The following is a 57,671-nucleotide window of genomic DNA, read 5'->3' as shown; positions in this document are numbered from 1 at the left end:
AGCGCGACGACGCGTTATCGACAACGCTCCGTCGCGCTAGCGGGCGCTTTTTGAGAGCGACCAATAAAGCAGTGCGTACGCGTCAGGTGGAGGCGGGCGGCGCGTAAGCAGCGGGATGCACGGGCGGGACAGATCGATTCCAGGGATCGGCCGCGTCCGCCTGTCGATGCGCGCAGCAAGTGTCAGCCGTGCTCGGATGATTTGCCGGTGCGCTGTGTCTGTCGCGTCCGGTGTCCAGTCCTGCAGCGTGTGCATGGCGTCGGCAGGTACAATTTCCGCTGATCTTCGTGCCGGAAACTACATGCAGCTCCGCTTCGTTTTGTTGACTCTGGGCTTTGTCGCAGGCACGGCGCACGCGCGCGACGCCATCGTCGATGGCATCGTTTACGAAGAGCGCGACGGACGCGCCGGGCGCGGCGTCGATGAGCCAGGCATTGGCGAGGTGACCGTCTCCAACGGCGAGCAGCTGGTGCGCACCGACGCGCAAGGCCGCTACCGCTTGCCGGTACGCGACGGGCAGACGGTGTTCGTGATCAAACCGGGCGACCGCAGCTTTGTGCCAACCGCCGACGAACTGCCGGGGTTCTGGCGTCACTACGCGCCCAACGGCTCGGCCAAGCGCAAGTACCCCGGCATCGCCGCCACCGGGCGCAATACGCACAACTGGGATTTCGCACTGACGCCGCGCGCAGGTGCTGCCGCCGACGGCTTCCAGATGCTGGTGTTCGCCGACAGTCAGACCGCCAGCCTCGTCGACGTGGGTTACTACCAGCGCGACATCGTCGCGCCGATCGTCGGCAAGACCTCGGCAACGCTGGGCACCACGCTGGGCGATATCGTCAGCGACGACCTGAGCCTGTATCCGGCCTTGAACAAGGTCACTACGCAGCTGGGCGTGCCGTGGTTCCATGTGCCCGGCAACCACGATCTGAATTTCGATGCCGGCGACGATGCGCATTCGCTCGACAGCTGGCGCGCGGTCTACGGCCCGGACACCTATGCGGTGGAAGAAGCCAACGCCAGCTTCGTGTTTCTGGACGATGTGATCTACACGCCAGGCGGCAAGCCGGCCTATGTCGGCGGCCTGCGTGAGGATCAGTTCGTGTTTCTGCAAGCGTATCTGGCGCAGTTGCCGCGCGAACGCCTGCTGGTGCTGGGCATGCATATCCCGTTGTTCGATGCGGCCCCGGGGCAGGAGACCTTCCGGCATACCGATCGCAGCCGCTTGTTTGCACTGCTGAAGGATTTTCCGCATGTGCTGGTGCTCAGCGGACACAGTCACACCCAGCGACAGGTGTATCACGGCGCCGACGAAGGCTGGCACGGCGCACGCCCGTTGCACGAATACAACGTGGGCGCGGCTTGCGGCGCGTTCTGGTCGGGTGCCAAGGACGCCGACGGCATTCCCACCGCCACGATGAGCGACGGCACCCCCAACGGTTACGCGGTGCTGCAGGCCGCGCACAGTGGCGACTACAGGCTGGCGTACCACGCCGCACGCGCGGCCGACGACGCGCAATTGCTGCTGCAGGCGCCCAAGGTGCTGCGCCAGGGCGCCTATGCGGCGTGGGGCATCTACGCCAATGTCTTCATGGGCCAGGACGACACCATTGTCGAGCTGCGTATCGACAATGGCGCCTGGCAGCCGATGAAGCGGGTGGAGCGTGCCGACCCGCGTGTGTTGGCCGAGAACATGCGCGACGATGCGGCAGAGCAACTGCGCGGTTACGACCGCTCGCCCGAGGCCACGCCGTCCACGCATCTGTGGCGTAGCGCGTTGCCGACCAACCTGGCGGTGGGCGAGCACAGCCTGGAAGTGCGCGCGACCCTGCCGACCGGGCAATACAGCGCACGCACCGCGTATCGCCTGCAGCGTGCAGATCCTTGATGCAGACGCGCGCGGTTGGCGCTTGGTTCCACTGAAACAACCACTGCACCGCACATGGGGTGGCCGCGTGGCGTGTCCAAGCGGCCTTGCGTGTCGGGCCGCCGGCTTGGCTGCCTTGTCGGCCTCGGATGCGATGCAGAAGACGATTGACGCAAACGCAAACGCCTCCACGAGGGAGGCGTTTTGGGATCCGGGCTGGCAGGCGATGGCGCGCTGGCGGGGATCGATGCTGGCTGGCGTGAGCTGGCTGGCCGGGCGAGTGTAGCGAGGCCGCACAAGCGCTGACGAAATGAGAATTAGTCTCAGCGCGTTACAGCGATCATCGTGTCGATGGTGCAGGGGCCGGTGACGATTTGCGCGGCGTGATGGCAGCGTCAGGCACCTTGGAGTTGGTTGGGCTATCCAGTGACTTCGGATCAGGATCGGCGTCTTGATCGAGCTCCTGCCCGGCTTGCGGAGCAACCTCCAGCGGCGGATACGGGTAGGCAACCGCCGGCCCTGCGCGCAGCCCGGCACGCCAGCGCGCCAGCACCGGCGCGATGCGTTTGCCCAGCGATTGCTGCGGTAACGACGGTAATTCGCCGTCCTGCTTTTCGCGCGCGGTGATCGCGGTCTTTGCGATGTCGAACGCGGCCAACGGGTCGTCGCTCTGGTTCATCGCATCGATCAGCCAGGCCTGGCCGAAGTAGGTCGCGTTGGAGGTGTTGCCGCAGCCGAACGATGGTCGATCGGCACGTGCCGCAGTCAGGATCAGCGTGTCCGGCGAGCGCAGCGCCGGAATGAAGCCGCCCGAATAGCAGGCCGACAGCACGATGATGCGGTTGTCGATGCCGGCATCGTCCAGCGCCTTGCGCAGATCCTGCGGGCTGATGAAATCCTCTTCGTTCTGATCCACCTGCACGTACAGCGTGTGGTCTTCGGTGCCGTGGGTGGTGACGAACAGCAGCAGCGCATCTTCCTTGCGATCCATGCGCTTGCCGATCGCAGCGAGCGTGTCGTAGAGATTGTCGTAAGTCGCCAGCGGTGCGTACGGCTGCTCGCCCAGATTGTCCGGGTTGTTGACCAGTGTGACCACGCGGCCGCGCGCATCGAAGCGCTGTTCGAACAATTGCTTGAGGTACAGCGTTTCGTTGCGAAACACGTCGTCGCCGGCATCGCCGGCAAAGCCGACCACATACAGATCGGTGACGCCGGGGCGCTGCGGCTGCACGGCGGCCAGCGCGTTCTTCAGTGCGGCCTGGTCGACCGGGTCCACCTGCGCTGCGTCATCGGCGTTCTGCGCCGGCAACGCCGCGCCCGCATCGGGATGACAGCCGGCAACCAGCAAGACCATGGCGAGCAGCACCAGCATCCGGCGTATCAACGCATGCGACGCAAAGCGTGAGTGGAGCGATGGGGACAACGCCGGTGCCTCGATGATGCGTGGAATGGGAATGTGTGGAGCGGCCGATCAAGGCTTGCCATCACGCGACTGCAGTTGCCCTCTGGCAGATAAGCCGACTGCTCACGCCGGCAGGGACGGTGCGTTACGTAGACCAGGACGCACGGTCCGGACCTGCAGGACGCTGCGTATCGTCTTCCAACCCGCTGGCAGATGCATGAACTGGCGATCCAGTTAACCCACTGACTCATGCATACGCTGGGAAACCGTGTGCGCCAGGCGCGCTCGCTTCAGTGGCGTGGACACCGCTGCGCTGCTTGCAGGATGTGCCCTCATGCGACTGCAGTCGCTCGTCGCATAGGGGCCATCCGCTACATGAAGCGTCGGTCCAAGGGCCTGCAGGTCTTACGTCCAACACATGACACACGCGGTTCTTGCAACCTCACCGGCCACCGCACCGCGGCAGCCGGTGTCTCACCGCAACTGCCGGCTCAAAACACCAGCTGCGAAAAACTTTCCACGCGCTGGTGGTTGCCCACGTCCTCGGCCGAGCGCGGCGTTGGATAGTCTTCGCGGCGATCCAGCAGTGCGGTGCGCATGCCTGTGCGTTTGGCGGCATCCAGTTCTTCGATCACGTCCGACAAGAACAGGATCTCCGTTGCAGGCACGCCGATGCGTTCGACAATGCGGCGATAACTGGCGCTCTCGCGCTTGGGGCCGACCTCGGTATCGAACCAGTCGGTGATCAAGCCGCTCAGATCGCCCGCATCGCTATGTGCGAAGAACAGCTTCTGCGCCGGCACCGAGCCGGACGAATACACGTACAGCGGAATGCCCTGGGCGTGCCAGGCCTGCAGCTGGATCGCCGCATCGGCATAGATGTGCGCGGTGAAGTCGGCGGTCTTGTAGCCGTCGCCCCAGATCAGCCCTTGCAAGGCCTTGAGTGCGGTGTGCTTGCGGTCCTCGTCGATCCAGGTCTGCAGCGTGCTGATCAGCACCTCGTCCGGCACGTCCTCGCCGATCTCGTCGGCCACCTGGTTGAGCCAGTGACGCACCTGCGGGTGGTTGCCGTGCTCGCGCACGTAGGCGGGCATGGCACGGCGTGCATACGGAAACAGCACGTCCTTGACGAATGAGATGCTGCTGGTCGTACCTTCGATATCGGTGAGGATCGCTTGCGGTCGTGTCATCGTCAGCTGGCCTTGTGAGGTGTCTCGGGGGCGTAGCGGGGGAATTGTTTGGCGATTTCGGTGCCGGTGAAATGTCCGACCCAGCCGTCCGGCTCGGTGAAGAAACGGATCGCCACAAAATGCGGCTCCGGCCCCATGTCGAACCAGTGCAAGGTGCCGTCGGGCACCGCGATCAGGTCGTCCTTGACGCACTCGATCTCGTAGACCTTGGCGTCCACGTGCAGCGTGAACAGGCCCGAGCCGGCGACGAAGAAGCGTACTTCGTCTTCCTTGTGGAAATGCTCGTCCAGGAACTTGGCGCGCATTTCTTCGCGCTTGGGGTTATCCGGGGCGATGCTCACCACGTCCACGGTCTTGAAGCCGCGTTCGCTACTGATGCGGTCGATATCGGCGCGGTAGGCGGCCATCACCTGTTCGGGCGTGGCGCCGGGTTCGACCGGCTGGCTGGCATGCCAGCGCTCGAAGGTGACGCCGATCTTGACCAGCTCGGCGGCGATGGCATCGCCGTCGCGGCTGTCGAATTCCGGGGTGGTCGGGTTGGTGTCGGCAAAGATACGCAGTCGGCTCATGGCGGTCTGGCTCACGAATGGGGGACGGACGACACTCAGCGCTGGCCGCGCAGTTTCAATAGTTCGAGTTCGCAATGCAGCACGAATTCGAAGGCCTCCAGGTGGCGACGTGCCTCGGCCATGTTGCGGCCCCAGGCATACAGGCCGTGTCCTTCGATGAGATACCCCCACATGCTCTGTTTGTCCAGCAAGGCGTCGACCTGCGCGGCCAGCACCTGCATGTCCTGGGTGTTGGCGAACACCGGCACGTCCACTGCGGTTTCGTGGGTGGTATTGCCTTCGAAGGCCTTGAGCAGTTCGTAGCCTTCCAGACGGATCACGCCGCTGCCTGCATACAGGCGGGAAGCAATCGTCTGCACCGGCGAATGCGTATGCAGCACGCAGCCGATCTCCGGAAACCGGCGATACAGCTGGGTATGCAGCAGGGTTTCGGCGGACGGGCGCAGCGGGCGGCCGACGGCCTGGCCATCGAAGTCCACCACCATGATGTCTTCTTCGACCAGGCGGCCCTTGTCGCGGCCGGAGACGGTGATCGCGGCGTGCTGTTCGTCCAGGCGATGGGAGAAATTGCTGCTGGTGGCAGGCGTCCAGCCGGCCTGGGCCAGCTCGCGGATATTGCCGATCAGCAAGTGCGCCAGCTCGTGCAGACGGTCGGCGCTATAGGGCAGGGGGGCGGTGGTCGCATTCATGCACCTATTCTACTGCCCCAACGGATCATGGTCAGGTGCAGCGTAGCAGGGTGTGTTGCTGCCACGCCCGGGTCGCGAATGGCTGAAAGAATATAAAGAGCGCGCGTCAGGCAGTGAACGCAATATGTTTTGTTAGCCGGCTCTTGTCGGATGCAGTCAGAGGCCCAGGTGAAACGCTTCGTCGGTCGGGGGCGCGGTGCCCTCACCGCTTGCGGGACACGCCGTGAACCCCTCCCTGGGGGCTCGGTGGCGGCATCCATGCCGCCACACGGTCCCGCAAGCGGCGAGGGCACCGCGCCTGACAGTTGGTCAGCTGCTTTCTTGAAGGCCTATTGCTCGGCTTACGGCGGGCAGACGAGCGTTTGCAGGTTGCAAGCCTGCCTGTTGCTCGGCCAGCGCCGGGAATTGATCGGACGCAACGTTATTTGAACAACGCACGCCATGCCCTGCTTGTAACTGCGCACACCGACCATGTTGACTGGTCCTTCCCGCCCACCGTCGCGGGACCTTACGCGGCATGGATGCCGCTTAAGAGCCTACGGAGACGTACTTGCGGCCTGTCCCGCGATGGTGGGCGGGCCAAGGGCCCTGCAACCAAGCCGCAGATCGGGGCCCTGCAGCGGAAGAGCTGATCTGCCATAGACCGGCGCGCAGTCGTGTTGTCAGCGGCTCCTGGCCCGCGCGCGTGCTCAGCGACCGTCGCGCAGGCGGCTGTGGCGGTAGCCGTAGCCGAAATAGACCACCAGCCCGACCAGCGTCCACACCCCCATCAACATCCAGTTGTGCAGCGTCATCGCCGACAGCAGGGCCAGGCAGCTCAATACGCCGGCGCTGCAGATCAGCCAGGCCGCCGGCATGCGGAACGGACGCGGCAGTTCGGGGTGGGTGCGGCGCAGGATCAGCACGCCGGCGCACACCGCCGCAAACGCGATCAGCGTACCCATCGAGGTCAACTCGCCCAGCACATCCAGCGGGAACACCGCCGCCAGCAAGGCAATGCCGATGCCGGTGATGACGGTATTGATGTGGGGGGTACGGTACTTGGGATGAATGCGGGTGAAGATCGAAGGCAGCAGACCATCGCGCGCGATGATCATAAAGATGCGTGGCTGCCCGATGATCATCACCAGCACCACCGACGACAACCCGATCAACGCGCCGACTTCCACGATCACGCGCAGCCAGGCCAATTGCGGATGCGCGGCCACCGCGGTCACCACCGGCTCGTCGGTGCCGAGCAAGGTGTAGGGCACCAGGCCGGTCATCACCGCGGCCATGGCGATGTAGAGCACGGTGCAGATGACCAGCGACAGGATCATGCCGATCGGCAGATCGCGTTGCGGGCGGTGCGATTCCTGCGCCGCCACCGACACCGCCTCAAAGCCGATATAGGCGAAGAACACCATCGCCGCGCCGCGCAGCACGCCTTCCATGCCGTACTTGCCCGGACCTTCGTTGGCCGGGATGAAGGGATGCCAGTTGGCGGTATCCACATACTTCCAGCCCACCGCGATCACCAGAATGATCAGCCCGGTCTTGAGGATCACCATCGCCATGTTCATCGCAGACGACTTGCGGATGCCCACATAGCACAGCCAGGTCAGCAGCAGCACGATGCCGGCGGCGGGCAGGTTGGCGATCGCACCGGTGGGCTGCAGCTTGCCGTCCAGCGGCGCACTGACCAGCGCGGCTGGCAGATGGATGTCGAAATGTTCCAGCAGGCTGAGGAAATAACCGGTCCAGCTGACCGCCACCGCCGAGGCAGAGACGCCGTATTCGAGCACCAGCATCCAGCCGATGAACCAGGCCGCCAGTTCGCCGAAGGTGGCGTAGGTGTAGGTGTAGGCGCTGCCGGACACCGGCACCATCGCGGCGAATTCGGCGTAGGCCATCGCGCAGAACGCGCAGCACACCGCTGCCAGCACGAACGACAGCATGATGGCCGGGCCGGCATGGTCGGCCGCTGCCTGGCCGGTGATGACGAAGATGCCGCCGCCGATCACCGCGCCGATGCCCAGGGCGGTCAGCCCCCAGGGACCGAGCGCGCGTTGCAGGCCCAGCCCGTCGGCCGCCTCATGGCTGGCGTGCGGGTGTTTGGTGGCCCAGAGTTGTTTGAACATGGAGCGGTTCCGGCTTGGCGCTGCGCGCGATCGTTGAACGAGAAGACCGGCGCGCACGCCGGTCTTGAGGAGAATCAGGCTTTCTTGGCAAGCCGGCTATTGTGGATGCCGTAGCCGAAATAGATAAACAGACCGATCACGGTCCAGCCCACGAACACTTTCCAGTGCTCCTGGAAGGCCTGGAAGAACAGGAACAGGCAGGCCACCGCGCCGAGCGGGCAGATCACCATCGCCAGCGGCACCCGGAACGGCCGTGGCAGATCCGGCTTGGTGAAACGCAGCACCATCACCCCGGCGCAGACGGTCGCAAAGGCGAGCAGGGTGCCCATCGACACCAGTTCGCCCAGCACGTTCAACGGAATCACCCCAGCCAGCAGCGCTGCGACCACGCCGACGAAGAGCGTGCCGACATAGGGGGTGTGGAACTTCGGGTGGACCTTGCCGAACAGTTTGGGCATCAACCCATCCTTGGCCATGGTGTAGAAGATGCGCGGCTGCGCCATCAGCATCACCAACACCACCGAGGACAGGCCGGCGATCGCACCGATCTCCACCGCGGTCTTGAGCCAGGTCAGTTGCGGATGCGCTTCCAGCGCGGTGGCCACCGGCTTTGCGGTGCCCAGCTGGGTGTAGGGCAGCAGGCCGGTCAACACCGCACAGACGATGATGTAGATGACGGTGCAGATCGCCAGCGACACCAGGATGCCGATCGGCATGTTCTTCTGCGGGTCCTTGGTCTCGCCGGCGGAGGTGGAGACCGCGTCGAAGCCGATATAGGAGAAGAACACGATGGACGCTGCACGGAAAATCCCGTCCCAGCCGAACTGGCCCGGCCCGGTGTTTTCCGGGATGAAGGGGTGCCAGTTGGCCGGGTCGATATACGAAATGCCGAAGCCGACGAACAGACAGATCACTACCACCTTGATCGCCACCACGATCGCGTTGGCGAACGCCGATTGGGTCACGCCCACATAGCACAGCATGCTCACCGCACCGACGATCAATACGGCCGGCAGGTTGACGATATTGCCGGAGCTGACAAAGCCATGGCCGTCCCAGGCCAGGGGCGCGCCCGCCAGTTCTGCCGGGAACGGCAGCCCGAGCGTACCGGTCACGAAGCTGATCAGGTAGGCGGACCAACCGACGGCGACACTGGAGCCGGCAAACAGGTACTCCAGTACCAGGCACCAGCCGATGAACCAGGCGATGCCCTCGCCGAGGGTGGCGTACGAATACGAGTAAGCGCTGCCGGAGACCGGCATCATCGCGGCGAACTCGGCATAGCACAGGCCGGCGAACGCGCAGGCGATGCCCGCAAACACGAACGACAGCATGACTGCCGGCCCTGCGTGGTTGGCAGCGGCCTGGCCGGTCAGGACGAAAATGCCTGCGCCGATCACCGCGCCGATGCCGAGCATGATCAGGTGCTTGGCGGTGAGGGTCCGTTGCAGCGTCGCTTCGCCTTGCAGGCTGCCTTCGACGGGTTCGCCCGCATCCACATGTCCAGCGGGCTCGATCGGTTTGACCCTCAACAGAGACTTCAGCATTCGGTACATCCCTAAGTGGCAGAGCTAAGGCGCGCGCGCCTGGGCGAAGGTGGTGCGCCGCGTCCCGATGGGACAGGCAAGCGGCCTACCTTGCCAAAGCTACACGCTCACGACAAGCACGTACGCAGCATGAATGGCGATAATGGTCGCTGATCCATGCGCAACCGGGAACGACAGATGGTGGATGCAACCCTGCGGCAGCAACTGGCTGCCTACCGCGCCCGCTGGCCGGACGAGGCCGAGGTGGCCGACCAGTTCATGCAGCTGCTGGACGATGCCACCGATCCATTCGTGCGCGAGCGTGTCGAAGGTCATTTCACCGGCTCGGCCTGGGTGGTCAGCGCCGACGGCAGCCGCACGCTACTGACGCATCACCGCAAGTTGCAGCGCTGGTTGCAGTTGGGCGGCCACGCCGATGGCGACCGCGATCTGGCCCAGGTGGCCTTGCGCGAAGCGCAGGAGGAATCCGGCCTCACCGGGCTGACCCTGGCCGACGGCCTGTTGTTCGATCTGGACCGGCACTGGATCCCGGCCCGTGCCGAGGTGGCCGGGCACTGGCATTACGACGCCCGCTACGTGGTGGTCGCCGGCGCCGACGAGACCTTCCAGGTCAGCGAAGAATCGCTGGCCCTGGCCTGGCACCCGATCGCGGAGCTGCTGACCGAGCCGGAGCTGGATCCGTCGATGCGGCGCATGGCCGAGAAGTGGGTGGCGCACGGCGGCAGCTGATGCGCCGGCGACGGGCGTTGCCGGACCGGCTTGCGCGGGCGCCGAGCGTCCGTTGGCTGGGCGGGCATGGCGGGATTGGGTACCCTTGGGCGCCCGTTGTCTGTCCACGCCCATGTCCCGCATCGCTGCTTCGTTCACTTACCGCCTGGCGTTCCGCCCGGTCGACGACCGGATGGAGTCGGCCGAACTGGCGCGTACCGTGCAACGGGCGCTGCTGGCGTTGAGCGGGCCGCCGCATGGCGTGGCGATCGTCAGTCTGCAGCGCCCGCCGCGCGAGGACGGCGACGGCCTGTACATGGAGGCGGTCACCACCGGCCCGGAGCGGTGGTATTTGAAGGCCGACGACTATCTGTTGAGCGAGGGGGTGCGCGGCGAGTTGCAGCCCTGAGGGGCTGGGATTCGGGATTTGGGATTCGCAAGAGCGTACGTCGCCTGATCCGCTGTTGCGCGCTTGTTTTGGCATTCAGCGCATTCGCGTCTGCGCCACCGCAATCGATCCAGGCCAGATAGCGGTCAGAGAAAGGACTCGCCAGCGCCGCCGCTCTTCCCAGTCCCAAATTCCGAATTCCTAATCCCTAATCCCCGTCAGTAGAGAACCCGCGTCCGCAAGGTGCCGGTGATCTGACCCAACTCGTCCTTCAACACGCCCGCCAGCTCCTCACTGGCGCTGACATCGATGACCACATAGCCCACTTTGGGGTCGGTGCGCAGGAACTGGCCGTCGATATTGAGGTTGTGGCGCGAGAACAGTTCGTTGATCTGCGACAGCACGCCCGGCACGTTGCGATGGATATGCAGCAGCCGCAGGCTGTCGGGATGTTCGGGCAGGGTGACTTCGGGGAAATTCACCGCCGACAAGGTGCTGCCGTTGTCGCTGTAGCGCACCAGCTTGGCGGCCACTTCGATGCCGATGTTGTCCTGCGCTTCCAACGTGCTGCCGCCCACGTGCGGGGTCAGGATCACGTTGTCGTGCGCAATCAACGGGGACTCGAACGCATCGCCGTTGCCCTTGGGCTCGATCGGGAACACATCCACTGCCGCGCCGCCGATCTGGCCGGAGCTCAGCGCCGCATCCAGCGCATCGATGTCGATCACCGTGCCGCGCGAGGCGTTGATCAGATGCGCGCCGTGTTTCATGCGCGCGATCTCCGCCGCGCCGATCATGTCCTTGGTCGACGGGGTCTCCGGTACATGCAGGGTCACCACGTCCGAACGTGCCAGCAGGTCGTCCAGATCGATCGCTGCGCGTGCGTTGCCCAGCGACAGCTTGGTTTCGATGTCGTGGAAGATCACCTGCATGCCCAAGGATTCGGCCAGCACACCGACCTGGGTGCCGATATGCCCGTAGCCGACGATGCCCAGCACCTTGCCGCGCGTTTCGTGGCTGCCGGCGGCCGACTTGGACCAGCCGCCGCGGTGGCATTCGGCGTTCTTCTGCGGGATGCCGCGCAACAGCAAAATCGCCTCGGCGATGACCAGTTCGGCCACGCTGCGGGTATTGGAGTAGGGCGCGTTGAACACCGGAATGCCGGCCAGCTCGGCCGCATCCAGATCGACCTGGTTGGTGCCGATGCAGAAGCAGCCAATGGCGATCAGACGCTTGGCATGCGCCAGCACCTCGGCACTCAGTTGGGTGCGCGAGCGGATGCCGACGATATGTGCTTCGGCGATGCGTGCCTTGAGTTCCTCCTCGGGCAAGGATTTGGCGTGCAGTTCGATCTGCGAATAACCGGCGGCGCGCAGCACATCCACGGCGGTCTGGCTGATGCCTTCCAGCAACAGGACGCGGATGTCCTGCTTGGGAAACGAGGTTCTCTTCGGCGACATGGGGGAGCGCACTGCAGCAATCGGGTCGGCAACTATGCCAGATGGGGTGCGCGATTGGGCGGCTGCAACGCAGTGTTTGCGCAGGCAAAGTCCTTGCGGCGCAACGGTTTCAGCTGAATCCAACGCCGTGTCGGCGGTATGCGGCGCAACTGGACGAGGCTGGCGCGCGCTGGCACGCTGTGCGGTTCCTACTGCAGCGCCGCGTGCCATGACCGATTCCCGCATTCTCTCGTTGCAACAGGCTGTGCCGGCATTGCGTCTGAAAACCGAGCCGGCCGACCTGGAGCATTACGGCCGCGACTGGACGCGGCGCTGGACGCCGAATCCACTCGCGATCGCCTTGCCCGGTTCGGTGGACGAAGTGCAGGCCGTGGTGCGCTGGGCAAATGCGCAAGGTGTGGCGGTGGTGCCGTCGGGCGGGCGCACCGGGTTGTCCGGCGGCGCAGTGGCGGCCAATGGCGAGCTGGTGCTGAGCCTGGAGCGTTTGAACAAGCCGCTGGAGTTCAACGCGGTCGACCGCACGCTAACAGTGCAGGCCGGCATGCCGCTGGAAGCGGTGCACAACGCCGCGCGCGAGCATGGGCTGGTCTACCCGGTGGATTTCGCCGCGCGTGGCTCGTGTTCGATCGGCGGCAATATCGCCACCAATGCCGGCGGCATCCGCGTGATCCGCTACGGCAATACCCGCGAATGGGTGGCTGGCCTGAAGGTGGTCACCGGCGGTGGCGAGTTGCTCGAGCTCAACAATGCCTTGGTGAAAAACTCCAGCGGCTACGATTTCCGCCATCTGATGATCGGCTCCGAAGGCACCCTCGGCATCGTGGTCGAAGCCACGCTGCGCCTGACCGACCCGCCGCCGCCCAGCAACGTGATGCTGCTGGCGCTGCCCTCGTTCGAGGTGTTGATGCAGGTGTTCGCCGCCTTCCGCGCGCAGCTGCGCCTGGAAGCGTTCGAATTCTTCACCGACCGCGCGCTGGAACACGTGCTGGCGCATGGCGCACAGGCTCCGTTTGCCGAGGTCCATCCGTACTACGTGGTCACCGAATTCGCCGCCGGCGACGAAGCGCAGGAGGCGGCCGCGATGGCGGCGTTCGAGACCTGCATGGAGCACGGCTGGGTCAGCGATGGGGTGATCAGCCAGAGCGATGCGCAGGCGGCGCAACTGTGGCGCCTGCGCGAAGGCATCACCGAAGCGTTGGCGCGCTATACGCCGTACAAAAACGATGTGTCGGTGCGCATCTCGGCAATGCCGGCATTTCTGGCCGAAACCCAGGCGTTGTTGCACGACGCCTATCCGCAGTTCGATGTGGTGTGGTTCGGCCATATCGGCGATGGCAATCTGCATATCAACGTGCTCAAGCCCGATGGCACCACGCAGGCCGATTTCGTTGCGGCCTGCGATCAGGTCACCAAGTTGCTGGCGCAGGCGTTGCAACGTTTCGACGGCAGCATTTCCGCCGAACACGGCATCGGTCTGGTCAAGAAGGGCTATTTGTGGAGCACGCGCTCTGCCAAGGAAATCGCCTTGATGCGCGGCATCAAACGTGTGCTCGACCCTCAGCTTTTGCTGAATCCCGGCAAGCTGTTCGAGATGGGCGACGCGCCCGACGCCACGCGTGCCGGTTAGTCTTTCTGCACCTTCACATGGAATCGATATGACGATGATGCGCTCCCTGGTGTTTTGCGCTTTGACGATGCTGCCGCTGGCAGCGTTCGCATCCAGTCTGGCCGGTACGTCGGCGGGTGCCTCCTCGGCCGGTTCGTCCGATTCCTCCGGCAGCAGTTCCGGCGACGACAAGGTGGTGGCCGATGCACGCGAAGACGCGGCCGGCTTCGTCGCCAGCGATGGCGCCATCCGTGGCGCGCGCCTGGAAGCGGCGCTGCTGCAGCTGCGCAGCCGTAGCGATGCGGCGCGGTTGTCCAGCGACCTGCAACTGGCTCAGTCCATCCTGGCCCAGTGAGTGCGCGCCGCCGGTGCGGGTGGCTGTGGCTGGCCGCAGCGATCGCACCGGCAGCGCACGCCGAACTGCAGGTTGAGGTAGCCGCGCCAGGCCTGGATCCGGCGCAACGCGATGCCACGCACGCCTTGGTCGAACAGGTCGCACAGCGCCTGCCACCAGGCTGGGCGCAGCGCCTCGGCGTTCCGATCCAGCTGCAATGGCGTAGCGATCTGCCCACGCATGTGCATGGCCGTGCGATCGGCCATCGGATCCTGCTCGATCGTGCATTGCTGCAGGCATGGAGCGCGCAGCCGGCGGTTGCCCGCAGCGATCCCGGTGCGCCTGCCACGCGTGCGGCAATGGCGGCAGTGGTGCACGAGCTGGCGCATGTGCTCGATCGTGGGCCGCAGGGTGGATTGTCGCGGGATCCACGCCTGCGCGATCTTGCCGGCTGGCAGGTGCGTCCCTGGCGGATCGGACGCGGTGCGAACCAGTTCAGCGACCGCAGCCCCGACGACTACGAACGGCGCAGCCCGGCCGAATTCGTCGCGGTCAACCTCGAACATTACGTGCTGGATCCCGATTACGGCTGCCGGCGCCCGGCGCTTGCGGCGTGGTTTGCCGAGCAGCTCGGCGCGCCGCGCGAGGCCACGCCATGTGCGAACACGCTGCCGTATCTGCAGGCCGACAACGATGCCGGCGCGATGTCGCTGCTGGCGCTGGATCCATCGCGTGTGTACGCGGTGGACTATCTGCTGGCCGAGGGCAACGCGCAGCCGATGAGCCGCTGGGGCCACAGCATGTTGCGGCTGGTGATCTGCGCGCCCGGCCGCGCACCCGGCCCCGATTGCCGCCTGGATCTGCAGTATCACCGTGTGCTGTCGTTCCGCGCCTTTGTCGGCGACGTACAGATTTCCAGCTGGCGTGGGCTGACCGGCTCCTATCCCTCGCGTCTGTTCGTGCTGCCGTTGACCCAGGTCGTCGACGAATACACCAAGGTGGAGTTGCGCGCGCTGTCCTCGGTGCCGCTGAGATTAACGCCGGAGGAGATCGCCGCGTTGCTCGCACGCGCCGCACAGGTGCATTGGAGTTACGACGGGCGCTATTACTTCGTCGGCAACAACTGCGCGGTGGAGACCTACAAGCTGTTGCACGATGGCGTGCCACGGCTGGCCGCCGCCGGGCTGTCGTCGATCACGCCGCGCGGCGTGCGCCACCGGCTGCAGCGCGCCGGCATCGCCGACATGCAGGTGCTGGACGATCCGGTGCAAGCGATCCGTCAAGGCTATTACTTCGAATCCGCAGCTGCGCATTACCAAAGCATGTTCGAGGTAATCCGGCGCAGCATGCCGGTGGCGCAGGCAAGCGTGGAGCAATGGCTGGATGCGCGCCCGGATGCGCGTGCGCGGTGGTTAGGCCAAGGCGGTTTGCGCGAGACCGCAGCGGCGCTGTTGCTGGAACAAGCCGCGTTGCGAAGGCAGGAATTGCTGGCACGCGATGCGCTCAAGCGCTTGCTGCGACCCGGCGTGGCCGAGCGTGAATCGGTGCAGGGACAGCTGCAATCGCTGTTCGCGCGGCAGGCGCAGCTCACCCATCCTGCGACGTTATTGGGCACCTCCGGTTACGGACTGCCGCAACCGGACGAGCAGCGGCAAGTGACTGCGCGCGTGGCGCAGGAAAGCCGCGTGCTGGTCGATGGCTGGAAACAGCTGCAGGCGCTGGGGCGGCAGCAATTGCCGGCTGAGGTGCGCGCCGGGTTGGAACAAGGCGAGGCCAATATCGTGCAGCTGCAGGCCCGGCTGCGAGTGCTTGCGCGCAGTAGTGCGGCCGCCGACAACCTGTAGCTGGACCTGCGCACCCCCTCGCGGGCGCAATAACACGCGGATGGACAGGCGGTGCCGAGCCTCTCTCGTCGGCACGGTCATTGCCGCGGTCAACGGCCGTCGATCGCCCCCATCCGCCCTGCGGGCAGCTTCCCCCGCACGCGGGGAAGGGACGTGATCGAATGCGCAGAGCCCTCTCCCGCTTGCGGGGGAAAGGAAGTGAAACAACTGCGCAATAATTCATCTTCTGCATGCAGGAGAAGCGCTGTAGATCGAAGACGCAGAGCCCCTCTCCCGCTTGCGGGGGAAAGGAAGTGAAACAACTGCGCAATAATTCGTCTTCTGCATGCAGGAGAAGTGCCGTAGATCGAAGATGCAGAGCCCCTCTCCCGCTTGCGGGAGAGGGGCTGGGGTGAGGGCACGACAGGCCAGCATTCACCACGCCCCGTTGTCGCATTCGGCGCCCTGCGCGGGCGTCTCCCGAGACAAGACAGTCGGCAGCCGTCACTTCCGATGCTCTGCGCAGGACGATGACCTCCATCCAGGCACCCGGCGAGGAGCCCCGGTGCGCGGTAGCCGGCTGCTGTCGGTTCTCAGTGCCCGGCCAGGCACCAGCTACCAGCCATCGCATCCGCCGGGATGCCTCAACCGGTGGGTTCCAGGGCCGCCTGCTTGGCGTACTTGCGCAACCACTGGCTGACATGCGCATCGTTGCGGTACTGCTGCATCAGCTTTGCAAGCCGCGCCGGTGCCGGCGTACAGAACTGTGCGATCGCCACTTCGATCTCATGGCGCCGGTCGGCGTCGTACGGCTCCTCGCCAGCGAAGTGCTCGCAGGTGTCGTAGTCATCCACCAGCGTGCGCACATCCTCCGGCATGCCGCACAGGCCGGGCGGATGTTGCATCCATTCGTCGTCCACCTTGGCGTCGGTGCAGGCCACCGGCGCGGGCTTCGCCATGGATGTCGGTGCCGGGGCCGGTTCCGCACTACAGGCGGCCAGCACCCCCAGCGTCAGCACAACGGCCAGCTTGTGCATCAGTCGGCGCGGCCTGCGAATTCGCCGGTGGTGGTGTTGACCAGCACGCGCTCACCGTTGGTGATGTACTCGGGCACCATGATTTCCATGCCGGTGTTGAGCTTGGCCGGTTTGGGACGCTTGGTGGCGGTGCCGCCCTTGAGTTCCGGCGGCGTCTCGACCACTTCCAGCGTCACCGTCTGCGGCAACTGCACCGCCACCGGCTGGTCGTCGATCACCTGCACGTAGAGACCGGTCAACCCGTCGGTGATGTACCCGGCATCGGTGCCGATCACATCGGCGTCCAACGTGTAGGGCGTGAAATCTTCGTCGTCCATGAACACGAACGCCTCGCCATCCTTGTACGAGAACGTGGACAGGCGACGCAGCAGTTCCACTTCCGGCAGGTTGTCGTCGGCATCGAAGCTGGCGTCGGTTTTCACACCGCCCGGCACGCTGTACATGATGAAGCGGAAGCGCACATTGCCGCCGCGGCCCTGCGGCGAGCTGCGCTCGATGTCGCGGATCTGGTAAATGCCGCCGTTGTATTCGACGACGTTGCCTTTCTTGATGTCGTTAGCTTTCATGGGTGTAAGTCGGAGATTGGGGATTGGGGATTTGGGATTGGCAAGTGCGGCTGGGTTGCAGGCGGCGGTTGCCGTTGCGAATCCCCAATCCCGACTCACCAATCCCGGCTACTTGGGCGCCAACCGCACGGCGCCGTCCAGGCGAATCACTTCGCCGTTGAGATAGCGATTGCGCAGGATGAAAGCGACGGTGTCGGCGTATTCGTCGGGTTGGCCAAGACGCGAGGGGAACGGGATCGCCGCAGCCAGCGATTGCTGCACCGCCTCGGACATGCCATCGACCATCGGGGTCCAGAACACGCCCGGTGCGATCGTCATCACGCGGATGCCGAAACGTGCCAGTTCGCGTGCCATCGGCAAGGTCATGCCGACTACGCCGCCCTTGCTGGCGGCATAGGCGGCCTGGCCGATCTGGCCTTCATAGGCGGCAACCGAGGCGGTGTTGATGATCACCCCGCGCTCGCCATCGTCGCCGGCGGCGTTGTGCTGCATCACATCGGCCGCGGCCTTGGCGACATTGAAGCTGCCGACCAGGTTGACCAGCACGGTGGTGCGGAACGTCGTCAGCGGCATCGGTGCGTCCTTGCCCAGCACCCGGCCGGCGCCAAGAATGCCGGCGCAATTCACCACCAGGTTGAGTCCGCCCAGCGCCTGCGCGGCCTGCGCCACGTTGGCCGCGACCTGTGCCTCGTCGGTGACATCGGTGGTGACGTAATGCGCGTTGCCGGCACCGAGCAGCGCCAGCGCCGCATCGGCCTTGTCGGCGTTGACGTCGAACAACGCGACCTTGCCGCCGTCGGCCACGATGCGCTGCGCCACGGCCAGGCCCAGGCCGGAAACGCCGCCGGTGACGATGGCGCGGACAGAAGATGGCTGCATGCGGTGGTTCCTCAGAAAACATTGGAGGCCGGTGGAGGCCGGCGGGCGAACGGTCGACGACGCAGCCAGCAATTCTAGCCCAAGCGTCTATGCGACCAAGCTGGAAGATGCGGTGTCAGTGGCATGCGGAGTTTGCGTCTCAGCCGGCGGCCGCCAAGGCCTTGCCGACCTTGCTGCCGGTCTGGCGACCGAGCAACTGCGCCAGCCAGCAGCCGGTGCGGGCGAGGGCAGGCAGATCGATGCCGGTAGGCATGCCCAACCCATGCAGCAGATACACCACATCCTCGGTGGCGACATTGCCGCTGGCACCCTTGGCGTATGGGCAACCGCCGGCACCGGACACCGCCGCATCGACCACGCGTACGCCTTGCTCCAGGCAGGCGGCGATATTGGCCAGCGCCTGGCCGTAGGTGTCGTGGAAGTGCACCGCCAATGCCTGCATCGGCACGGCCTGCGCCACTGCTGCCAGCATCTGGCGCGCCTTGGCCGGCGTCCCCACGCCAATGGTGTCGCCCAGCGAAATCTCGTAGCAGCCCAGCGTGTACAGGCGTTGCGCCACATCGACCACGTCGGCCACCGGCACCTCGCCCTGATACGGGCAACCCAGCACGGTGGAAACGTAGCCTCGCACGCGCACGCCGTCGCGCGCGGCCTGTTCCAGGATCGGGCGAAACCGCTCGATCGATTCGTCGATGCCGGCATTGGTATTGGTGCGATTGAATGCCTCCGACGCCGCAGTGAACACGGCCACTTCCTGCGCGCCGGCGGCGCGTGCGCGGGCATAGCCCTGCAGGTTCGGCACCAATACCGGATAGCTGACGCCCGGTGCTTGCGCGATTCCGGCGAATACTTCGGCCGCGTCGGCCAGTTGCGGCACCCAGCGCGGGCTGACGAAGCTGGTCGCCTCGATACTGCGTAGCCCGGTCGCGGAGAGTCGATCAATCAAGGCGATCTTGTCGGCGGTGGCGATGGGCTGCGCCTCGTTCTGCAGGCCATCGCGTGGGCCGACTTCCACAATGCGCACGACCTCGCTCACGCCAGATCCTCCGGCACCCAGGCAGGCGTGCGCTTGTCGAGGAAGGCACTCAGGCCTTCCTGGCCTTCGGGCGAAACGCGCAGGCGCGCGATCCACGCCGCGTTGGCCGCATCGATGGCGTCGCGGTCGGCAAGTGGCAGCACCGAGCGCACCAACGCCTTTGCACTGGCGGCTGCCAGCGGTGCGGCACTCAGCAACAGGCGAACCTGACGCTCCACGGCGATGTCCAGTTGATCTGCGGCGACCAGTTGATGCAACAGCCCCAGCAACTGCGCGGTGCTGGCGTCGAAAATCTCGCCGGTGGCGAACCAGCGGCGTGCCTGGCGCGCGCCGATCGCCGCGATCACGTACGGCGAAATGACCGCCGGCAGCAGGCCGAGCTTGCTCTCGGTCAGGCCGAAGCGCGCCTCGGTACAGCCGATGGCGATATCGCAACAGGCCACCAGGCCGACGCCGCCGCCAAATGCCGCGCCGTTGACGCGCGCGATGGTCGGCTTGGGCAATTCGTCCAGCGTGCGCATCAAGCCGGCAAGCGCGAGCGCATCGGCCGCGTTGTCGGCCTCGCTGGCGCCGGCCATGCCGCGCATCCAGTTCAGATCGGCGCCTGCGGAGAACGCGCCACCGGCACCGGTGATCACGACGACGCGGATCTGTGCGGCCCGACCGGCGTGTCGCAAGGCCTCGGTGAGGGCGGCGATCAGGGTCGCATCGAAGGCGTGATGCACCGCCGGGCGGTTCAGACGTAGCGTGCGGACCGGTCCCTGGTCGTCCACGATCAAGCCGGTGTCCTGCATTGTGCATACGTCCATGAATGGGATACGAACCATGATAGCGGCATGGGTCGGCGGAGCCATGACGCGGTGCGTCGATGCTAGAATTGAGAACCATTCCTAACAATCAGGCCGTCTTCGTGACGCTGTCCGACATGCCTTTGCATCGCGCCGCCATCGTGGATTCCGTGGAGGATCGCCTTCCCAACGACACGATCGCCCGGCGGCTGCGGGAACTGGGCTTTGTCGCCGGCGAAGAAGTCACGGTGCTGGCCACCGGGCCGGTCGGGCGCGAGCCGTTGCTGGTGCAGGTGGGTTACACACGGTTCGCCCTGCGGCGTAGCGAGGCTGCGCGCGTGCAGGTGCACGTCGACGGAGCACCGGCATGAGCGCGGCAACCGTTCCGCTGCGTCTGGCATTGGTCGGCAACCCCAACTGTGGCAAGACCGCGCTGTTCAACCAGTTGACCGGCAGCCGGCAGAAGGTGGCCAACTACACCGGCGTCACCGTCGAGCGCAAGGAAGGGCATTTCCGCGCGCCGTCCGGGCGCGACTTCGCGGTGCTGGATCTGCCCGGCGCCTACAGCCTGCAGCCGGCCAGTCTTGATGAAGCGATCACCCGCGACCTGTGCCGTGGCTTCTATCCCGGTGAGCCTGCACCGGACGTGCTGGTGTGCGTGATGGATGCGACCAACCTGCGCCTGCACCTGCGCTTTGCGCTGGAGCTACGCGAGCTGGGCCGGCCGATGATCGTGGCGCTGAACATGGTCGATGCCGCACAGCGACGCGGCATCGTCATCGACCTGCCGGCGCTGGAACAGGCGCTGGGCGTGCCGGTGGTGGAAACGGTGGCGGTGCGCCGCGGCGGCGCCAAGGCCCTGGTGGAACGGCTCGATACGCAGGCCGCGAGCCTGGTCGCCCCCACCGCTACGCCGCCGGTCGATGGCAACTACCACGCGCAGGTGCGGCAGATCCTGAGCGCGGCGGTCACCATGCCCACCCGCACCTCGCGCGTGGACGACGCGCTGGACCGCTGGCTGCTGCATCCGGTCTGGGGCCTGGTCACGCTGGCGGTGGTGATGTTCCTGATCTTCCAGGCGGTGTATGCCTGGGCCACGCCGGTGATGGACCTGATCGACGGCGGCACGTCGGCGTTGGGCGAGTGGGTCGGCGCCACCTTGCCGGAGGGTCCGCTCAACAGCCTGCTCAAGGACGGCATCATCGCCGGCCTGGGCGGGGTGATCATCTTCCTGCCGCAGATCCTGATCCTGTTCGCCTTCATCCTGGCGCTGGAAGAGTCCGGCTACCTGCCACGCGCGGCGTTCCTGCTCGATCGCATGATGGCTGCCGCCGGTTTGTCCGGGCGCTCGTTCATTCCCTTGCTGTCGAGTTTCGCCTGTGCGGTGCCCGGCATCATGTCCACCCGCAGCATCCAGGACCCGCGCGACCGCCTCGCCACCATCATGGTCGCGCCGTTGATGACGTGTTCGGCGCGCCTGCCGGTGTATGCGTTGCTGATCGGCGCCTTCATCCCGCAGAAGACCGTGTGGGGCATCTTCAACCAGCAAGGCCTGATCCTGTTCGCGCTGTATGCTGCGGCCATCGTCAGCGCGCTGCTGGTGTCGTGGACGATGAAGAAGTGGCGCCGCGACAAGAGCGAGCATCCCTTGATGCTGGAACTGCCGTCCTATCGCCTGCCGCATCTGCCCGACCTGGCGTTGGGTCTGTGGGAGCGTGCGCTGATCTTCCTCAAGCGGGTCGGCGGCATCATCCTGGCCTTGACCATTTTGCTGTGGTTCCTGCTGTCGTTTCCGGCCGCACCGGCCGATGCCACCTTGCCGGCGATCGACTACAGCTTCGCTGGGCGCATCGGCCATGCGATGGCGATCTTCTTCGCGCCGCTGGGTTTCAACTGGCAGATCTGCATTGCATTGATCCCCGGCCTGGCCGCGCGCGAAGTGGCGGTGGCCTCGTTGGCCACCGTGTACGCGCTGTCTGCCGCAGACGACGATGCCGCTGCGCAGGCGCTGTCGCCGCTGATCAGCGATGGCTGGTCGCTGGCGACCGCGCTGTCGCTGCTGGTCTGGTACATCTACGCCCCGATGTGCATCTCCACGCTGGCGACCATCAAGCGCGAGACCAACTCGTGGAAGCAGATGACCATCAGTGCGGTGTACCTGTTCGCGCTGGCGTATCTGGCCTCGCTGGTGACCTATCAGCTGGCCGTGCTGCTCGGAGCCGGCTGAGGTGGATCTGTCGCTGACGTTGCAGTACGTGGTCATCGCCCTGGCGGTGTTGCTCAGCCTGTGGGTGGTGATGAAGAAGCAATTTCCCGGCACGCTACGGCGCCTGCGCGGCACCCTGGCGATCGGCTTGCTGCGCGATGGGCGACCGCCGTGGATGCAGGCGCTTGGGCGGCGTGTGGCACCGCCGGCTGCGCAAAACGCGTCGGCCTGCGGCGGCTGCGACAGTTGCGGGCCCACGCCGCCACGTGGTCACTGACGCGCCTGGTCCTCTACACTTGCGCGGCCGCAGGATGCGGCGGTACAGGGGATAGGCGATGCGTTTGTTGGTGTTGTTGGCAATCTTGGCCGCCGTTGCGGGCATATATAACTACGGTGGCAATGCGCTGGACGAAACGCAGGTGCGCGATTTCTATGCTGCGCACGATAAAGCGATGCTGAGCCAGGACGGAGAGGCGCTGTGCGCGATGACCGCGCCGGAATTCGAAATGGTGGTGTTGTACCGCATGGACTCGCACCAGAAGCGGCAGACCGCCACACGCGAGAAATACTGCAAATCCAATGGCGAATGGGCGCAGTTGCTGGGTCAGATGCGCCATGTGGCACCTCCGGAAGAGTTGATCGACTACAAACATTCGATCACCAAGATCGAAATCGCGCCCGATGAGGCCTCGGCCATGGTCGAGACGCGCGCCACGCTCGGTTTGCCGGGCCTGCGCATGACCTTCCGCTCGCGCGACAAGGTGATCCGCAAACGCTGGAAGACCTTGATCGAACGCAGCGAAGGCACTGCCTGGGTCGGGCCGGCGTACGACTAAGAGCGGCTAACAAAACGGCTTCGGTGTCAGCCTACTGCAGGCCGGCTATCTGCGGCCTGGCTGCAGGGCCCTTGCCCGCCCAGCGTCGCGGGACACGCTGCAAGTACGTCCTTGTAAGCGCTTACGCGGCATCCATGCCGCGTAAGGTCCCGCGACGCTGGGCGGGCAAGGACCAGTCGAGATGGTCGGCATGCATGGGTTTAAACACAGCAACCAGCGGAGTCTCTGGTGCGGTGTCCTCGCCGCTTGCGGGACCGTGTGGCGGCATGGATGCCGCCACCGAGCCCCCACGGACGGGTTCACGGCGTGTCCCGCGAGCGGTGAGGGCACCGCGCATTCGACCCACTTAGTGTTTGATCTGGACTTCTGACTGCATCCACCAAGATACGGCCGGCAAAACCACCGCACTCACTGACAGGCGCTCGCTCGCCAGGTTTTGTTGGCTGCTCTAAACGCCGCTGGCGCTATCGCCGGGTTGGCGCTACCGATGCGTGGGCGCGGTGTCCGTCATCCATTGGCCGAGTTCCGCGTCCAACGCTGCAGCGCAACGCGCGCCGGCCACACGCCTTCGCTATGCTTGCGCCATGACGACCTCCTTCCAGATCTCCCGACGTGCGCAGGCGCTGACCAGTTCGGCGATTCGCGAAATCCTCAAGGTGACCGAACGGCCGGAGGTGATTTCCTTCGCCGGCGGGCTGCCGTCGCCGGCCACCTTTCCGGTGGAGCGCATGCGCGCGGCCAGCGACCAGGTGCTGCGCGATGCGCCGCAGGCGGCGTTGCAATACGGCCCCACCGAAGGCTATGCGCCGCTGCGCGAATGGGTGGCCGCACGGCTGAGCCGCGATGGCGCCAGCATCCGGCCCAGCCAGGTGTTGATCACCACCGGCTCGCAGCAGGGCCTGGATCTGCTCGGCAAGGTCTTTATCGACGAAGGCAGCAAGGTGCTGGTGGAAACGCCGAGCTACCTCGGCGCCTTGCAGGCGTTCTCGCTGTTCCAGCCCAGCTTCGTCGGCATGCCCTCGGACGAGGACGGCGTGGTGGTGGACGCGCTGGATCCTGCAGTGCTGGACGATGCGCGCTTTCTGTATTGCCTGCCGAATTTCCAGAACCCCACCGGTCGCCGCCTGCCGTTGGCGCGACGTCAGGCCTTGGTGGCGCGTGCGGCCGAGGCGGGGGTGCCGATCGTCGAGGACGACCCTTACGGCGAGCTGTATTACAGCGGCCAGCCGCTGCCGAGCCTGTTGTCGCTGCATTCCGAAGGCGTGATCTACATGGGCTCGTTTTCCAAGGTGCTCGCACCGGGTTTGCGGCTGGGCTATGTCGTCGCGCCGGAGGCGGTGCTGGGCAAACTGATCCAGGCCAAGCAGTCGGCCGATCTGCATACGCCCTCGTTCACCCAGCGCGTGGTCTACCAGACGCTGCAGGACGATTTTCTGGACACGCATATCCCGCAGATCCGTGCGCTGTATGCGCGCCAATGCAGCCTGATGCTTGAGGCATTGGATCGCCATTTTCCGCCCCAGGTGCAATGGAATCGCCCCGAAGGCGGCATGTTCCTGTGGGTGACCCTGCCTCCCGGATTGGATGGCACCGCATTGCTGGCGCGTGCGATCGCGCGCAATGTCGCGTTCGTGCCGGGCGCGCCGTTCTATGCCACCTTGCCGCAGGCCAATACCTTGCGGCTGTCGTTTGTCACCGTACCTGGCGAGAAGATCGATGCCGGCATCCACATCCTGGGCGAGGTCCTGCGTGAGGCGCTGGCCGAATTGCCGGGGCAGGGCGCGTGACCACGACAACGCTGGCGCAGGCGGCGTCGCTCGCGACCACCATCGACAGCGTCGCGATTGGTGTCGCACGCGATTTCACCCGCCCCGGTAGTCGCAGCGCGATCGACAAGCGTGCGGTGGAAGGGGCAGTGCGCATCGGTCCGCAAGGTCTTGACGGCGACCAGCAGGGCGACCGGCGTGTGCACGGAGGGCCGGACAAGGCGATTCATCACTATCCGCGCGATCACTATGCCGCCTGGCTAGCCGACCTCGGCGCGCACGTGTTGCTGGAGACTGCCGGCGCATTCGGCGAAAACCTGAGCAGCGTCGGTCTCACCGAAGCCGACGTCTGCCTCGGCGATCGTTTCTTCCTGGGGACAGCGGTGGTGGAAGTCTCGCAGCTGCGTCAGCCGTGCTGGAAACTCTCCGATCGTTTCGGTGTCCGCGACATGGCGCGGCGCGTGCAGGACACCGGCCGCACCGGCTGGTATTACCGCGTGCTGCAAGCCGGCGCGGTGGCGGCCGGCGACATGCTCAGCTTGCAACACCGGCCGCATCCGCAGTGGACGCTGTCGCGCCTGCAACAGGTGCTGTACGCCCGCAAGGTCGATGAGGCCGCGATCGAAGAGGTGTTGCGCCTGCCGCTGGTGCCGTCGTGGCAGGCACTGTTCGAACGCCGCCTGCAACGCAACGAAATAGAGGGCTGGGGCAAGCGCCTGGATGGCGTCACCGACTGACACGGTCAACAAACCGGCGCGCTCATCCGAAGACCGCAGCCGCGCTCGCTGCTGCACGCGGCATGCGGACACCGATGTCGAACACGCAACCCGTGCCAACCCACAACGGCTCGCTACGCGGTGTCGCCCCCCGGCAGCAAGCACCAACAGGCGCCACCTGCGAACGCCACCAAGACGCGGTGCAAACGATGCACGCCCCGCGCACCCCGCTTCCAAGATTCCCCCACTGCCGATTCCCGACTCCCGGCTTTTACGATTCCCGAATCCCCATTCCCGAATCCCGGCTATCTTGTACGACCAACACCGCCTAGCTAGCCTGCCGCCATGACAACCTCACCTGTGAAAGTTCTGATCCACGGCGCCTCGGGGCGGATGGGCAAGGCATTGCTACGCCTGGCTGCCGAAGACGAGGCCTTGCATCTGGTCGCTGCGGTGGTGGGACGTTCGCCCTCGCAGCGCGTGGTGGACGGCGTGCCGTACTTCGCCGCCAGCGAACTCGGCGGTGCGCCGGCGTTCGATGTGGCCATCGACTTCAGCCTGCCGCAGGGCTTCGCACCGATCCTGGCGTTGTGCGCGCAGCGCGGCAAACCGCTGGTGTCCGGGACGACCGGGTTGGAGGAGGCGCAGCGCGCCGCATTGCTGGAGGCCGCGCAACAGATCCCGTTGGTGTGGGCGTCCAACTTCAGTCTCGGCGTTGCGGTGCTGACCGAGCTGGTGGAGCGTGCCGCCGGCAGCCTGCCGGGGTGGGACTGCGATATTGTCGAGGCGCATCACGTGCACAAGCAGGACGCGCCATCCGGCACCGCACTGACGCTGGGCGAAGCGGCCACCGGCAGCGGGGCGCAGCCGCGGTTTGCCAGCCTGCGTGCCGGCGATATCGTCGGCGAGCACACGGTGCAGTTCACCACCTTGGGCGAGCGGGTGGAGCTGATCCACCGCGCCACCAACCGCGACATCTTCGCGCGCGGTGCGCTGCATGCGGCCAAGCGGTTGGTCGGCAAGCCGCCCGGCAGCTATCGCGTGCGCGATCTGGTGCTGTAACCCGGCGCGTCGTCGCGCATGAATGGCGAATGATCGCAGCGGCGCATTCATCTCGTGGTGGCGAGGCCAGTGCGTCAACAGGTGTTCTTCAGGCTGGCATGCCGGGGCACTTGCCTTTACAATTCTCGCTTGCCCGAACCAGCGTCGGACCGGTCCTCAGCACCGCGTCCGCGCTTTGCTGCAACCGGAATTTGGCCGGAAGCGCATCGGAGTCCCAGGCAGCCAGAGCGAGACCCCCACGTGACCCAACCCGCAATCCTTGTCCTCGAAGACGGCACCGTGTTCGAGGGCGAATCCGTAGGCGCCAACGGGCTTTCCGTCGGCGAAGTGGTGTTCAACACCGCCATGACCGGTTACCAGGAAATCCTGACCGATCCCTCCTACGCCCGCCAGATGGTCACGCTGACCTATCCGCATATCGGCAACACTGGCTTTACCGATCAGGATGACGAAGCGCGCAAGATCTGGGCCGCCGGCCTGATCGTGCGCGATGTACCGCGCCGCCCGAGCAGTTGGCGCAGCCAGGTGGCCTTGCCGGAATGGCTGCAGGCCCGTGGTGTGGTTGCCATTTCCGGCATCGACACCCGCAAGCTGACCCGCCTGCTGCGGCAGAAGGGCGCCCAGAACGGCGCGCTGATGGCCGGCGAGATCGACGTGGAAAAGGCACTGGAAGCGGCGCGCAAGTTCCCGGGCCTGAAGGGCATGGACCTGGCCAAGGTGGTGTCCACCGAGACCAGCTACAGCTGGAAGGAAGGCTCGCTGGATCTGAACTCCGACGCCTTCCTCGGCCTCGGCGCCCTGAACGCGGGAACGTCCGCACAGGGACAGACATTCAAGGTCGTGGCCTACGACTACGGCGTCAAGCTCAACATCCTGCGCATGCTGGCCGAGCGCGGTTGCGACGTCACCGTGGTGCCGGCGCAGACCCCGGTGGCCGAGGTGCTGGCGATGCATCCGGACGGCGTGTTCCTGTCCAACGGCCCGGGCGATCCGGAGCCCTGCGATTACGCAATCGCTGCGATCCAGGAATTGATCGCCAGGAAGGTGCCCACCTTCGGCATCTGCCTGGGCCATCAGCTGCTGGCGCTGGCCGCCGGCGCCAGGACGATCAAGATGGTCACCGGCCACCACGGCGCCAATCACCCGGTGCAGGATCTGGACGGCGGGCGGGTGATGATCACCTCGCAGAACCATGGCTTTGCGGTGGACGAAACCACGCTGCCGGCCAATGTGCGGGTCACCCATCGTTCGCTGTTCGATGGCACCAACCAGGGCATCGCGCTGACCGACGCCCCGGCGTTCTCGTTCCAGGGCCACCCGGAAGCCTCGCCGGGCCCGCGCGATGTGGGGCCGTTGTTCGATCGGTTCGTGGCGTTGATGACGCAGGATGCCAAGCGCGCATGAGCGTGCGTTTGATCGGTGTGCTGATCCTGCTGGTGGGTGCTGCCCTGGCCTATTGGGCGGTGTGGATGCCGCTGGAGCAGGCACGCGCTGGCGCCGAGTCGATCACCTTGCACGGCGGCATGAAGCTGGCCTTGGTCATACCGATGTGCCTGCTGTTCGGTATTGGTTACGCAGTGGGTGGCGGACGCTTTCATCAGTCAATTCACAACAGCGATCCGGACAAGGTACGCCGTTGGGGCAAGACCTCGGGAATCGGCTGGTTGCTGATCCTGGTCAGCGTCGCCGCAGCCTTCGGGTTGTATCAATGGCTTCAGCACACCCTGCACGGCCTCGGCTATGGATCTGCAGGATGAACCGGCTTTCGACTCTGCTGGGTCGATGCACTATCACGCTGCGTCGCGATTCGATCGCCGCGGCCACTCTTCCGCACTTGCGGCTCGCCGCAAGTCCTTAATCGAGTAAAGAAATGCCAAAGCGCACCGACCTAAAAACCATTCTGATCATCGGCGCCGGCCCGATCGTCATCGGCCAGGCCTGCGAGTTCGACTACTCCGGCGCGCAGGCATGCAAGGCGCTGCGCGACGAGGGCTACCGCGTGGTGCTGGTCAACAGCAATCCGGCCACGATCATGACCGACCCGGACATGGCCGACGCGGTCTATATCGAGCCGATCAACTGGCAGACGGTCGAGAAGATCATCGCCAAGGAAAAGCCCGATGCGCTGCTGCCGACCATGGGCGGGCAGACCGCGCTGAACTGCGCGCTGGACCTGGCCGACCACGGCGTGCTGGAGAAGTACAACGTCGAGCTGATCGGCGCCAAGCGCGAAGCGATCCGCATGGCCGAAGACCGCGAGCTGTTCCGCGTGGCGATGGGCGAGATCGGCCTGGATTGCCCCAAGGCCGAAGTGGCGCACACGCTGGAAGAAGCGCTGGATATCCAGACCCGGGTCGGCTACCCGACCATCATCCGCCCCAGCTTCACCCTGGGCGGTAGCGGCGGCGGCATCGCCTATAACCGCGAAGAGCTGATCGAGATCGTCGGCCGTGGCCTGGAACTGTCGCCGACCACCGAAGTGCTGGTGGAAGAATCGGTGCTGGGCTGGAAGGAATTCGAGATGGAAGTTGTGCGCGATACTGCGGACAACTGCATCATCGTCTGCGCGATCGAAAACCTCGATCCGATGGGCGTGCACACCGGCGACTCGATCACCGTGGCGCCGGCGCAGACCCTCACCGACAAGGAATACCAGCGCCTGCGCGATGCCTCAATCGCCGTGCTGCGCAAGATCGGCGTGGATACCGGCGGTTCCAACGTGCAGTTCGGCATCAGCCCGACCACCGGCCGGGTAGTGGTGATCGAAATGAATCCGCGCGTATCGCGTTCGTCGGCGCTGGCCTCCAAGGCCACCGGCTTCCCGATCGCCAAGGTCGCCGCCAAGCTGGCGGTGGGCTACACGCTGGACGAATTGAAGAACGAGATCACCGGTGGGCTGACCCCGGCTTCGTTCGAGCCGTCGATCGACTACGTGGTCACCAAGATTCCGCGCTTTGCGTTCGAGAAGTTCCCGCAGGCCGATGCGCGCCTGACCACCCAGATGAAGTCGGTGGGCGAGGTGATGGCGATGGGCCGCACCTTCCAGGAATCGCTGCAGAAGGCGTTGCGTGGCCTGGAAACCGGCAAGATCGGGCTGGACCCGACCGGCCTGGATCTGAGCAGCGAAGACGATATCGCCGCGCTCAAGCGCGAGCTGAAGGCACCGGGTCCGGAGCGCCTGTTCTATGTCGCCGATGCCTTCCGCGCCGGCATGAGCGTGGCCGATGTGTACGCGCTGTCGTTCATCGATCCCTGGTTCCTGGATCAGATCGAAGAACTGATCAGCCACGAACAGCAACTGGCCGACGACGGCATGCCGGCACTGGATGCTGCGCGCCTGCGCACGCTCAAGCGCGCCGGTTTCTCCGATGCGCGTCTGGCCGAGCTGACCGGCACCAATGAAGAATCGGTGCGCACGCTGCGTCGCGCGCTCAAGGTACGCCCGGTCTACAAGCGCGTGGATTCGTGCGCGGCCGAATTCGCCACCAGCACCGCCTATCTGTATTCGACCTACGAGGACGAATGCGAAGCGCTGCCGACCGACCGCGACAAGATCATGATCCTGGGCGGTGGCCCCAACCGCATCGGCCAGGGCATCGAGTTCGACTATTGCTGCGTGCACGCGGCGCTGGCACTGCGCGATGACGGTTATGAAACCATCATGGTCAACTGCAACCCGGAAACCGTCTCCACCGATTACGACACCTCCGACCGCCTGTACTTCGAGCCGCTGACGCTGGAAGACGTGCTGGAAATCGTCGAGCTGGAAAAACCCAAGGGCGTGATCGTGCAGTACGGCGGCCAGACCCCGCTGAAGCTGGCGCGCGCGCTGGAAGCCAACGGCGTGCCGGTGATCGGCACCTCGCCGGACTCGATCGATCTGGCCGAAGACCGCGAGCGTTTCCAGCAACTGGTCGACAAGCTGGGCCTGAAGCAGCCGCCGAACCGCATTGCCCGCAACGCGGAAGAAGCCCTGGTGCTGGCACGCGAGATCGGCTACCCGCTGGTGGTGCGCCCGAGCTATGTGCTGGGTGGCCGCGCGATGGAAATCGTCTACGGTGAATCGGATCTGGCGCGTTATGTACGCGATGCGGTGAAGGTCTCCAACGATTCGCCGGTGCTGCTGGATCGCTTCCTCGACAACGCGGTGGAAGTGGACGTGGACATCATTGCCGACAAGGACGGCAACGTGCTGATCGGCGGGCTGATGGAACACATCGAAGAAGCCGGCGTGCACTCGGGCGATTCGTCGTGCTCGCTGCCGCCGTATTCGCTCTCGGCCAAGACCCAGGCCGAGCTGCGCCGCCAGGTCGTCATGCTGGCCGAAGGCCTGAACGTGGTCGGCCTGATGAACACCCAGTTCGCAGTGCAGGTCAACGAGGCAGGCGACGATGTGGTGTTTTTGCTGGAAGTGAACCCGCGCGCCTCGCGCACCGTGCCGTTCGTGTCCAAGGCCATCGGCATCCCGCTGGCCAAGATCGCCGCGCGCTGCATGGCCGGCAAGACACTGGCCGAGCAGGGCGCCACCAAGGAAATCGTGCCGGACTATTACTCGGTCAAGGAAGCGATCTTCCCGTTCGCCAAGTTCCAGGGCGTGGACCCGATCCTCGGGCCGGAGATGCGCTCCACCGGTGAGGTGATGGGCGTGGGCCGCAGCTTCAGCGCCGCATTCGCCCGCGCGCAGGAAGCCGGTGGCATCAAGGCGCCGCCGGTGGGCAAGGCGTTCGTGTCGGTGCGCGATCCGGACAAGCAGCGCGTGCTGCCGGTCGCCCAGGCATTGGTGGAGCGCGGCTATACGCTGGTGGCCACGCGAGGCACCGGTGCCTGGCTGCAGCAGAACGGCCTGAGCTGCGAGATCGTCAACAAGGTGGCCGAAGGCCGCCCGCATATCGTCGATTCGATCAAGAATGGCGAGATCGTGTATATCGTCAACACCACCGAAGGTCGCGCCGCCATCTCCGATTCGTTCTCGATCCGGCGTGAAGCGCTGCAGCATCGCGTGACCTATTCGACCACTGTCGCCGGCGCCAAGGCGCTGGTGCATTCGCTGGAATTCCGCGGCACCGGCCCTGTGTGGTCGCTGCAGGAACTGCACAAGGAGCTGCAAGCATGAGAGCACCCATGACGGCAAAGGGCGCGCAGCGTCTGCGCGAAGAGCTGGACCAGTTGAAGTCGGTCAAGCGTCCGGCGGTGATCAGTGCGATCGCCGAGGCGCGCGCGCACGGCGACCTGAAGGAAAACGCCGAATACCACGCTGCGCGCGAGCAGCAGAGCTTTATCGAAGGCCGCATCAAGCAGCTGGAAGGTGAGCTCTCGCATGCCGAGATCATCGACATCACCAAGCTGTCGGCCGGCAACAAGATCGTCTTTGGCGCCACGGTAACGCTGGCCGACACCGAGACCGACGAAGAGAAGCGCTACCAGATCGTTGGCGATCTGGAAGCGGACATCAAGCTGGGCATGATTGCGATCTCCTCGCCATTGGCGCGTGCGTTGATCGGCAAGCTGGAAGGCGATTCGGTCACCATCGATGCGCCGGCCGGCCAGCGCGAATACGAAGTGGTCAGCGTCGCCTATCTGGACTGACCGATTCGCACTGATCGACATCACTGACCGATGACCACCGCAACGCTGCTGCTGCCGGAAAAACGCCGTCTGCCCGGGGCATTGGGCGACACGGCGGTGGCACGTGCGCTGGCGCGTGCCGACCAGCGCGCGGTGGATGCGGGAGAAGTGGCGCAGTTGCAGCGCCACTTCACGCTGACGCCTGCGCAGTGGCCGGTGGCCGCCTTGACCCGTCAGCTCGATGCCGGCGATGCCGCCGGTGCGAGCTGGGTGCGTGCCGATCCTGCGTATGTGGTGCCGGACATGCAGGGCGCACGGCTGATGGGCTACGGCGAGGCGCTTGGCCTGACCGCCGAGGATGTGGCGATGTTGCTGCCGATCCTCAAGCCGATGTTCGGCGATGCCGGATTCCTGCTCGACGCGCCCACGCCGTCGCGTTGGTATCTGCGCCTGTCGCCGGATGCCGCGTTGCCGGATTTTGCACCGCCGGATCTGGCGATTGGCGATGACTTGTTCGAGCATCTGCCGGCTGGCGATCTCGGCCGGCGCTGGCGTGCGTTGCTGACCGAAGCGCAGGTGCTGTTGCATCAGCACCCCTGGAACGAAGGCCGTGTTGCCGCCGGCAAGCCGGCGATCAATTCGCTGTGGTTCTGGGGCGGCGGCGTGCTGCCGCATGCGGTGAGCTCGCCGCATCGTCAGGTGCGCAGCCGCGAATCGCTGCTACGCGCGCTGGCCCTGGCCGCCGATGCCGATGCGCAGGGCGAACAGCGCGTGGATGCCTTGGTGGATCTGCGTCATCTGCGGTCGCTGCAGCAGTTCAGTGAGGACGCGGTCGCGCCGCTGCTGGTGGCGATGGCGCGGGGCGAACTGGATCGCTTGGTGCTGGATTTCCAGGATGGCGAAACCGTCTCGCTGACGCATGCGCAGCGCTGGCGTTTCTGGCGCAAGCCACGGTTGCAGCTGGCGCAATGACGTCCACGCCGCAGATCGTCCGGCGCCCGCCTGGGCAGGCCGGCAGTTGGCCCGATGCGATGTTGCCACTGCTGCGCCGCATCTATGCCGCGCGCGGCGTCACCGATACGCATGGCGCGCACCCGCGCCTGGGGCAATTGCTGTCGCCGGAGTTGCTGCATAACAGCGGCGTTGCTGCCGAACTGCTTGCCGATGCCATCGCACAGCAACGGCGCATTCTGGTGGTGGGCGATTTCGATTGCGATGGCGCCACTGCGTGTGCGGTGGGCGTGCGCGGCTTGCGCATGCTGGGCGCGCTGGATGTGCATCATGCCGTGCCCAATCGCATGGTGCATGGCTATGGCCTGTCGCCGGCACTGGTGGACGAACTGGCCGTCTTGCAACCGGAGCTGCTGGTCACTGTCGATCACGGCATTGCCTGCCATGCCGGCGTGGCGGCGGCCAAGGCGCGTGGCTGGACAGTGCTGGTCACCGATCACCATCTACCCGGCGAGGTATTGCCACCCGCCGATGCGATCGTCGATCCGAATCTGGCCAACGACACGTTTCCAAGCAAGACCCTGGCCGGCGTCGGGGTGATTTTCTATGTACTGCTGGCCTTGCGCAGTGTGCTGCGCGCACGCGGCGCATTTGCCGAACGTGGCGAACCGGATCTGTCGGTATTGCTGGATCTGGTCGCAGTCGGCACCGTCGCCGATCTGGTGCCGCTGGATACCAACAACCGCGCGCTGGTGTCGGCTGGCCTGCGTCGCCTGCGCGAGGGCCGCGGCTGCATCGGTTTGCGCGCCTTGATCGAGGCCAGCGGCCGCGATGTGGCGCGTTTGAGCGCCAGCGATATCGGCTTTGCGTTGGGTCCACGGCTCAACGCAGCCGGCCGGCTGGAAGACATGGCGCTGGGCATCGAGCTGTTGCTCAGCGAAGACTGGAACAGGGCGCGCGCGATCGCCGGCACGCTGGAAGAGATCAACGCCGAGCGCCGTGCGGTACAGCAGTTGATGACCGACGATGCCGAACAGGCCGTCGCCAAAGTGGTGCTGGATGCCGACGGCCAATTGCCGATTGCCGCGTGCCTGTTCGATGCCGAGTGGCATCCGGGCGTGATCGGCCTGGTCGCCTCCAAGCTCAAGGATCGCCTGCATCGCCCGGTGATTGCGTTGGCGCCTGCCGAGCCGGGCAGCAGCCAATTACGCGGCTCGGCGCGGTCGATTCCCGGCCTGCATATCCGCGATGTGCTGGCTGCAGTGGACGCGCGTCATCCCGGCTTGATCCAGAAGTTCGGCGGCCATGCGATGGCCGCCGGATTGAGTCTGGAGCATGCCGCGCTTGCGACCTTCGAACAGGCATTCCAACGCCAGGTGCAGGCGATGGTGGATGCCACGTTGCTGCATGCCGAATTGCATAGCGATGGCGAGCTGGCCGCGCACGAACTCGATCACCTGCATGCCGAAGCGCTGCGTGTGGCCGGGCCGTGGGGGCAGGGCTTTCCCGAGCCGTTGTTCGATGGTCAATTCGAAGTGCTGCAATGGCGCCTGCTCAAGGAGCGCCATCTCAAGCTCACCCTGCGCTGTGCCGGTCGCGCCGAACCGCTCAACGCGATCCACTTCAATGGCTGGCGCGGCAGCGAGCCGGCGCGGGTGGTGCGGATCGCCTATCGCCTGGTCAGCGACGACTATCGTGGTGGCACCGCGGTGCAGTTGATCGTCGAACATTGCGAACCGGCGATAGTCACCGACTGATCTGCGGGCTCAGCGTACTCGCCACGTTTTGTCAGCCACACCTTGGCCTCGTCTGGGCGGTTCAAAGCTTGAGTCGATCGCGCCCGCGGTGCCCTTACCGCTTGCGGGACACGCCGTGAACCCGTCCCTGGGGACTCGGTGGCGGCATCCATGCCGCCACACGGTCCCGCAAGCGGCAAGGACACCGCACCAGAGAGTTGGTCGGTAGTCGGTCAAAACCCGCCTGTCGGCAGGTCTGCCTTAGAGCAGCTAACAAAACCTGGCGAGCGAGCGCCTGTCAGTGAGTGCAGTGGTTTTGTCGGTCGTATCTTGGTGGACGCAGTCAGAAGTCCAGATCAAACACTGAGCGGGTCGAATGCGCGGTGCCCTCACCGCTTGCGGGACACGCCGTGAACCCGTCCCTGGGGGCTCGGTGGCGGCATCCATGCCGCCACACGGTCCCGCAAGCGGCGAGGACACCGCACCAGAGACTCCGCTGGTTGCTTTGTTTAAAACCCATGCATGCCGACCATCTCGACTGGTCCTTGCCCACTCACCGTCGCGGGACCTTACGCGGCATGGATGCCGCGTAAGAGCCCTGCAGCCCTGCAGCCCTGCAGCCCTGCAGCCCTGCAGCCAGGCTGCCGCTCAGCCGCTCAGCCGCTCTGCACTGAGCGGCGCACCCATAGGCGGTATTTACGCAGAAGTACAGGCTCTACGAGCCGCATGCCTGACGAGTCTAGTTGGCAGCTCGAAGCGTCCTGCTAGATCGTGCAAGCGCACACTGACGCTCGCACTCACTCGCATTGTCCTTGCCTCGATCAGGGCGACTTCTTGACCTCGGTCACCACGGTCGGCAATTCCCACGCTCCGCCAGCCGCGACCAATCTGCAAAGGCCGGAAGTGGATTTGGACGTCGGTAAGAAGCGACGGCCGTCCCAGGTCCAGCTTGCCTCGCTGTAGCAATCGCCCAGACCGCGTCCTTTCTGCGATGCAAGGATGGTCGATCCATCGATATCGCTGGCTTGCGTGGTCACCAACGTCGGCGCGAACGGCGCGCGTGCGTTGATCACCCAGAAACCGGTGCCGACGTTGTAGGCGCCCATCCAGCAGTCGGTCGATACCAGCAGTTTGTCGCTGCTGAGACGGGTGACTGTCAGCGGCTTGGCTGCATTGCCGGGCTGTAGTCCCTTGCATTCCTGATCGGCCGGCAAGCTCGCACGCAGCGCTTGATAGAGCGCCGGCAGCGTGCCCAGGCGCGCATCGGACGCTTGCGTTGCTGCGAGTTTGACCGCGCGCACCTGCGGAATCGGCAACGCCGGCAGCACGGCGGCTTCCCCGCGATCGCCCTTGCGCACCAGCGCACCGCGCGTGCCCAACCGGCCCTGGAACTCGTCCATCTTCAGCAGTACGGCGGCAGCGCCGCGATCGGACAGCTGCCACCGGCGCCCATCGTTGCCGACCGCCACGATCTTGCTGCTGCGTGGCAGTGCGGCCAGCAGCGCGGCCACCTGCGCGCTTGTCAGCGGCGCGGTGCCGTTGTCGCGATTCAGCGCCAGCTTGCCCAGCTCGCGCTGGTCGATGCGCAAGGTGAGCGACGCCGGCATCTTGACCTTGTCGTACTGGCCCAGCATCAACTCGGCGGTTACCGCTTGCCCAGCACCGGCCTTGCGGGTCAGCAGCACCGACACCGGCGTGCTGTCGCCTTCATCGGGCTGATAGCCGGCAGCGCGGCAGGTGCGGGTATTGTCGCAGGCGATAGTCCAGTCTTCGTGGTCGAAGCTGATGCCGATGGGCGCATCGGCAAGCGCAGCGATAGGGGCGAGCAGTAACGCAGCAGTAAGCAGGGTAGGGCGCATGGTGTCTTCGAAGGAGCGTGTCCGGTGCGCATCTTGCGTTGCTGCCGACAGGCCGTCCAGCGAGTCGCATGCTAAAGCGGGACGTATCTTCATGTCGGCATCGGCGCGCTGTCAGTCCTGTTCGCTACGCGCCGCGTGCGCCCACGCAATCCAAACAACGGACGCAACCAGCGCACCCGGCGGATCGCAAATTCATGCAACGCCAGGCAACCGATCACGGTGGCGGCGATCACCAGCGTCGGCTCCAGCCATGCATTCAGCTGCAACGGCATCAGCCAGTACAGCGCCATGATGATCAGGCTCTGGTGCAGGACGTACCAGGGGAACACCGCTTCGGTGCAGTACGGTAGCCAGCGGAACGGGCGATTCAAACGGTGCCTTGCCCAGCCAAGAATCGTCAACAGCGCCAGCCAGGTGTAGGCGGCACGTGCGCTGTGTTCGATGGTCTCCCACGGCAGCGCGGCCAGCGTTGTACCCAGTTGCGCAGGTTGCCCATGGATGCCGACATAGCGAAGGCCCAGTTCGGCGCCAATCGCCACCAGCGCGGTACCCAGCGTGTGCCAGCGCAGCTGCACTGCCAGCTGCCAGAAGCGCTCGCGGCGTGCCAGCAGATACCCCAGCACAAACAGCGGGAACGATTCGGCATGCACGAACCAGTCGCCGACCAGCGCGTGGGTCGGCGGATGGCGCGGCATCACCCACAGCACGCAAAACGCTTCCCACAGCATCGGCAACAGCAGCAGTGCGGGCACCGCCAGCGCAGCGGGCAGGCGAGGCAACGTAATCAACCGCAGCAGGGGTGTCAGCGACACCAGCGCCATCAACGCGACGGTATAGGGCAGCAGATAGGCCAGATACCACAGATGGTTCCAGGTGATGCCGTGTTCCCAGCCATCGAAACTGCCGGCCGGCCAAGGCCGTACCTGCCAGTAGCGCAACAGGAAGTCGCCGAAGCCCGGGCTGACCTTGCCGTTGCTCACGCCCTGGCAATAGGCCTGCACCGCCACCACCACGAACATGCCGAACAGCAACGGCGGCAGCAATCGCCCGCAGCGCTGCAAGGCAAGGCGCCAGGGCGCGGCCTGCGGCCGCGACAGCCCGATCGCGATGCCGGAGAGCGTGAACAGCAACGGCATCCGCCAGCGGTTGAGCACGATCATCGGCCACTGCAGCCAGGTGGCGGTGTGCACGCTCTTGAGGTGGAAATCCCAGTCGGCCACGTAGGCCATGCCCATGTGATAGAGGATCAATAGTGCGAAGGCGAAGACGCGCAAGGCATCGATATCGTGGCGGCGCTCGGTCATGGTCGTGTGGTTGGAAGGCGTGCCAGCATCCTCGGCAATCCGGCCTCGTACAGCTGCGCCAAGGGTGGCAATGCCGTCCCTGAGGGACCAGTTGTGGTCCCACGGGGACGAACCGGGGGCGGCAAGCGGGCGGTTGGGCCGAGATGCGCGGATGTTCTCACCCGCGTCAGGGGTAGGTCTGGCGGCGCTACGCCGCAGTCTCGTTCTTGATGAAAGGAGCGGCGCGCAAGGTTGCCATCGCTGGCAGGCCAAATAGCGGTCGTCGCCAGCGCCGCCTGCGGATGACCTCATAGCCCGCCAGGCAAAGCACAGCGGTGGCGACGATCAGCGTCGCACTCTCGACCAGCTGCGGCAGTGCCAGTGGCTTCAAGGAATGCGCCAGGACCACGATGATTGTCTGGTGCAGCACATAGACCGGAAACACGGCAGCGGTGAGATAACGCAAGGCGGCGCTGTCTGCATGACGGAAACGGTGGGCAAAGCCCAGGACCGCGGCGATCGCGCACCATTGGTCGACTGCCCATAGCGCGCGCAAGAGCAGGCGCAGCGTGTTGGGTGCGGGATGCGCGTCATCGTAAATGGTTCCAGGTCGGCAGGCGCAGACAGTCGCCACCGGCACCACAGAATCCTTGGTAGGCGCTCAGATGCTTGGCATAGAACGCCAGGTAGCCCTCGTGGTAGCCGCATGGCAATTGCTCGACGACTTGATAGTAGGATTGCGGCGGCACGATGACGGCCATACCGAACAACAGCGGCAGCAGCAGCTGGCGCGAACGTCGGTAGAGCAGGCCCTCCGGCGTGCTGCCCAGCATGAAGGCGGTAGCGACACCGGAAATCAGGAACAGCAGCGACATCCGCCACGGGCTGCTGAGCAGCATGACCGGCTCCAGCATCAGGTGGGTGGTGGGACTTTTGACGTGACAGTCCCAGGTCACGTAGTACATGCCGACGTGATAAAGCACCAACAGGCCAAACGCGATGACGCGCAACCAGTCCAGATCGTGACGCCTTTGCATTGGTTGCCCCTGCCATCATGGAGATGTCCCAACTACATGGGATGACGCAGCAGGCGGCCATCGGGCAGGGACGAAACAGGGATCTTCAGGGACGAATGGGGTCTGGAGTGGGTCGGCAATCGGCGCTGCCAGCCTAGAATATGGGCATGAGCACCGACCCCGCACGCACGATCCTGGAGCGCTTTCTGCCTTGGCAGCGCAGCGCAGGAATGTTCTTCTGGCTGATGGTGGTAGTGATCAATGGCAGCGGCAACGCCGTCACCGAATTGATGGATCGTCGTCGCGCCGGGCTGCCGATCCAGAGCTGGGAACCCTGGGTTTGGGAGATGTCCAGTGGCCTGGTCTGGCTGCTGATGCTCGTCCCGGCCATTGCCTGGTTCACGCGAAAGCTGCCGTTGCATCTGGATACCTGGTGGCGCCGGCTGCCCTGGTATCTACTGCTCAGCGTGGCAGTCTCGGTGGTGCACGTGCTGGCGATGGTCGGACTCCGCATGCTGACCTATCGGCTGCTGGGCGAGCATTACGATTTCGGGGCGTGGCCGCAGGAATTGGTCTACGAATATCTCAAGGACGTGCGCACCTTCGCGACCATCGTCGCGTGCATGCACGGCTACCGGTTTCTGTTGCGGCGCTTGCAGGGCGAGGTACGGCTGCTGGCTGCGCCGGACGAAGGCGCGCCGGTGGAGTCGCTGGATCGCCCGCAACGCTTCCTGGTGCGCAAGCTGGGGCGGGATTTCCTGGTCGCCGCCGCCGATATCGAATGGCTGCAGGCCTCAGGAAACTACGTCAACCTGCATGTGCGCGGACACGATTATCCGCTGCGTAGCACGATGGCGGCGATCGAAGCCAAGCTCGACCTGGCCGTGTTCGTGCGCATCCATCGCAGCTACATCGTCAACCTGGGCTGCGTGGTTTCGATCGAGCCGCTGGATGCCGGCGAGGCGCGCGTGCACCTGTCCGGCACTGGCAAGCTGCCGTGCAGCCGTCGTTACCTGGCGTCGCTGCGGCGGGCCGCCGGCCATGCCGAGGTGCCAGCGGTAGCTGTTGTGCCGGGCTGAACAGCATGGCTGCCGCGTTCCGCCGCCGCCGCCCGCTTGCTAAACTATCGGGCTTGTTTGCCGGAAGTCCGCCATGATCGAAACCAATCCGATCCGCCAGCGCATCACCGATCTCAACGATCGCGTGCTCTCGCTCAGGGGGTATCTTTGACTACGACGTCAAGAAAGAGCGTCTAGAAGAAGTCAGCCGGGAGCTTGAAAGCCCCGACGTGTGGAACGACGCCGAGCGCGCCCAGGCCCTGGGCCGCGAGCGCTCGATGCTGGAAAAGACCGTCATCGGCATTGCCGATGTGCTGGCCGGCCTGGCCGATGCCGGCGACCTGCTCGAACTGGCCGAAAGCGAGCAGGACGAAGACACCGCCGTGGCGGTGATCGCCGACCTGGACAAGTACCAGACCCATGTCGAAAAGCTGGAATTCCAGCGCATGTTCTCCGGGCAGATGGACGGTGCGAATGCATTCGTCGACATCCAGGCCGGCGCCGGCGGCACCGAGGCCCAGGACTGGGCGGAAATCCTGCTGCGCATGTATCTGCGCTGGGCCGAATCGCGCGGCTGGAAGACCGAGCTGATGGAAGTGTCCGGCGGCGAAGTGGCGGGCATCAAATCGGCCACGATCCGCATCGAGGGCGAGTACGCCTATGGCTGGTTGAAGACCGAAATCGGCGTGCACCGGCTGGTGCGCAAGTCGCCGTTCGATTCGGACAACCGTCGGCATACCAGTTTCACCTCGGTGTTCGTGTCGCCGGAAGTGGACGACAACATCGAGATCGACATCAACCCGGCCGATCTGCGTACCGACGTGTATCGCTCCTCCGGTGCCGGCGGTCAGCACGTCAACAAGACCGAATCGGCGGTGCGTATCACGCACATCCCGACCAATACCGTGGTCGCCTGCCAGACCGGCCGCAGCCAGCACCAGAACCGCGACAACGCGATGAAGATGCTGGCCGCCAAGCTGTACGAGCTGGAAGTGCAGAAGCGCAATGTCGAGCGCGACGCGCTGGAAGCCACCAAGTCCGACATCGGCTGGGGCAGCCAGATCCGCAACTACGTGCTCGACCAGAGCCGCATCAAGGATCTGCGCACCGGCATCGAACGCAGCGATACGCAGAAGGTGCTCGACGGCGACCTGGACGAATTCGTCGAGGCCAGCCTCAAGGCCGGTCTGGCGGCAGGCTCCAAACGCCTGGATGCCTGATCGCAGGGCGAGGTCGATGTGCTTGCGTGCATCGACCTCGCCTGGTGCGCCGTTGCGAGGCCAGCATCGTCAGGACGGCAGCCGCCGCAATGCAATGCCATCCCGCACCATTGCGCCGCGCAGTCGTCACAGTCCCACCGTAAAAGAACGCAGGAGCCGCTGACCCGGTTCCTCATTCCCCACCGGGCACATGCCCGACCCATTGCAGATCGATTCCCGCCATGACCGAGCAGACCCCCGCGCCGCAGACTCCCGCCGACGAGAACAGCCTCATCGCCGAGCGCCGCGCGAAACTGGGCGCGTTGCGCGGCCAGGGCATCGCCTATCCCAACGACTTCGTGCGCGAACACTTCGCCGGCGACCTGCAGGCCGAATTCGCCGATGCCGACACCTGGACCCCCGAAGCGCTGGAAGCCAGCGGACGCAGCGTCAAGATGGCGGGCCGGCTGATGGCCAAGCGGGTGATGGGCAAGGCCAGCTTCGCGCAGATCCAGGACGAATCCGGGCGCGTGCAGCTGTTCCTGCAGGGCAATGTGCTCGGCGATGCCTATACCGCGTTCAAGGGCTGGGACGTCGGCGACATCGTCGCGGTGGAGGGCGGGCTGACCCGCACCAAGACCGGCGAACTGTCGGTCAAGGCCAGTGCACTACGCCTGCTGACCAAGTCGCTGCGTCCGTTGCCGGACAAGTGGCATGGCCTGTCGGACGTGGAGCAGCGTTACCGCCAACGCTATGTCGACCTGATCGTCACCCCGGAAGCGCGCGAGGTCTTCATCAAGCGCTCCAAGATCATCCGCGCCATGCGCGCCTGGCTGGATGCGCGCCGCTTCCTGGAAGTGGAAACGCCGATGATGCATTACATCCCCGGTGGCGCCACCGCCAAGCCGTTCACTACCCATCACAACGCGCTGGACCTGGATCTGTACCTGCGCGTGGCCCCGGAGCTGTATCTCAAGCGCCTGGTGGTCGGTGGCCTGGAACGGGTCTACGAAATCAACCGCAACTTCCGCAACGAGGGCGTGTCGACCCGGCACAATCCCGAGTTCACCATGCTCGAACTCTACGAGGCCTACGCCACGTATCACGAAATCATGGACCTGACCGAGCAGGTGATCCGCGACACCGCCCAGTCGGTGCTGGGTACCACCCAGGTCAGCTGGGATGGCGCCGACATCGATTTGGCGCCGGCTTTCCGGCGCTGGCGCATGGACGAGGCCGTTCGTCACCATAACCCTCAGATCAGCGCGGCCGATTGCACCGATCGCGCCGCCCTGCTGGGTCACTGCGAGCGGCTGAAGATCCGCACCAAGCCCTCCTACGGCTGGGGCAAGCTGCTGCTGGAGATCTTCGAGGCCACCGTCGAGCACACCCTGGTGCAGCCGACCTTCATTACCGACCATCCGGTCGAGGTGTCGCCGCTGGCACGTTCCAGCGACACCGAGCCGGGCTACACCGATCGCTTTGAGCTGTTCATCAACGGCAAGGAATTGGCCAACGGCTTTTCCGAGCTCAATGACCCCGAAGACCAGGCCGCGCGCTTCCAGGCGCAGGTGCAGGCCAAGGACGGCGGCGACGACGAAGCGATGCATTACGACGCCGATTACATCCGTGCGTTGGAGTACGGCATGGCGCCGACCGGCGGCCTGGGCATCGGGATCGACCGCCTGGTGATGCTGCTGACCGGCAGCACCTCCATCCGGGATGTGCTGCTGTTCCCATATATGCGTCCGGAAGCCTGACTTTCTGGCGCTGTCCGTGCGCGGCGGCACAAATACTGCATATGCTTAGGCAGAGCCCCGAATGGTTGTATCGTCGGGGGAGTCGGCACAGGAGCCGGCGTCATCGCTTTTCCGTTCTCGAATAGAGGAGCAACGGCTATGCAGGACGTTTTAGGGAGTTCGGTCGATGTGTCGTCGCCGGATACATGGGAAGGCTTGTCGGAAAAGGCGGATCTGGGATTGAACATCGTGATTGTCGATGACCAGATGTCCGCACGGACCATGCTGCGCCATGTCATCGAGGACATCGCTCCAGAGTTGAAGGTCTTCGATTTCGGTGACCCGATGGAGGCGCTGGCCTGGTGCGAAGCCGGGCGCGTGGATCTGTTGCTGCTCGACTACCGCATGCCCGGCATGGATGGCCTGGAGTTCGCACGCCGGTTACGCCGTCTGCCCAGCCACCGGGATATCCCGATCATCCTGATCACCATCGTCGGCGACGAACCGATTCGCCAGGCCGCGTTGGAAGCCGGGGTGATCGACTTCCTGGTCAAGCCGATCCGCCCACGCGAGCTACGTGCGCGCTGCTCCAATCTGCTGCAGTTGCGTCAGCAGAGCGAGAGCGTCAAACAACGGGCGTTGTCGTTGGAGCAACGTCTGCTGGCCAGCATGAACGAGGTCGAGGAGCGCGAACGCGAGACGCTGTCGCGGCTGGCGCGCGCGATCGAGTACCGCGATTCGGGCACCAGCGCGTTCCTGGAGCGCATGTCGCACGTGGCCGGCCTGATCGCCGAGCAACTGGGCCTGTCGGAGGAAGAAGTCCGCATCATCGAGATGGCCGCACCGCTGCACGACATGGGCAAGATCGCCATTCCCGATTCGGTCTTGCTCAAGCCGGGCAAGCTCACCGAAGACGAGATGAACATCATGCGCCGGCATCCGCGTATCGGCTACGAGCTGCTCAGCGGCAGCCAGAACCGCTTCATCCAGGTCGGTGCGCTGATCGCGCTGCGTCACCACGAGCGCTACGACGGCACCGGCTATCCGGACGGCCTGGTGGGCGAGGCGATTCCGCTGGAAGCACGCATCGTCGCGGTGGCCGATGTATTCGACGCACTGCTGTCGCCGCGCCCGTACAAGGAAGCCTGGACCATGGATGCCGCACTGGCCTATCTCTACGCACAGCGTGGCCGCCTGTTCGACCCGCGCTGCGTGGATGCGCTGCTACGCGGCCGGGCGCAGCTGGATCAGATCTGCGAGGAATTCTCGACCGCATCGCCGCGTCCGGGCCAAGTGGGATGAGTGCTCTGATAGACGGGTTGCGGATCCGCTTTCGGCAGCGTCCGGATAGCGAGCATCTGCAGCACGCTGTGCGGATTGTCATTGCGGTTCTGTTGTTTGCCTATGTCTGGACGATGGAGCATCAGGTCGGCCGGTCCGGCTATCTTGCTAAAACCTGGTGGGTACTGACCTGGGAGGTTGTGGTGTCGCTCGGTCTGTTGACGGCGATCGCTGCCAGGCCAGGTATTTCTCATGTGCGTCGCTGCATTGGCATGCTCAGTGACTACACATGCATCGTCGTGCTGATGCTTGCCACCGCCGATGCCGGCGGAATCTTCTACGTCATTTGTCTATGGGTGACGATCGGAAACGGCTTGCGCTATGGCGGCCGTTACCTGTTGGCAGCTACTGCGGTAGGTACTTTAAGCCTGGTGCTGGTCAGCCTTTTTTCCGCCTATTGGCGCTCGACTCCGACGCTGGCTGGAGGATTGCTGCTAGGTCAGATCGCCATTCCGTTGTACTTCCGTTCCTTGCTCGCAGCGTTAACCCGTGCATTGAACGATGCCCGTCAGGCTAACGACGCCAAAAGTAAGTTTTTGGCGAATATGAGCCACGAATTTCGTACGCCGTTGAACGGCCTTTCCGGAACTGCGGAATTGTTGGCCGTGACCAAGCTCGACGCAGAGCAAAGCGATTACCTCAGGGCAATTCAGGCGTCAACACGCAGCCTGCGCTCTCTGGTTGAAGAAGTCCTTGATATTTCGGCGATTGAGGCCGGTAAGGTTCGGCTGATTCGTACTGACTTTTCGGTTGTATCGTTGCTGGACTCGGTAGCGCTGATTCTGCGCCCGCAGGCGACCAACAAAGGGATTGGCTATCGGGTAGAGATCGATCCAGACATTCCAGCAAACCTCGTAGGCGATGCTGGTCACCTGTCGCAGGTGCTGCTGAACTTGATCGGTAATGCGGTCAAATTCACCGATGAAGGTTACGTTGATCTCAAGGTGTCGAAGGTCGCAACGCTGCCGAACGATCGGATCTGCATTCGCTTCGAGGTACGCGACACCGGAATCGGGGTGCCGGCCTCGATACAGTCCCAGGTGTTTGATGCCTTCCAGCAAGGCGAAATGGGTCTGTCTCGCAGCTACGAAGGAACTGGCCTAGGTACCGCCATCGCCAAGGGGCTTGTAGAAAGCATGGGCGGGGCCATCGGTTATCACGAAAATCAGCCTTGCGGTAGCGTGTTCTGGTTCGAGATACCGATTGGAGTTGGCGCCGAGGCGCCAATTGCAGAAAAAGAGGCTCCGCTGGATGCTCTCTCAGAGCAGATCAGTAACGTCATTGCCTTCTCCAATCCGTTTCTGCGCCATCGTGCTCGGGTGCGTCCCATGCGGATTCTGGTGGTCGACGATCACGAGGCGAATCGGATGGTGGTGCAGCGGATGTTGGAAAAGGCAGGGCATTCGGCCGTTTGCCTATCCGGCACCGCAGATGTGCTGGATTTGCTCGTGCAGGAGAGCTGCGATGCAGTCATCTCCGATCTGCATATGCCCGGATTGAGTGGACTGGACCTGCTTCGTCAGATGCGGGTGATGCATGCCAGCGGGATGCCGTATGTTCCTGTGGTGATTCTGAGCGCCGACGTGACCGTGGAATCGATTCGGCGCTGCGAGGAAGCCGGGGTTCATGCTTTTCTGGGCAAGCCCGTGGAAGCAGGCAAGCTGCTCGGAGTGCTGGCCGAGATCGCCAGCGGTGCGCGCCTGCCCGATGCGCGAGCACGCGTGCAGGAACCTCAAGTCGACGACGAGCTGGTGTTCGACTCGCGCGTGCTTGACGAGTTAGCCGAATTGGGGATGGGCAACGAGTTTGAGGCGCAGTTCATCGAGCAATGTCTGGCAGATGCGACGCGCTGCCTACAGTCGTTGCAGCAAGCAGGACAATCCGGGAAGACTGAAGAGTACCGCGCATTGGCGCACGCTCTGCGCGGTGTTTCCGCGAACCTCGGGCTTTCCCGCCTTGCAGTATTGGCCAGCAAGTCGATGCTGCTGGCCATACCGTTGCCGCCAGAATGGTTGAGTCTATTTGCACAGATGCAGGGTGCGTTGGCACAAGGGCGTGATGCGCTGGAAACGCGTCGGCGGCAAAGCCGGCGCGATAGTGATCAGCAGTATCCTCCCTCCTGAGTAGCGGTTTTAGTCGTGTCGTGTACTACGGCGATCCTGCGCCTTGAACAGTCGTTCCATCGTGCGAAGAGACTTCTCACCTAATTGCAGCGCCGTGTCGACCCAGATCTCGGTGATCTTCATCAATTCGTCCATGGACGGCGCCTTGCTGGCACGCTTTGCTTGTTGAACCGCCTTCCATGCATGCGGGATGCGTCGACCCTCACGGATGATTTGCTCCACCGCCGCGAGTCCTTCGCCACGCGGTACCAGGTGGTCGACCACGCCGAGTCGGTACATTTCCTCTGCACTGTGCAGGTTGCCCTCGAGCATCAGTCGCTCGGCTTGGCGGGCTGGCATACGTTGGCAAAGGAACGAGTAAGCGCCCATGCCCGGGAACAAATCAAACAGCACTTCCGGCAGACCCAGCAGCGCGCCTTCTTCGGCGACGATTGTGTGGCAGCTCAGGGCCACTTCGAAGCCTCCGCCCAGTGCATTGCCTTGCACCAGTGCAACGCAATGCATATCTTCATGTAACCCGCTAGTAAAGGCATAGGCGCACTGTATGCAGCGGCGCGCATAATCTAGCAGTGCATCCCGATCGCGGCCTCGAATCAAGCCGCAGAACAGTTCCAGATCTCCGCCTAGATTGAAGACATCGCTATCTGACACTAGCACCATGAACGGTGATTCCGCACCGCTTTGTCGGACTTGGCTGCGAATGATTTGCTGATGCTCGATCAAATCATCAAGCAAGTTGGAAGAGAAGCAAGGGCGCTCTGACGTAGTGGCCAAGTGAGCATGCATGTGCATCCAATAAACATCACGAGAGGTATCTGCAACTACTTTGACAGTGGAAGCACGCTGGATGCGGGAGATGGGCAGGACGACTGACATGGGTATTCTCCGAGAGGTTCCGTCCAGTCGGCAGCCAGCTGGACGAGAGAGTAAGATGCAACTGCGCCGACTTCCAATCTATGCGCGTAAAGAGGAAGCGCCGCAAGAGAATAACGGCTGGATCGTTTTTGGGTGCTGGAGAGAAGGAGGTGCGATAGTCCGCGAATGGCGCAGTAGGCCATCGGGCGCCGCACCGCGCTGCTTGTAGTGCTCTTCTTGCTGCTGGATGTGCGTGGCTGGAATTACCAGGTATGTCGCAAATTGCTTCGGCCGATATGATTTGGCTATCGAATTTTCTTTTTTAAATAAATAAGATTGTATGTATTTTTAAGTTGCAACTAATGTTGGTGGTGGCGCTTGGTCATGGTGGCCATTTCATTTGCCTATATCCGGTTGCTAAAAATCAAACGCCCGCTCCGCCATGTGGCGTCGCGGGCGTTTGATTCAATTTGAAGATTGGTGATATTGCGCAGTGGCCTTATTCTTTAGGCGCATCCCGCAATTCCCGCCGCAGGATCTTGCCGACGTTGGTTTTCGGCAGCTCCTTGCGGAATTCGATCACCCTGGGTTGCTTGTAGCCGGTCAGGTTGGCGCGGCAATGCGCTTTCACATCGTCGGCGGTCAGGGCAGGGTCCTTCTTGACGATGACGGCCTTGACGATCTCGCCGGACTTTTCATCCGGCACACCCACGGCAGCTACTTCCAGTACGCCGGCCATTTCGGCGATAACGTCCTCGATCTCGTTGGGATACACGTTGAAGCCGGACACCAGGATCATGTCCTTCTTGCGATCGACGATGTAGACGAAGCCTTGCTCGTCCATGCGTGCGATGTCGCCTGTGTGCAGCCAGCCATCGGCATCCATGACCTTGGCGGTTTCCTCGGGCTTCTTCCAATAGCCCTTCATCACCTGCGGGCCCTTGATGCACAGCTCGCCGATGTCCCCTTGCGGCAGTGCAACACCGGAGTCGTCCTTGATGCAGGCATCGGTGGACGGAATCGGCAGGCCGATCGAGCCGTTGTAATCGGTCAGATCCATCGGATTGATGCAGGCGGCCGGGGAGGTCTCGGTCAGGCCGTAGGCCTCGACCAGAGTCAGGCCGGTGACCTTTTTCCAGCGTTCGGCCACCGAGCGTTGCACCGCCATGCCGCCGCCGAGGGTCATCTTGAGCGTGGAAAAATCCACTTGATCGAAGCCGGGCGTGTTGAGCAGGCCGTTGAACAGCGTGTTGACGCCAGTGAACGCGGTGAAGCGGGTCTTCTTCAATTCCTTGACGAAGCCGGGCATATCGCGCGGATTGCTGATCAAGTGATTGCAGCCACCGATCTTCATGAAGACCAGACCGTTCGCCGTCAACGCGAAGATGTGATACAGCGGCAGTGCGGTGATCACCACCTCGTTGCCTTCTTCCAGCTTGCCGGTGCCGGCGAGCCACTGGTGGGCCTGCTGCATGTTGGCCACCAGGTTGCGGTGGGTGAGCATCGCGCCCTTGGCCACGCCGGTGGTGCCGCCGGTGTACTGCAGGAAGGCGATGTCGTCGGATTCGATCTGCAACGTCGGCACTTTGTGCTTGCTGCCCAACGCCAGCGCCTCGCGGAAGCGGATCGCGCCGTTGATGCGGTAATCCGGCACGAGCTTCTTGACGTACTTGACGACGAAGTTGACCAGCGCCGCTTTCGGAAACCCGAGCATGTCGCCCAGGCCAGTGGTGATCACCTGCTTGACCGGTGTGTCGGCGATGACCTGCTGCACGGTGGTGCCGAAGTTGTCGATGACCACCAGCACGCTGGCACCGGAATCGATCAACTGATGCTTGAGTTCGCGCGGTGTATAGAGCGGATTGACGTTGACCACGGTCAGGCCGGCACGCAGGATGCCGAACGTCGCGATCGGATATTGCAGGCAGTTGGGCATCATCAGGGCGACGCGGTCGCCTTTCTTCAACTGCAACTCGCCAAGCAGATACGCGGCGAATTGCTCGACCAGCTGATCGGCTTCGCGATAGGTGATGGTCTTGCCGAAGCTGTGATACGCCGGGCGATCGGCAAACCGTTTGACCGAGGTGTCGAACACCTCTGCCACGGTGCGGAACTGCTCCAGATCGATCTCGGCAGCGACGCCAGCCGGATAACTTTGCAACCAAGGACGTGCCTGATTCATCTGCCCCCCCTCCAGGGTGTTCGGTACCTGGCGCGGTGTGTTCCACGCCACTACATCAGCTGGCAGCATACCGTCATGGATGGAAAAGGCGAAGCGTGATGCAGGGCGGCATTCGAGTGCGCTGGCGACAGGGGATCGCATGCAACATGCGTTCTCGCCATGATCGCTGCGCGCGACCTGCGCCGGAACAGCGGCTGTGAGAGACATGGCAGCAGATGCATCGGGCAATCGAAGCGCGCCAGATCGGCGATGCGATGGCGCCGGTTGCCGAAGATTTTGTCGGCGAACAGCTGCTGGAGGCCGTCGGTCTGCGGCGGTTGATACGACTGCAGATGCTGGGTAATTGCCAGATCGACGCGACGCTGGGGCCGGTGGATATCGCGCTGCGCGGTGACGTGGCAAGCGTGCGCTGTACCATTTTGCTGGCCGTGGCCGCTGGCTTCCTGGGCAGGCACAGCGCGATCAGGTGATCACCGGCTGGTGCTTGCAGGACGGCGACTGGCAGCGATACCACGCGCACTGGGAACCGACACGGCACTGAGAATGGCGATGCGCGGACGCAGCGCCTGGCGAGCGCAGCCGGTAGTGGGTGCAGGCTCTACCGTTGCACTGATGTGTTTTCGCGCGTCAGCTATCTGCCTCTGACGACCGCTCGCCATCGAGCGTCAGCACCTGTCGTGATCGCCTGAAACGACACTCCCGCCACATCGGCGGGAGTGTCGTGCAGGGTATGCCGCGCAGCGATCACGCTGCCTTGCGTGCTGCCAGTTGACGCAGCACGTACTGCAACAGACCACCGTGCTTGAAGTACTCCACTTCCTTGGGTGTCAGCAGCAGCACCTTGACCTGGAACTGCTTGACGCTGCCGTCGGACTTTTTCGCATCCACGGTGGCGCGACGGCTGGCGCCGTCCTGCAGGCCGGTGATGTCCAGCACTTCCGAACCGTCCAGGCCCAGCGTCTGCGCGTTTTCGTTCTCGAGGAACTGCAGCGGCAGCACGCCCATGCCGACCAGGTTGGAGCGATGGATGCGCTCGAAGCTCTCGGCGATGACTGCCTTGACGCCGAGCAGGTTGGTGCCCTTGGCCGCCCAGTCGCGTGAGGAGCCGGTGCCGTATTCCTTGCCGGCCAGCACCACCAGCGGCACGCCGTCGGCCTTGTACTTCACCGCCGCATCGTAAATCGCCAGTTTTTCCGGCTGGCCACCGGCCGCGGGGTAATACAGCGTGTTGCCGCCTTCTTCGCCGCCGAACATCAGGTTCTTGATGCGGATGTTGGCGAAGGTGCCGCGCACCATCACGTCATCATTGCCGCGGCGGCTGCCGTAGCTGTTGAAGTCGGCCGGTTGCACGCCGCGTTCCTGCAGGAAACGTCCTGCAGGCGAATCCTTCTTGATGTTGCCGGCCGGCGAGATGTGGTCGGTGGTGATCGAATCGCCGAACAACCCCATGATGCGCGCACCGTGCACGTCTTCGACGTGGCCGACCTGCATGGTCATGCCGTCGAAGTAGGGCGGGTTCTTGATGTAGGTCGAGGCCGCGTCCCATGCGTACAGCGCGCCGTCCGGGGAGGCGATGGTGTTCCAGCGCGAATCGCCCTTGAACACATCGGCATAGTTCTGCTTGAACATCTCCGGGCCGACGGTGGCGGCGATGGTGTCGCCGATTTCCTTGTTGCTCGGCCAGATGTCGCGCAGGTAGACCGGCTGCCCGTCGCTCCCGGTGCCCAGCGGCTCGGTGGTGAGGTCGATGTCGGTGGTGCCGGCGATGGCATACGCCACCACCAGCGGCGGCGAGGCGAGGTAATTCATTTTGACTTCGGGATGCACGCGGCCTTCGAAGTTGCGGTTGCCCGACAACACCGAGGACACCACCAGATCGTCCTTGGCAATCGCCGCCGAGACGTCGTCCGGCAGCGGGCCGGAGTTGCCGATGCAGGTGGTGCAGCCGTAGCCGACCACGTAGAAGCCGAGCGTTTCCAGGTCGGCAAGGACGCCGGCCTTGCTCAGGTAATCGGTGACCACCCGTGAGCCCGGCCCGAGCGAGGTCTTCACCCACGGCTGCGCTTTCAGCCCCTTGGCGGCGGCGTTGCGCGCAAGCAGGCCAGCACCGAGCATCACTGCCGGGTTGGAGGTGTTGGTGCAGGAGGTAATCGCGGCGATCACCACCGAACCGTCGCGCAGTTGCCAACCGGCGCCGCTGTCGTTGGCGCTTTCCGCCTGCGCGGCCTTGGCGCCGACTGCGGTGCCACCGCCGCCTTCGTTCTTCAGGCGATCTTCCTGCTTGAGGTCGGTCGTGCGCTTGCTGCGCGCATCCACGAACGGCTTGAGGCTCTCGCGGAAGTTGGCCTGCATGTCTTCCAGCAGCACGCGATCCTGCGGACGCTTGGGGCCGGCCAGCGATGGCTTGACCTCGCCCATGTCCAGTTCCAGCGTGGCGCTGTACTGCGCAGGCGGGGTATTGGCGTCGTGCCACAGGCCCTGCGCCTTGGCATAGGCTTCCACCAATGCGATCTGCTCCTCGCTGCGACCGGACAGGCGCAGATAGGTCAGCGATTCTTCGTCGACCGGGAAGATGCCGCAGGTGGCGCCGTATTCCGGTGCCATGTTGCCGATGGTGGCGCGGTCGGCCAGCGGCAGATGCTGCAAACCTTCACCGTAGAACTCGACGAACTTGCCGACCACGCCGGCCTTGCGCAGCATCTGGGTGACGGTGAGCACCAGGTCGGTCGCGGTGGCGCCTTCGGGCAGCTTGCCGCTGAGCTTGAAGCCCACCACCTGCGGAATCAGCATGGAGGAGGGCTGGCCCAGCATCGCAGCCTCGGCCTCGATACCGCCGACGCCCCAGCCCAGCACGCCGATGCCATTGATCATGGTGGTGTGGCTGTCGGTGCCGAACACGGTGTCCGGGTAGGCGATCCGGGTGCCGTCCTTGTCCGCGCTCATCACCACGCGCGCCAGGTTTTCCAGGTTCACCTGGTGGACGATGCCGGTATTGGGCGGCACCACCTTGAAGTTCTCGAACGCCTTCTGGCCCCAGCGCAGGAAGCCGTAGCGTTCCTGGTTGCGCTGGAATTCGATCTTGCCGTTGAGGTCGAGCGCATCGGCCGAGCCGAACACGTCCACTTGCACCGAGTGGTCGATGACCAGCTCGGAGGGAATCTGCGGGTTGATCTGGTCGGCCTTGCCGCCGAGCTTGACCACCGCATCGCGCATCGCGGCCAGGTCGACCACGCATGGCACGCCGGTGAAATCCTGCAACACCACGCGCGCCGGCATGAAGGCGATTTCGATATCGGGTTCGGCGGTGGGGTCCCACTTGGCGACCGCTTCGATATGGTCCTTGCCGACGGTGACGCCGCCGTCCTCGTGCCGGAGCAGGTTCTCCAGCAGGATCTTCATCGAGTAGGGCAGGTGGCCGATATCGAAGCGTTCGCCCAGTTTGGGCAGGCTGTAATAGTCGTAGCGCTTGCCGTGGACCTCAAACGAGGTGCGGGTGGAGAAGGAATCGCTCATGCATCACTCCTATGGCATCGAAGGCTTTAGGTAGGGGCCTAGTCTGAGCGATTCAGTGTGTACGCACGGTGTGTCCGGCGCGTTCAGTCGGCTTGAGTACGACCTCTCAAGTACGTATGATGTGCGCATACTTTCTGGAGCATGCTCATGGAAGCCACCGTTGCCGAACGCGGACAGATCACGCTGCCAAAGGCCGTGCGCGATGCCCTGGGCCTGACCAAGGGCACCACGCTCAAGATCGAACTCGATGGTGGGCGCATCATTCTGCGCAAGGATGTCAGCGAGGCGCTGCGCAAGGTGCGCGGCAAGTTCAAGCTGGTCGATGGCCTGACCAGCACCGACGAGGCCATGCGCGCCATCCGTGGCCGCGCGCCCGGAGATCCGTTCGACCCATGATCGCCCTGGATTCCTCGGTGCTGCTGGACATCCTCATCGGCGACCCGGTGTACGGCGAGGTGTCGGAAATCTGCATCGGCGATGCATTGGCGCGCGACGAGGTGGTGGTCTGCGATGCGGTAGTGGCCGAAGTACTGGCCATGCTGGACACCCAGGTCGACCTGATGGAAACCCTGGCCTCGATCGGGGTCCGTTACGAAGCCACCCAGGAAGCGGCGGCGGTGCGCGCCGGCCATATGAACAAGCGCTTCCGTGCACGCGGCGGCAAGCGCGAGCGGGTGGTGGCGGATTTTCTGATCGGCGCCCACGCGATGCTCCAGTGCGATGGGTTGATCACCCGCGACGAGGGCTTCTTCCGCGACTACTTCAAGGGCTTGAAGATCACCGTCCCCAAGCCCGTTGCCTGACCCACGCCTTCTGATCCACGTCTGACGTTTTTACACATTCACCGCTGTCCCTTTGGAGAACCCGCATGTTGGAAGCCTATCGCCACCACGTTGCAGAGCGCGCCGCGCTCGGTATCCCGCCGCTGCCGCTGACCGCGCAGCAGACCGCCGAGGTCATCGAACTGTTGAAGGCTCCGCCCGCCGGCGAAGACGCCTTCCTGGTCGAGCTGCTCAGCCAGCGCGTGCCGGCCGGTGTTGACGACGCCGCCAAGGTCAAGGCCTCGTACCTGGCCGCGGTGGCGTTCGGCACCGAAAAGACTGCGTTGATCAGCGCCAAGCGTGCCACCGAGCTGCTCGGCACCATGCTGGGTGGCTACAACATCCAGCCGTTGATTGATCTGCTGGACAACGCCGAGCTGGGCGCCACCGCCGCCGAGGCACTGAAGCACACCTTGCTGGTGTTCGACGCCTTCCACGACGTGCAGGAAAAGGCCGAAGCCGGCAACGCGCACGCCAAGGCCGTGCTGCAGAGCTGGGCCGATGCCGAGTGGTTCACCAGCAAGCCGGAAGTGCCGCAGAGCATGACCGTCACCGTGTTCAAGGTGCCGGGCGAAACCAACACCGACGACCTGTCGCCGGCCCCGGACGCGACCACGCGCCCGGACATCCCGCTGCACGCGCTGGCGATGCTGAAGAACGCCCGCGAAGGCGCAGCGTTCGTGCCGGAAGAAGACGGCAAGCGCGGCCCGATCCAGGCCATCGCCGATCTCAAGGACAAGGGCCACCTGGTGGCCTATGTGGGCGACGTGGTCGGTACCGGTTCCTCGCGCAAGTCGGCGACCAACTCGGTGCTGTGGTGGACCGGCGAAGACATTCCGTACATCCCCAACAAGCGCTTCGGCGGCGTGTGCCTGGGTTCGAAGATCGCCCCGATCTTCTACAACACCATGGAAGACGCCGGCGCGCTGCCGATCGAACTGGACGTGTCGCAGATGGAGCACGGCGACGTGGTCGAGCTGCGTCCGTACGATGGCAAGGCGCTGAAGAACGGCCAGGTGATCGCCGAGTTCGCGATGAAGTCGGACGTGCTGTTCGACGAAGTGCGCGCCGGTGGCCGCATTCCGCTGATCGTCGGCCGTGGCCTCACCGCCAAGGCGCGCGAATTCCTGGGCCTGCCGGCCTCGGACCTGTTCCGCCTGCCGATGGACCCGCCGGACACCGGCAAGGGCTTCTCGTTGGCGCAGAAGATGGTCGGCCGCGCCTGCGGTCTGCCGGAAGGCCAGGGCATGCGTCCGGGCACCTATTGCGAGCCGAAGATGACCTCGGTGGGCTCGCAGGACACCACCGGCCCGATGACCCGCGACGAGCTCAAGGACCTGGCCTGCCTGGGCTTCTCGGCCGACCTGGTGATGCAGTCGTTCTGCCACACCGCCGCCTACCCGAAGCCGGTGGACGTCAAGACCCACCACACCTTGCCGGAGTTCATCTCCACCCGTGGCGGCGTGTCGCTGCGTCCGGGCGATGGCGTGATCCACAGCTGGCTCAACCGCATGTTGCTGCCCGACACCGTGGGCACCGGTGGCGACTCGCACACCCGTTTCCCGATCGGTATTTCGTTCCCGGCCGGCTCCGGTCTGGTGGCCTTTGCCGCCGCCACCGGCGTGATGCCGCTGGACATGCCCGAGAGCGTGCTGGTGCGCTTCAAGGGTGAGATGCAGCCGGGCGTGACCTTGCGCGATCTGGTCAACGCGATTCCGCTGTATGCGATCAAGGACGGTCTGCTGACCGTGGCCAAGCAGGGCAAGAAGAACATCTTCTCCGGCCGCATCCTGGAAATCGAAGGGCTGCCGAACCTGAAGGTGGAGCAGGCGTTCGAGCTGTCCGACGCCTCGGCCGAGCGTTCGGCGGCTGGGTGTACCGTGCACCTGGACAAGGCGCCGATCATCGAATACCTGACCAGCAACATCACGTTGCTGCGCTGGATGATCGCCGAAGGCTATGCCGATGCGCGCACGCTGGGCCGCCGCATCAAGAAGATGGAAGAGTGGCTGGCCGATCCGCAGCTGCTGCAGCCCGATGCGGATGCCGAGTACGCCGCCGTCATCGAGATCGATCTGGCCGACATCCATGAGCCGATCGTGGCGTGCCCGAACGACCCGGACGACGTCAAGACGCTGTCCGAGGTTGCCGGTGCGGCGATCGACGAGGTGTTCATCGGTTCGTGCATGACCAACATCGGTCACTTCCGTGCCGCCGCCAAGCTGCTGGAAGGCAAGCGCGATATCCCGACCCGCCTGTGGGTGGCGCCGCCGACCAAGATGGATGCCTCCGAGCTGACCAAGGAAGGCCATTACGGCACCTTCGGCGCGGCCGGTGCGCGCATGGAAATGCCCGGCTGCTCGCTGTGCATGGGCAACCAGGCGCAGGCGCGCGAGGGCGCCACGGTGTTCTCCACCTCCACGCGTAACTTCCCCAACCGTCTCGGCCGTAACACCAATGTGTACCTGGGTTCGGCGGAACTGGCGGCGATTTGCTCGCGTCTGGGGCGCATCCCGACCAAGGACGAGTACATGGCCGATGTAGGCGTGATCAAGACCAGTGGCGAGCAGATCTACCGCTACATGAACTTCGATCAGATCCAGGAGTATCAGGATGTGGCCGACACCGTCGCTGCCTGATCCAGCGGGTTGACGGCAGGTTTGAAAACGCCCGGCAATGCCGGGCGTTTTCGTTATTCGGGCGATGACTTCGCTTTTCTTGCGCACCGGCACGCGCTTGGGAAATGCCAGTTAACTCGCCTATCGCATTGCAACAAAAATCTGAAGTGCGAAGGTCTAGATTTCCCCGCTCCCATCTGCGCGAATGATCTTCCTATGCCCACTTGCACGATCGCCGATCAATCACTGCACTATGCACAGTATGGTCAAGGGTTTCCGGTTCTGCTCGGCCACAGCTATCTCTGGGATGCGGCCATGTGGGAGCCGCAGATTCAGGCGCTCTCGCAGCACTACCGGGTCATCGTTCCGGAGTTGTGGGGGCATGGGCAATCGGCGGCGCTGCCGGCAGACACGCAGACCGTGGGCGATCTTGCCAAGCAGATGCTGCTATTGCTTGATGCGTTGCAACTGCCGCAATGCGCGGTGGTCGGTCTGTCGGTCGGTGGCATGTGGGGCGCCGAGCTGGCGCTGCTGGCACCGGAGCGCGTGCGCAGCTTGGTATTGATGGATACCTTCCTGGGTGCCGAGCCGCAGGCCATGCAAGCGCGTTATTTCGGTCTGCTCGATGCGATCGAAGCGGCCGGGCAGGTGACGCCTGCATTGGTCGCGGCGATCGTGCCGATGTTCTTCCGCTCCGGTATCGATCTGAGCTCCGCGCTGCCGGCCGCGTTTGCGCAGCGCCTGGCGGCGATGACGGCCGAGCAGTTGCGCGCGTCGGTGATACCGCTGGGGCGTTTGATCTTCGGCCGCGCCGACCGGCTTGAAGCCTTGGCGGGACTGAACCCTGCGAACACCTTCCTGCTGGCGGGCGAAGACGATGGTCCACGGCCGCCGGAAGAGTTGTGGATGATGGCCGAGGTGATTGGCTGCGATTACGAGCTGGTGCCCGATGCCGGCCACATCGCCTCGCTGGAGAACCCGGAGTTCGTTAATGCGCAGCTGTTGGGGTGGTTGAAGCGGACAGTGGAGCAGGGTGTTGGCATGGTTGCTGAGAGCTACGCTTGAAGGCAGCGCTCAGAAGGATGGTCCCAAGCTACGTAGGTCGGGTGCGCGGTGTCCTCGCCGCTCGCGGGACACGCCGTGAATCCATCCCTGGAGGCTCGGTGGCGGCATCCATGCCGCCACACGGTCCCGCAAGCGGCGAGGACACCGCACCA

47 protein-coding genes and 1 pseudogene are annotated in these 57,671 nt (G+C 64.5%); 29 read left to right on the top strand and 19 right to left on the bottom strand.

The window, feature by feature from the left end:
• Window positions 1-301: 301 nt before the first annotated feature.
• Window positions 302-1,888 carry a calcineurin-like phosphoesterase family protein gene (locus GGR61_RS17275; protein ID WP_184622914.1) on the top strand — a complete coding sequence of 529 codons (1,587 nt, stop codon included), beginning with the start codon at window positions 302-304 and terminating at the stop codon, window positions 1,886-1,888.
• 319 nt (window positions 1,889-2,207) lie between these two features.
• On the opposite strand, the gene GGR61_RS17270 is transcribed toward GGR61_RS17275, so the two are convergent.
• The 6 genes from GGR61_RS17270 to GGR61_RS17245 all read right to left on the bottom strand — a co-directional run bounded on the left by GGR61_RS17270 (window position 2,208) and on the right by GGR61_RS17245 (window position 9,384).
• Window positions 2,208-3,239, bottom strand: a complete 1,032-nt coding sequence (locus GGR61_RS17270; protein ID WP_184622912.1) for a C13 family peptidase — start codon at window positions 3,237-3,239, stop codon at window positions 2,208-2,210.
• 521 nt (window positions 3,240-3,760) lie between these two features.
• The gene (mtnC, locus tag GGR61_RS17265; protein WP_184622911.1) at window positions 3,761-4,459 is read right to left on the bottom strand and encodes an acireductone synthase; all 699 of its coding nucleotides are present in this window, start codon (window positions 4,457-4,459) and stop codon (window positions 3,761-3,763) included.
• Window positions 4,460-4,461: 2 nt separating this feature from the next.
• Complete coding sequence (locus GGR61_RS17260) at window positions 4,462-5,028, bottom strand: acireductone dioxygenase (RefSeq protein ID WP_184408960.1); 567 nt, start codon at window positions 5,026-5,028, stop codon at window positions 4,462-4,464.
• Between the two features lie 35 nt (window positions 5,029-5,063).
• Window positions 5,064-5,717, bottom strand: coding sequence for a methylthioribulose 1-phosphate dehydratase (locus GGR61_RS17255; RefSeq protein WP_184622909.1), 654 nt, complete (start codon window positions 5,715-5,717; stop codon window positions 5,064-5,066).
• Between the two features lie 689 nt (window positions 5,718-6,406).
• Window positions 6,407-7,837, bottom strand: coding sequence for an amino acid permease (locus GGR61_RS17250; RefSeq protein ID WP_184408673.1), 1,431 nt, complete (start codon window positions 7,835-7,837; stop codon window positions 6,407-6,409).
• A gap of 74 nt (window positions 7,838-7,911) precedes the next feature.
• The gene (locus GGR61_RS17245) at window positions 7,912-9,384 is read right to left on the bottom strand and encodes an amino acid permease (RefSeq protein ID WP_184408672.1); all 1,473 of its coding nucleotides are present in this window, start codon (window positions 9,382-9,384) and stop codon (window positions 7,912-7,914) included.
• A gap of 177 nt (window positions 9,385-9,561) precedes the next feature.
• Here GGR61_RS17245 and GGR61_RS17240 point away from each other — a divergent pair, with 177 nt between their 5' ends.
• The gene (locus GGR61_RS17240) at window positions 9,562-10,113 is read left to right on the top strand and encodes an NUDIX hydrolase (RefSeq protein WP_184622907.1); all 552 of its coding nucleotides are present in this window, start codon (window positions 9,562-9,564) and stop codon (window positions 10,111-10,113) included.
• 112 nt (window positions 10,114-10,225) lie between these two features.
• Entirely contained in the window at window positions 10,226-10,501 is a 276-nt protein-coding gene (locus GGR61_RS17235) for a hypothetical protein (protein ID WP_184408670.1), read from the top strand.
• A gap of 197 nt (window positions 10,502-10,698) precedes the next feature.
• Here GGR61_RS17235 and serA read toward each other — a convergent pair whose 3' ends face one another.
• Window positions 10,699-11,940, bottom strand: coding sequence for a phosphoglycerate dehydrogenase (gene serA / locus GGR61_RS17230; RefSeq protein ID WP_184622905.1), 1,242 nt, complete (start codon window positions 11,938-11,940; stop codon window positions 10,699-10,701).
• Window positions 11,941-12,148: 208 nt separating this feature from the next.
• Here serA and GGR61_RS17225 point away from each other — a divergent pair, with 208 nt between their 5' ends.
• Genes GGR61_RS17225 through GGR61_RS17215 form a run of 3 tightly spaced genes read left to right on the top strand, consistent with a single transcriptional unit; the run spans window position 12,149 to window position 15,724 of the window.
• The gene (locus GGR61_RS17225) at window positions 12,149-13,567 is read left to right on the top strand and encodes an FAD-binding oxidoreductase (protein WP_184622903.1); all 1,419 of its coding nucleotides are present in this window, start codon (window positions 12,149-12,151) and stop codon (window positions 13,565-13,567) included.
• A 34-nt stretch (window positions 13,568-13,601) separates the two neighbouring features.
• Entirely contained in the window at window positions 13,602-13,901 is a 300-nt protein-coding gene (locus tag GGR61_RS17220; RefSeq protein ID WP_184408667.1) for a DUF2388 domain-containing protein, read from the top strand.
• Window positions 13,898-15,724 carry a DUF4105 domain-containing protein gene (locus GGR61_RS17215; protein WP_184622902.1) on the top strand — a complete coding sequence of 609 codons (1,827 nt, stop codon included), beginning with the start codon at window positions 13,898-13,900 and terminating at the stop codon, window positions 15,722-15,724. The genes GGR61_RS17220 and GGR61_RS17215 overlap by 4 nt, the downstream gene beginning before the upstream one ends.
• Before the next feature lie 623 nt (window positions 15,725-16,347).
• On the opposite strand, the gene GGR61_RS17210 is transcribed toward GGR61_RS17215, so the two are convergent.
• From GGR61_RS17210 to GGR61_RS17190, 5 genes are all read right to left on the bottom strand, one after another.
• A complete protein-coding gene (locus GGR61_RS17210) occupies window positions 16,348-16,740 on the bottom strand; it encodes a hypothetical protein (RefSeq protein WP_184622900.1) in 393 nt (130 codons plus the stop codon).
• Window positions 16,740-17,306, bottom strand: coding sequence for an elongation factor P-like protein YeiP (gene yeiP / locus GGR61_RS17205; RefSeq protein WP_184408664.1), 567 nt, complete (start codon window positions 17,304-17,306; stop codon window positions 16,740-16,742). The genes GGR61_RS17210 and yeiP overlap by 1 nt, the downstream gene beginning before the upstream one ends.
• Window positions 17,307-17,414: 108 nt before the next feature.
• Complete coding sequence (locus GGR61_RS17200; protein ID WP_184622898.1) at window positions 17,415-18,185, bottom strand: SDR family NAD(P)-dependent oxidoreductase; 771 nt, start codon at window positions 18,183-18,185, stop codon at window positions 17,415-17,417.
• A 139-nt stretch (window positions 18,186-18,324) separates the two neighbouring features.
• Window positions 18,325-19,221 carry a hydroxymethylglutaryl-CoA lyase gene (locus GGR61_RS17195; RefSeq protein ID WP_184622896.1) on the bottom strand — a complete coding sequence of 299 codons (897 nt, stop codon included), beginning with the start codon at window positions 19,219-19,221 and terminating at the stop codon, window positions 18,325-18,327.
• A complete protein-coding gene (locus tag GGR61_RS17190; protein WP_184408677.1) occupies window positions 19,218-20,015 on the bottom strand; it encodes an enoyl-CoA hydratase-related protein in 798 nt (265 codons plus the stop codon). Before GGR61_RS17190 ends, GGR61_RS17195 begins: the two co-directional genes overlap by 4 nt.
• Before the next feature lie 116 nt (window positions 20,016-20,131).
• Between GGR61_RS17190 and GGR61_RS17185 the strand changes: the two genes are divergently transcribed.
• The 13 genes from GGR61_RS17185 to recJ all read left to right on the top strand — a co-directional run bounded on the left by GGR61_RS17185 (window position 20,132) and on the right by recJ (window position 34,868).
• The gene (locus tag GGR61_RS17185; RefSeq protein ID WP_184408676.1) at window positions 20,132-20,380 is read left to right on the top strand and encodes a FeoA family protein; all 249 of its coding nucleotides are present in this window, start codon (window positions 20,132-20,134) and stop codon (window positions 20,378-20,380) included.
• On the top strand, window positions 20,377-22,236 hold the full coding sequence (locus GGR61_RS17180; protein WP_184408661.1) for a ferrous iron transporter B: 1,860 nt from the start codon (window positions 20,377-20,379) through the stop codon (window positions 22,234-22,236). The genes GGR61_RS17185 and GGR61_RS17180 overlap by 4 nt, the downstream gene beginning before the upstream one ends.
• Before the next feature lies 1 nt (window position 22,237).
• The gene (locus tag GGR61_RS17175; protein WP_184408660.1) at window positions 22,238-22,492 is read left to right on the top strand and encodes a DUF6587 family protein; all 255 of its coding nucleotides are present in this window, start codon (window positions 22,238-22,240) and stop codon (window positions 22,490-22,492) included.
• Window positions 22,493-22,550: 58 nt separating this feature from the next.
• Window positions 22,551-23,051 carry a nuclear transport factor 2 family protein gene (locus GGR61_RS17170; protein WP_184622895.1) on the top strand — a complete coding sequence of 167 codons (501 nt, stop codon included), beginning with the start codon at window positions 22,551-22,553 and terminating at the stop codon, window positions 23,049-23,051.
• A gap of 584 nt (window positions 23,052-23,635) precedes the next feature.
• Window positions 23,636-24,838, top strand: a complete 1,203-nt coding sequence (locus GGR61_RS17165; RefSeq protein WP_184622893.1) for a PLP-dependent aminotransferase family protein — start codon at window positions 23,636-23,638, stop codon at window positions 24,836-24,838.
• Window positions 24,835-25,554: an MOSC domain-containing protein gene (locus GGR61_RS17160; RefSeq protein WP_184622892.1), complete on the top strand. Its 720-nt coding sequence runs from the start codon at window positions 24,835-24,837 to the stop codon at window positions 25,552-25,554. The genes GGR61_RS17165 and GGR61_RS17160 overlap by 4 nt, the downstream gene beginning before the upstream one ends.
• Before the next feature lie 324 nt (window positions 25,555-25,878).
• Entirely contained in the window at window positions 25,879-26,595 is a 717-nt protein-coding gene (gene dapB, locus GGR61_RS17155) for a 4-hydroxy-tetrahydrodipicolinate reductase (protein WP_184408656.1), read from the top strand.
• A gap of 240 nt (window positions 26,596-26,835) precedes the next feature.
• Window positions 26,836-27,999 (top strand): glutamine-hydrolyzing carbamoyl-phosphate synthase small subunit, encoded by a 1,164-nt coding sequence (carA, locus tag GGR61_RS17150; RefSeq protein WP_184622890.1) that lies wholly within the window; start codon window positions 26,836-26,838, stop codon window positions 27,997-27,999.
• Complete coding sequence (locus tag GGR61_RS17145) at window positions 27,996-28,352, top strand: hypothetical protein (RefSeq protein WP_184622883.1); 357 nt, start codon at window positions 27,996-27,998, stop codon at window positions 28,350-28,352. The genes carA and GGR61_RS17145 overlap by 4 nt, the downstream gene beginning before the upstream one ends.
• Before the next feature lie 113 nt (window positions 28,353-28,465).
• The gene (gene carB, locus GGR61_RS17140) at window positions 28,466-31,708 is read left to right on the top strand and encodes a carbamoyl-phosphate synthase large subunit (RefSeq protein ID WP_184622881.1); all 3,243 of its coding nucleotides are present in this window, start codon (window positions 28,466-28,468) and stop codon (window positions 31,706-31,708) included.
• 8 nt (window positions 31,709-31,716) lie between these two features.
• Window positions 31,717-32,181: a transcription elongation factor GreA gene (greA, locus tag GGR61_RS17135; RefSeq protein ID WP_172453391.1), complete on the top strand. Its 465-nt coding sequence runs from the start codon at window positions 31,717-31,719 to the stop codon at window positions 32,179-32,181.
• Between the two features lie 30 nt (window positions 32,182-32,211).
• The gene (locus GGR61_RS17130) at window positions 32,212-33,132 is read left to right on the top strand and encodes a phosphoglycerate mutase (RefSeq protein WP_184622873.1); all 921 of its coding nucleotides are present in this window, start codon (window positions 32,212-32,214) and stop codon (window positions 33,130-33,132) included.
• The gene (gene recJ / locus GGR61_RS17125) at window positions 33,129-34,868 is read left to right on the top strand and encodes a single-stranded-DNA-specific exonuclease RecJ (RefSeq protein ID WP_184622871.1); all 1,740 of its coding nucleotides are present in this window, start codon (window positions 33,129-33,131) and stop codon (window positions 34,866-34,868) included. Before GGR61_RS17130 ends, recJ begins: the two co-directional genes overlap by 4 nt.
• Before the next feature lie 800 nt (window positions 34,869-35,668).
• Here recJ and GGR61_RS17120 read toward each other — a convergent pair.
• From GGR61_RS17120 to GGR61_RS20965, 4 genes are all read right to left on the bottom strand, one after another.
• Entirely contained in the window at window positions 35,669-36,706 is a 1,038-nt protein-coding gene (locus GGR61_RS17120; RefSeq protein WP_184622869.1) for a DUF1176 domain-containing protein, read from the bottom strand.
• A gap of 89 nt (window positions 36,707-36,795) precedes the next feature.
• Window positions 36,796-38,010 (bottom strand): acyltransferase family protein, encoded by a 1,215-nt coding sequence (locus GGR61_RS17115; protein WP_184622867.1) that lies wholly within the window; start codon window positions 38,008-38,010, stop codon window positions 36,796-36,798.
• Between the two features lie 187 nt (window positions 38,011-38,197).
• Entirely contained in the window at window positions 38,198-38,455 is a 258-nt protein-coding gene (locus GGR61_RS21255; protein ID WP_260288205.1) for a hypothetical protein, read from the bottom strand.
• Window positions 38,456-38,579: 124 nt separating this feature from the next.
• Window positions 38,580-39,026: an acyltransferase gene (locus tag GGR61_RS20965; RefSeq protein WP_260288203.1), complete on the bottom strand. Its 447-nt coding sequence runs from the start codon at window positions 39,024-39,026 to the stop codon at window positions 38,580-38,582.
• Window positions 39,027-39,250: 224 nt separating this feature from the next.
• Between GGR61_RS20965 and GGR61_RS17105 the strand changes: the two genes are divergently transcribed.
• The 5 genes from GGR61_RS17105 (at window position 39,251) to GGR61_RS17085 (ending at window position 46,465) form a co-directional block, all read left to right on the top strand.
• A complete protein-coding gene (locus GGR61_RS17105) occupies window positions 39,251-40,084 on the top strand; it encodes a LytTR family DNA-binding domain-containing protein (RefSeq protein WP_260288222.1) in 834 nt (277 codons plus the stop codon).
• Window positions 40,085-40,157: 73 nt separating this feature from the next.
• A protein-coding gene (gene prfB, locus GGR61_RS17100; protein WP_184408647.1) for a peptide chain release factor 2 occupies window positions 40,158-41,283 on the top strand; the annotation gives its coding sequence in 2 pieces (ribosomal slippage) (window positions 40,158-40,232 and window positions 40,234-41,283; 1,125 coding nt in all).
• A gap of 221 nt (window positions 41,284-41,504) precedes the next feature.
• Window positions 41,505-43,022 carry a lysine--tRNA ligase gene (gene lysS, locus GGR61_RS17095; protein ID WP_184408646.1) on the top strand — a complete coding sequence of 506 codons (1,518 nt, stop codon included), beginning with the start codon at window positions 41,505-41,507 and terminating at the stop codon, window positions 43,020-43,022.
• A 138-nt stretch (window positions 43,023-43,160) separates the two neighbouring features.
• Entirely contained in the window at window positions 43,161-44,303 is a 1,143-nt protein-coding gene (locus GGR61_RS17090; protein ID WP_184622863.1) for a two-component system response regulator, read from the top strand.
• Window positions 44,300-46,465 carry an ATP-binding protein gene (locus tag GGR61_RS17085; protein WP_184622862.1) on the top strand — a complete coding sequence of 722 codons (2,166 nt, stop codon included), beginning with the start codon at window positions 44,300-44,302 and terminating at the stop codon, window positions 46,463-46,465. Before GGR61_RS17090 ends, GGR61_RS17085 begins: the two co-directional genes overlap by 4 nt.
• Before the next feature lie 9 nt (window positions 46,466-46,474).
• Here the strand turns inward: GGR61_RS17085 and GGR61_RS17080 are convergent, their stop codons facing one another.
• Together GGR61_RS17080 and GGR61_RS17075 are read right to left on the bottom strand one after the other, a co-directional pair.
• Complete coding sequence (locus GGR61_RS17080; protein ID WP_184622860.1) at window positions 46,475-47,341, bottom strand: crotonase/enoyl-CoA hydratase family protein; 867 nt, start codon at window positions 47,339-47,341, stop codon at window positions 46,475-46,477.
• A gap of 478 nt (window positions 47,342-47,819) precedes the next feature.
• A complete protein-coding gene (locus GGR61_RS17075) occupies window positions 47,820-49,502 on the bottom strand; it encodes a long-chain fatty acid--CoA ligase (protein ID WP_184622858.1) in 1,683 nt (560 codons plus the stop codon).
• Between the two features lie 146 nt (window positions 49,503-49,648).
• Between GGR61_RS17075 and GGR61_RS17070 the strand changes: the two are divergent.
• Window positions 49,649-50,043 (top strand): annotated as a pseudogene (locus GGR61_RS17070) (nuclear transport factor 2 family protein).
• A 203-nt stretch (window positions 50,044-50,246) separates the two neighbouring features.
• On the opposite strand, the gene acnA reads toward GGR61_RS17070, so the two are convergent.
• The gene (gene acnA / locus GGR61_RS17065; RefSeq protein WP_184622857.1) at window positions 50,247-53,015 is read right to left on the bottom strand and encodes an aconitate hydratase AcnA; all 2,769 of its coding nucleotides are present in this window, start codon (window positions 53,013-53,015) and stop codon (window positions 50,247-50,249) included.
• A 147-nt stretch (window positions 53,016-53,162) separates the two neighbouring features.
• Here acnA and GGR61_RS17060 point away from each other — a divergent pair, with 147 nt between their 5' ends.
• The 4 genes from GGR61_RS17060 (at window position 53,163) to GGR61_RS17045 (ending at window position 57,519) form a co-directional block, all read left to right on the top strand.
• Window positions 53,163-53,411 (top strand): AbrB/MazE/SpoVT family DNA-binding domain-containing protein, encoded by a 249-nt coding sequence (locus GGR61_RS17060; protein ID WP_016903180.1) that lies wholly within the window; start codon window positions 53,163-53,165, stop codon window positions 53,409-53,411.
• Window positions 53,408-53,818, top strand: a complete 411-nt coding sequence (locus GGR61_RS17055) for a type II toxin-antitoxin system VapC family toxin (protein WP_011259444.1) — start codon at window positions 53,408-53,410, stop codon at window positions 53,816-53,818. Before GGR61_RS17060 ends, GGR61_RS17055 begins: the two co-directional genes overlap by 4 nt.
• Before the next feature lie 65 nt (window positions 53,819-53,883).
• Window positions 53,884-56,475, top strand: a complete 2,592-nt coding sequence (acnB, locus tag GGR61_RS17050; protein ID WP_184408640.1) for a bifunctional aconitate hydratase 2/2-methylisocitrate dehydratase — start codon at window positions 53,884-53,886, stop codon at window positions 56,473-56,475.
• 195 nt (window positions 56,476-56,670) lie between these two features.
• A complete protein-coding gene (locus tag GGR61_RS17045) occupies window positions 56,671-57,519 on the top strand; it encodes an alpha/beta fold hydrolase (RefSeq protein ID WP_184408639.1) in 849 nt (282 codons plus the stop codon).
• Window positions 57,520-57,671 lie beyond the last annotated feature (152 nt).

The sequence above is a fragment of the Xanthomonas sp. 3058 genome (assembly GCF_014199765.1).
GTDB lineage: Bacteria > Pseudomonadota > Gammaproteobacteria > Xanthomonadales > Xanthomonadaceae > Xanthomonas > Xanthomonas campestris_B.
Note: the sequence above shows the minus strand (reverse complement) of the source record. Positions and strands in the feature narration are given on the sequence as shown.

Coding starts and splice junctions, on each gene's coding strand:
- GGR61_RS17275 (WP_184622914.1), top strand. CDS start 302: ATGCAGCTCCGCTTCGTTTTGTTGACTCTGGGCTTTGTCGCAGGCACG.
- GGR61_RS17270 (WP_184622912.1), bottom strand. CDS start 3,239: ATGCTGGTGCTGCTCGCCATGGTCTTGCTGGTTGCCGGCTGTCATCCC.
- mtnC (WP_184622911.1), bottom strand. CDS start 4,459: ATGACACGACCGCAAGCGATCCTCACCGATATCGAAGGTACGACCAGC.
- GGR61_RS17260 (WP_184408960.1), bottom strand. CDS start 5,028: ATGAGCCGACTGCGTATCTTTGCCGACACCAACCCGACCACCCCGGAA.
- GGR61_RS17255 (WP_184622909.1), bottom strand. CDS start 5,717: ATGAATGCGACCACCGCCCCCCTGCCCTATAGCGCCGACCGTCTGCAC.
- GGR61_RS17250 (WP_184408673.1), bottom strand. CDS start 7,837: ATGTTCAAACAACTCTGGGCCACCAAACACCCGCACGCCAGCCATGAG.
- GGR61_RS17245 (WP_184408672.1), bottom strand. CDS start 9,384: ATGCTGAAGTCTCTGTTGAGGGTCAAACCGATCGAGCCCGCTGGACAT.
- GGR61_RS17240 (WP_184622907.1), top strand. CDS start 9,562: ATGGTGGATGCAACCCTGCGGCAGCAACTGGCTGCCTACCGCGCCCGC.
- GGR61_RS17235 (WP_184408670.1), top strand. CDS start 10,226: ATGTCCCGCATCGCTGCTTCGTTCACTTACCGCCTGGCGTTCCGCCCG.
- serA (WP_184622905.1), bottom strand. CDS start 11,940: ATGTCGCCGAAGAGAACCTCGTTTCCCAAGCAGGACATCCGCGTCCTG.
- GGR61_RS17225 (WP_184622903.1), top strand. CDS start 12,149: ATGACCGATTCCCGCATTCTCTCGTTGCAACAGGCTGTGCCGGCATTG.
- GGR61_RS17220 (WP_184408667.1), top strand. CDS start 13,602: ATGATGCGCTCCCTGGTGTTTTGCGCTTTGACGATGCTGCCGCTGGCA.
- GGR61_RS17210 (WP_184622900.1), bottom strand. CDS start 16,740: ATGCACAAGCTGGCCGTTGTGCTGACGCTGGGGGTGCTGGCCGCCTGT.
- yeiP (WP_184408664.1), bottom strand. CDS start 17,306: ATGAAAGCTAACGACATCAAGAAAGGCAACGTCGTCGAATACAACGGC.
- GGR61_RS17200 (WP_184622898.1), bottom strand. CDS start 18,185: ATGCAGCCATCTTCTGTCCGCGCCATCGTCACCGGCGGCGTTTCCGGC.
- GGR61_RS17190 (WP_184408677.1), bottom strand. CDS start 20,015: ATGCAGGACACCGGCTTGATCGTGGACGACCAGGGACCGGTCCGCACG.
- GGR61_RS17180 (WP_184408661.1), top strand. CDS start 20,377: ATGAGCGCGGCAACCGTTCCGCTGCGTCTGGCATTGGTCGGCAACCCC.
- GGR61_RS17170 (WP_184622895.1), top strand. CDS start 22,551: ATGCGTTTGTTGGTGTTGTTGGCAATCTTGGCCGCCGTTGCGGGCATA.
- GGR61_RS17165 (WP_184622893.1), top strand. CDS start 23,636: ATGACGACCTCCTTCCAGATCTCCCGACGTGCGCAGGCGCTGACCAGT.
- dapB (WP_184408656.1), top strand. CDS start 25,879: ATGACAACCTCACCTGTGAAAGTTCTGATCCACGGCGCCTCGGGGCGG.
- GGR61_RS17145 (WP_184622883.1), top strand. CDS start 27,996: ATGAGCGTGCGTTTGATCGGTGTGCTGATCCTGCTGGTGGGTGCTGCC.
- carB (WP_184622881.1), top strand. CDS start 28,466: ATGCCAAAGCGCACCGACCTAAAAACCATTCTGATCATCGGCGCCGGC.
- greA (WP_172453391.1), top strand. CDS start 31,717: ATGACGGCAAAGGGCGCGCAGCGTCTGCGCGAAGAGCTGGACCAGTTG.
- GGR61_RS17130 (WP_184622873.1), top strand. CDS start 32,212: ATGACCACCGCAACGCTGCTGCTGCCGGAAAAACGCCGTCTGCCCGGG.
- recJ (WP_184622871.1), top strand. CDS start 33,129: ATGACGTCCACGCCGCAGATCGTCCGGCGCCCGCCTGGGCAGGCCGGC.
- GGR61_RS17120 (WP_184622869.1), bottom strand. CDS start 36,706: ATGCGCCCTACCCTGCTTACTGCTGCGTTACTGCTCGCCCCTATCGCT.
- GGR61_RS17115 (WP_184622867.1), bottom strand. CDS start 38,010: ATGACCGAGCGCCGCCACGATATCGATGCCTTGCGCGTCTTCGCCTTC.
- GGR61_RS20965 (WP_260288203.1), bottom strand. CDS start 39,026: ATGCAAAGGCGTCACGATCTGGACTGGTTGCGCGTCATCGCGTTTGGC.
- GGR61_RS17105 (WP_260288222.1), top strand. CDS start 39,251: ATGGTGGTAGTGATCAATGGCAGCGGCAACGCCGTCACCGAATTGATG.
- lysS (WP_184408646.1), top strand. CDS start 41,505: ATGACCGAGCAGACCCCCGCGCCGCAGACTCCCGCCGACGAGAACAGC.
- GGR61_RS17090 (WP_184622863.1), top strand. CDS start 43,161: ATGCAGGACGTTTTAGGGAGTTCGGTCGATGTGTCGTCGCCGGATACA.
- GGR61_RS17085 (WP_184622862.1), top strand. CDS start 44,300: ATGAGTGCTCTGATAGACGGGTTGCGGATCCGCTTTCGGCAGCGTCCG.
- GGR61_RS17080 (WP_184622860.1), bottom strand. CDS start 47,341: ATGTCAGTCGTCCTGCCCATCTCCCGCATCCAGCGTGCTTCCACTGTC.
- GGR61_RS17075 (WP_184622858.1), bottom strand. CDS start 49,502: ATGAATCAGGCACGTCCTTGGTTGCAAAGTTATCCGGCTGGCGTCGCT.
- acnA (WP_184622857.1), bottom strand. CDS start 53,015: ATGAGCGATTCCTTCTCCACCCGCACCTCGTTTGAGGTCCACGGCAAG.
- GGR61_RS17060 (WP_016903180.1), top strand. CDS start 53,163: ATGGAAGCCACCGTTGCCGAACGCGGACAGATCACGCTGCCAAAGGCC.
- GGR61_RS17055 (WP_011259444.1), top strand. CDS start 53,408: ATGATCGCCCTGGATTCCTCGGTGCTGCTGGACATCCTCATCGGCGAC.
- acnB (WP_184408640.1), top strand. CDS start 53,884: ATGTTGGAAGCCTATCGCCACCACGTTGCAGAGCGCGCCGCGCTCGGT.
- GGR61_RS17045 (WP_184408639.1), top strand. CDS start 56,671: ATGCCCACTTGCACGATCGCCGATCAATCACTGCACTATGCACAGTAT.